Origin of the sequence: Mesorhizobium sp. B2-3-6, assembly GCF_006442305.1 — a bacterium.
In the GTDB taxonomy this organism is placed as follows: domain Bacteria; phylum Pseudomonadota; class Alphaproteobacteria; order Rhizobiales; family Rhizobiaceae; genus Mesorhizobium.
Genome location: NZ_VFVW01000011.1, coordinates 1 through 57,037, shown reverse-complemented (window position 1 = coordinate 57,037; position 57,037 = coordinate 1). Strand labels below are relative to the sequence as shown.

Annotated in this window: 53 protein-coding genes, 2 tRNA genes and 3 pseudogenes (1 of these 58 cut by a window edge); 34 read left to right on the top strand and 24 right to left on the bottom strand. The window is 61.6% G+C overall.

Going from position 1 to position 57,037, the window contains the following annotated elements; all coding sequences use genetic code 11:
- From FJ953_RS27025 to FJ953_RS26990, 8 genes are all read right to left on the bottom strand, one after another.
- On the bottom strand, positions 1-135 hold the beginning of the coding sequence (locus FJ953_RS27025; RefSeq protein WP_140625448.1) for a hypothetical protein. The gene continues 624 nt to the left of window position 1, outside the view; the window shows 135 of its 759 coding nt (coding positions 1-135); the start codon lies at positions 133-135; the stop codon falls past the left edge of the window.
- A gap of 8 nt (positions 136-143) precedes the next feature.
- Positions 144-1,901, bottom strand: a complete 1,758-nt coding sequence (locus tag FJ953_RS27020) for a hypothetical protein (protein WP_140558050.1) — start codon at positions 1,899-1,901, stop codon at positions 144-146.
- A 13-nt stretch (positions 1,902-1,914) separates the two neighbouring features.
- The gene (locus FJ953_RS27015; RefSeq protein ID WP_224619722.1) at positions 1,915-2,655 is read right to left on the bottom strand and encodes an ABC transporter permease; all 741 of its coding nucleotides are present in this window, start codon (positions 2,653-2,655) and stop codon (positions 1,915-1,917) included.
- Positions 2,656-2,727: 72 nt separating this feature from the next.
- Positions 2,728-3,669, bottom strand: a complete 942-nt coding sequence (locus FJ953_RS27010; protein WP_140498498.1) for an ABC transporter permease — start codon at positions 3,667-3,669, stop codon at positions 2,728-2,730.
- A 190-nt stretch (positions 3,670-3,859) separates the two neighbouring features.
- Complete coding sequence (locus FJ953_RS27005; RefSeq protein ID WP_181167345.1) at positions 3,860-5,371, bottom strand: ABC transporter substrate-binding protein; 1,512 nt, start codon at positions 5,369-5,371, stop codon at positions 3,860-3,862.
- A gap of 101 nt (positions 5,372-5,472) precedes the next feature.
- Positions 5,473-6,096 (bottom strand): amino acid synthesis family protein, encoded by a 624-nt coding sequence (locus FJ953_RS27000; RefSeq protein ID WP_140625446.1) that lies wholly within the window; start codon positions 6,094-6,096, stop codon positions 5,473-5,475.
- Positions 6,093-6,485, bottom strand: a complete 393-nt coding sequence (locus tag FJ953_RS26995) for a carboxymuconolactone decarboxylase family protein (protein WP_140498501.1) — start codon at positions 6,483-6,485, stop codon at positions 6,093-6,095. The genes FJ953_RS27000 and FJ953_RS26995 overlap by 4 nt, the downstream gene beginning before the upstream one ends.
- 17 nt (positions 6,486-6,502) lie before the next feature.
- Positions 6,503-7,282 carry an alpha/beta hydrolase gene (locus FJ953_RS26990; protein ID WP_181168613.1) on the bottom strand — a complete coding sequence of 260 codons (780 nt, stop codon included), beginning with the start codon at positions 7,280-7,282 and terminating at the stop codon, positions 6,503-6,505.
- A 149-nt stretch (positions 7,283-7,431) separates the two neighbouring features.
- On the opposite strand from FJ953_RS26990, the gene FJ953_RS26985 reads away from it, so the two are divergent.
- From FJ953_RS26985 to FJ953_RS26970, 4 genes are all read left to right on the top strand, one after another.
- Entirely contained in the window at positions 7,432-8,154 is a 723-nt protein-coding gene (locus FJ953_RS26985) for a GntR family transcriptional regulator (protein ID WP_181165366.1), read from the top strand.
- Positions 8,151-9,131 (top strand): aldo/keto reductase, encoded by a 981-nt coding sequence (locus FJ953_RS26980; protein ID WP_140625444.1) that lies wholly within the window; start codon positions 8,151-8,153, stop codon positions 9,129-9,131. Before FJ953_RS26985 ends, FJ953_RS26980 begins: the two co-directional genes overlap by 4 nt.
- 81 nt (positions 9,132-9,212) lie before the next feature.
- Positions 9,213-9,893, top strand: a complete 681-nt coding sequence (locus FJ953_RS26975) for a GntR family transcriptional regulator (RefSeq protein WP_140625443.1) — start codon at positions 9,213-9,215, stop codon at positions 9,891-9,893.
- Positions 9,894-9,966: 73 nt separating this feature from the next.
- Positions 9,967-10,797 carry an alpha/beta hydrolase gene (locus FJ953_RS26970; protein WP_181174440.1) on the top strand — a complete coding sequence of 277 codons (831 nt, stop codon included), beginning with the start codon at positions 9,967-9,969 and terminating at the stop codon, positions 10,795-10,797.
- Positions 10,798-10,889: 92 nt separating this feature from the next.
- Here the strand turns inward: FJ953_RS26970 and FJ953_RS26965 are convergent.
- Positions 10,890-11,437, bottom strand: a pseudogene (locus FJ953_RS26965) (glycerol-3-phosphate dehydrogenase); the annotation flags it as partial.
- 343 nt (positions 11,438-11,780) lie between these two features.
- On the opposite strand from FJ953_RS26965, the gene FJ953_RS26955 reads away from it, so the two are divergent.
- From FJ953_RS26955 to FJ953_RS26920, 8 genes are all read left to right on the top strand, one after another.
- Positions 11,781-12,599 carry a metallophosphoesterase gene (locus FJ953_RS26955; protein ID WP_181167730.1) on the top strand — a complete coding sequence of 273 codons (819 nt, stop codon included), beginning with the start codon at positions 11,781-11,783 and terminating at the stop codon, positions 12,597-12,599.
- A 38-nt stretch (positions 12,600-12,637) separates the two neighbouring features.
- The gene (locus tag FJ953_RS26950) at positions 12,638-13,843 is read left to right on the top strand and encodes an ABC transporter ATP-binding protein (protein ID WP_140558056.1); all 1,206 of its coding nucleotides are present in this window, start codon (positions 12,638-12,640) and stop codon (positions 13,841-13,843) included.
- Positions 13,840-14,760 carry a sugar ABC transporter permease gene (locus FJ953_RS26945; RefSeq protein WP_140498510.1) on the top strand — a complete coding sequence of 307 codons (921 nt, stop codon included), beginning with the start codon at positions 13,840-13,842 and terminating at the stop codon, positions 14,758-14,760. Before FJ953_RS26950 ends, FJ953_RS26945 begins: the two co-directional genes overlap by 4 nt.
- A gap of 29 nt (positions 14,761-14,789) precedes the next feature.
- Positions 14,790-15,650: a carbohydrate ABC transporter permease gene (locus FJ953_RS26940; RefSeq protein ID WP_140625479.1), complete on the top strand. Its 861-nt coding sequence runs from the start codon at positions 14,790-14,792 to the stop codon at positions 15,648-15,650.
- Positions 15,651-15,769: 119 nt separating this feature from the next.
- Positions 15,770-17,044 carry an ABC transporter substrate-binding protein gene (locus FJ953_RS26935; protein WP_140625440.1) on the top strand — a complete coding sequence of 425 codons (1,275 nt, stop codon included), beginning with the start codon at positions 15,770-15,772 and terminating at the stop codon, positions 17,042-17,044.
- A gap of 111 nt (positions 17,045-17,155) precedes the next feature.
- Positions 17,156-17,989, top strand: a complete 834-nt coding sequence (locus tag FJ953_RS26930) for a phosphodiesterase (protein ID WP_140498512.1) — start codon at positions 17,156-17,158, stop codon at positions 17,987-17,989.
- Positions 17,986-18,771, top strand: coding sequence for an inositol monophosphatase (locus FJ953_RS26925; protein WP_140561359.1), 786 nt, complete (start codon positions 17,986-17,988; stop codon positions 18,769-18,771). Before FJ953_RS26930 ends, FJ953_RS26925 begins: the two co-directional genes overlap by 4 nt.
- A 26-nt stretch (positions 18,772-18,797) precedes the next feature.
- Positions 18,798-19,478: an HAD family phosphatase gene (locus FJ953_RS26920; RefSeq protein WP_140625439.1), complete on the top strand. Its 681-nt coding sequence runs from the start codon at positions 18,798-18,800 to the stop codon at positions 19,476-19,478.
- Between the two features lie 301 nt (positions 19,479-19,779).
- Here the strand turns inward: FJ953_RS26920 and FJ953_RS26915 are convergent.
- Positions 19,780-21,726: pseudogene (locus FJ953_RS26915) on the bottom strand (AI-2E family transporter); the annotation flags it as partial.
- A 747-nt stretch (positions 21,727-22,473) separates the two neighbouring features.
- Here FJ953_RS26915 and FJ953_RS26905 point away from each other — a divergent pair.
- The gene (locus FJ953_RS26905; RefSeq protein WP_140498517.1) at positions 22,474-23,118 is read left to right on the top strand and encodes a redoxin domain-containing protein; all 645 of its coding nucleotides are present in this window, start codon (positions 22,474-22,476) and stop codon (positions 23,116-23,118) included.
- A gap of 63 nt (positions 23,119-23,181) precedes the next feature.
- Positions 23,182-23,352: pseudogene (locus FJ953_RS31215) on the top strand (MBL fold metallo-hydrolase); the annotation flags it as partial.
- Positions 23,353-23,442: 90 nt separating this feature from the next.
- On the opposite strand, the gene FJ953_RS26895 reads toward FJ953_RS31215, so the two are convergent.
- Both FJ953_RS26895 and FJ953_RS26890 read right to left on the bottom strand, forming a co-directional pair.
- Positions 23,443-23,515: transfer RNA gene (locus tag FJ953_RS26895), tRNA-Ser, on the bottom strand.
- A 32-nt stretch (positions 23,516-23,547) separates the two neighbouring features.
- Entirely contained in the window at positions 23,548-24,741 is a 1,194-nt protein-coding gene (locus FJ953_RS26890; protein ID WP_140625437.1) for a site-specific integrase, read from the bottom strand.
- Positions 24,742-24,916: 175 nt separating this feature from the next.
- Here FJ953_RS26890 and FJ953_RS26885 point away from each other — a divergent pair, with 175 nt between their 5' ends.
- From FJ953_RS26885 to FJ953_RS26875, 3 genes are read left to right on the top strand one after another with little or no spacing between them, the layout of a single operon-like run.
- Positions 24,917-25,405 (top strand): MerR family transcriptional regulator, encoded by a 489-nt coding sequence (locus FJ953_RS26885; protein ID WP_140625436.1) that lies wholly within the window; start codon positions 24,917-24,919, stop codon positions 25,403-25,405.
- Between the two features lie 42 nt (positions 25,406-25,447).
- A complete protein-coding gene (locus FJ953_RS26880) occupies positions 25,448-25,636 on the top strand; it encodes a DNA-binding protein (protein WP_140625435.1) in 189 nt (62 codons plus the stop codon).
- A complete protein-coding gene (locus FJ953_RS26875; protein ID WP_140625434.1) occupies positions 25,633-25,830 on the top strand; it encodes a hypothetical protein in 198 nt (65 codons plus the stop codon). The genes FJ953_RS26880 and FJ953_RS26875 overlap by 4 nt, the downstream gene beginning before the upstream one ends.
- Before the next feature lie 70 nt (positions 25,831-25,900).
- Here the strand turns inward: FJ953_RS26875 and FJ953_RS26870 are convergent, their stop codons facing one another.
- Complete coding sequence (locus tag FJ953_RS26870) at positions 25,901-26,233, bottom strand: hypothetical protein (RefSeq protein ID WP_140625433.1); 333 nt, start codon at positions 26,231-26,233, stop codon at positions 25,901-25,903.
- Between the two features lie 758 nt (positions 26,234-26,991).
- Here FJ953_RS26870 and FJ953_RS26865 point away from each other — a divergent pair.
- The 9 genes from FJ953_RS26865 to FJ953_RS26825 all read left to right on the top strand — a co-directional run bounded on the left by FJ953_RS26865 (position 26,992) and on the right by FJ953_RS26825 (position 34,467).
- A complete protein-coding gene (locus FJ953_RS26865) occupies positions 26,992-27,390 on the top strand; it encodes a hypothetical protein (protein ID WP_140625432.1) in 399 nt (132 codons plus the stop codon).
- Positions 27,391-27,392: 2 nt separating this feature from the next.
- A complete protein-coding gene (locus FJ953_RS26860) occupies positions 27,393-28,895 on the top strand; it encodes a terminase large subunit (RefSeq protein ID WP_246674912.1) in 1,503 nt (500 codons plus the stop codon).
- A 67-nt stretch (positions 28,896-28,962) separates the two neighbouring features.
- Positions 28,963-29,469 carry a hypothetical protein gene (locus FJ953_RS26855; RefSeq protein WP_140625431.1) on the top strand — a complete coding sequence of 169 codons (507 nt, stop codon included), beginning with the start codon at positions 28,963-28,965 and terminating at the stop codon, positions 29,467-29,469.
- Positions 29,466-29,954 (top strand): hypothetical protein, encoded by a 489-nt coding sequence (locus FJ953_RS26850; RefSeq protein WP_140625430.1) that lies wholly within the window; start codon positions 29,466-29,468, stop codon positions 29,952-29,954. The genes FJ953_RS26855 and FJ953_RS26850 overlap by 4 nt, the downstream gene beginning before the upstream one ends.
- Positions 29,951-30,688 (top strand): hypothetical protein, encoded by a 738-nt coding sequence (locus FJ953_RS26845; RefSeq protein ID WP_140625429.1) that lies wholly within the window; start codon positions 29,951-29,953, stop codon positions 30,686-30,688. Before FJ953_RS26850 ends, FJ953_RS26845 begins: the two co-directional genes overlap by 4 nt.
- A gap of 2 nt (positions 30,689-30,690) precedes the next feature.
- Entirely contained in the window at positions 30,691-31,338 is a 648-nt protein-coding gene (locus FJ953_RS26840; RefSeq protein ID WP_140625428.1) for a hypothetical protein, read from the top strand.
- Positions 31,335-31,790 carry a hypothetical protein gene (locus FJ953_RS26835; RefSeq protein ID WP_246674911.1) on the top strand — a complete coding sequence of 152 codons (456 nt, stop codon included), beginning with the start codon at positions 31,335-31,337 and terminating at the stop codon, positions 31,788-31,790. Before FJ953_RS26840 ends, FJ953_RS26835 begins: the two co-directional genes overlap by 4 nt.
- Complete coding sequence (locus FJ953_RS26830; protein ID WP_140625426.1) at positions 31,783-32,115, top strand: hypothetical protein; 333 nt, start codon at positions 31,783-31,785, stop codon at positions 32,113-32,115. The genes FJ953_RS26835 and FJ953_RS26830 overlap by 8 nt, the downstream gene beginning before the upstream one ends.
- A 78-nt stretch (positions 32,116-32,193) precedes the next feature.
- Positions 32,194-34,467, top strand: coding sequence for a hypothetical protein (locus FJ953_RS26825; RefSeq protein ID WP_140625425.1), 2,274 nt, complete (start codon positions 32,194-32,196; stop codon positions 34,465-34,467).
- Between the two features lie 70 nt (positions 34,468-34,537).
- On the opposite strand, the gene FJ953_RS30630 is transcribed toward FJ953_RS26825, so the two are convergent.
- Positions 34,538-34,708, bottom strand: coding sequence for a hypothetical protein (locus tag FJ953_RS30630; RefSeq protein WP_181175046.1), 171 nt, complete (start codon positions 34,706-34,708; stop codon positions 34,538-34,540).
- Positions 34,709-35,059: 351 nt separating this feature from the next.
- Between FJ953_RS30630 and FJ953_RS26820 the strand changes: the two genes are divergently transcribed.
- A complete protein-coding gene (locus tag FJ953_RS26820; RefSeq protein ID WP_140625424.1) occupies positions 35,060-35,386 on the top strand; it encodes a hypothetical protein in 327 nt (108 codons plus the stop codon).
- Entirely contained in the window at positions 35,383-35,595 is a 213-nt protein-coding gene (locus FJ953_RS26815; RefSeq protein ID WP_140625423.1) for a hypothetical protein, read from the top strand. The genes FJ953_RS26820 and FJ953_RS26815 overlap by 4 nt, the downstream gene beginning before the upstream one ends.
- A gap of 205 nt (positions 35,596-35,800) precedes the next feature.
- Here the strand turns inward: FJ953_RS26815 and FJ953_RS26810 are convergent.
- A tRNA-His gene (locus FJ953_RS26810) sits at positions 35,801-35,877 on the bottom strand.
- A gap of 338 nt (positions 35,878-36,215) precedes the next feature.
- Positions 36,216-36,674, bottom strand: a complete 459-nt coding sequence (locus FJ953_RS26805) for a phasin (protein ID WP_140498518.1) — start codon at positions 36,672-36,674, stop codon at positions 36,216-36,218.
- A 250-nt stretch (positions 36,675-36,924) separates the two neighbouring features.
- Here FJ953_RS26805 and FJ953_RS26800 point away from each other — a divergent pair, with 250 nt between their 5' ends.
- Entirely contained in the window at positions 36,925-40,713 is a 3,789-nt protein-coding gene (locus FJ953_RS26800; protein WP_140625422.1) for a PAS domain S-box protein, read from the top strand.
- A 271-nt stretch (positions 40,714-40,984) separates the two neighbouring features.
- Here the strand turns inward: FJ953_RS26800 and FJ953_RS26795 are convergent, their stop codons facing one another.
- Positions 40,985-42,955 (bottom strand): acetoacetate--CoA ligase, encoded by a 1,971-nt coding sequence (locus tag FJ953_RS26795; RefSeq protein WP_140625421.1) that lies wholly within the window; start codon positions 42,953-42,955, stop codon positions 40,985-40,987.
- Positions 42,956-43,213: 258 nt separating this feature from the next.
- Here FJ953_RS26795 and FJ953_RS26790 point away from each other — a divergent pair, with 258 nt between their 5' ends.
- On the top strand, positions 43,214-45,067 hold the full coding sequence (locus FJ953_RS26790; RefSeq protein WP_140498521.1) for an AsmA family protein: 1,854 nt from the start codon (positions 43,214-43,216) through the stop codon (positions 45,065-45,067).
- Between the two features lie 149 nt (positions 45,068-45,216).
- Here FJ953_RS26790 and FJ953_RS26785 read toward each other — a convergent pair whose 3' ends face one another.
- From FJ953_RS26785 to FJ953_RS26760, 6 genes are all read right to left on the bottom strand, one after another.
- Complete coding sequence (locus tag FJ953_RS26785) at positions 45,217-46,035, bottom strand: ABC transporter permease subunit (RefSeq protein ID WP_140513402.1); 819 nt, start codon at positions 46,033-46,035, stop codon at positions 45,217-45,219.
- Entirely contained in the window at positions 46,032-46,997 is a 966-nt protein-coding gene (locus FJ953_RS26780; protein WP_140498523.1) for an ABC transporter permease subunit, read from the bottom strand. The genes FJ953_RS26785 and FJ953_RS26780 overlap by 4 nt, the downstream gene beginning before the upstream one ends.
- A 9-nt stretch (positions 46,998-47,006) precedes the next feature.
- Positions 47,007-48,149, bottom strand: a complete 1,143-nt coding sequence (locus tag FJ953_RS26775; protein ID WP_140513400.1) for an ABC transporter ATP-binding protein — start codon at positions 48,147-48,149, stop codon at positions 47,007-47,009.
- Between the two features lie 78 nt (positions 48,150-48,227).
- The gene (locus tag FJ953_RS26770) at positions 48,228-49,325 is read right to left on the bottom strand and encodes a polyamine ABC transporter substrate-binding protein (RefSeq protein WP_140625420.1); all 1,098 of its coding nucleotides are present in this window, start codon (positions 49,323-49,325) and stop codon (positions 48,228-48,230) included.
- 339 nt (positions 49,326-49,664) lie between these two features.
- Positions 49,665-50,618 (bottom strand): DMT family transporter, encoded by a 954-nt coding sequence (locus tag FJ953_RS26765; protein ID WP_140625419.1) that lies wholly within the window; start codon positions 50,616-50,618, stop codon positions 49,665-49,667.
- A gap of 139 nt (positions 50,619-50,757) precedes the next feature.
- Entirely contained in the window at positions 50,758-52,203 is a 1,446-nt protein-coding gene (locus FJ953_RS26760) for an XRE family transcriptional regulator (RefSeq protein WP_140625418.1), read from the bottom strand.
- 235 nt (positions 52,204-52,438) lie between these two features.
- Here FJ953_RS26760 and aceA point away from each other — a divergent pair, with 235 nt between their 5' ends.
- From aceA to FJ953_RS26745, 3 genes are all read left to right on the top strand, one after another.
- Complete coding sequence (gene aceA / locus FJ953_RS26755) at positions 52,439-53,728, top strand: isocitrate lyase (RefSeq protein ID WP_140498528.1); 1,290 nt, start codon at positions 52,439-52,441, stop codon at positions 53,726-53,728.
- Positions 53,729-53,780: 52 nt separating this feature from the next.
- Entirely contained in the window at positions 53,781-54,023 is a 243-nt protein-coding gene (locus tag FJ953_RS26750) for a hypothetical protein (protein WP_140498529.1), read from the top strand.
- A 240-nt stretch (positions 54,024-54,263) separates the two neighbouring features.
- On the top strand, positions 54,264-54,707 hold the full coding sequence (locus FJ953_RS26745) for a response regulator (RefSeq protein WP_140525262.1): 444 nt from the start codon (positions 54,264-54,266) through the stop codon (positions 54,705-54,707).
- A gap of 16 nt (positions 54,708-54,723) precedes the next feature.
- Here FJ953_RS26745 and FJ953_RS26740 read toward each other — a convergent pair whose 3' ends face one another.
- Positions 54,724-55,434, bottom strand: a complete 711-nt coding sequence (locus FJ953_RS26740; protein ID WP_140498531.1) for an HAD family hydrolase — start codon at positions 55,432-55,434, stop codon at positions 54,724-54,726.
- Between the two features lie 141 nt (positions 55,435-55,575).
- On the opposite strand from FJ953_RS26740, the gene FJ953_RS26735 reads away from it, so the two are divergent.
- Entirely contained in the window at positions 55,576-57,012 is a 1,437-nt protein-coding gene (locus tag FJ953_RS26735; protein WP_181168425.1) for a glutamine synthetase family protein, read from the top strand.
- The last annotated feature ends 25 nt before the right edge of the window (positions 57,013-57,037 follow it).

The following is a 57,037-nucleotide window of genomic DNA, read 5'->3' as shown; positions in this document are numbered from 1 at the left end:
ATCCAGAATAGCCGGATCGAGCGCCGCACCTGTTGCAACGAGATGAGCGCCCCGGTCAGCGGTTCCGAACGCGTAGCCCAGCGCCCTGAGCGACCACGGCAGGACGCGAGTCAGTTCGGAATAGGCAACAAACATGCTCGTGCTCACAGGGCGACCTCATTCTCATGCTTGCGAACCCGGGAACCCGGCCTGTCAGGCTCGAGGAATTCCGAAGGCAGCGGCTGGTCTTGGAAGAAAGTCCCCCGCACATAGCGGATGCTGAGCGGCGTCGAGCCGCGAATGCCCAGCGACGCAAGGAAAAACCGTATGAGATCGGCGGGGACGAAATCGCGATGCGCGAGCGGATCGCGTATTTCCGCATAGAGCAGGCCATCCAGATATTGCACCCGCGAAATGGCGTAATGCAAGTCCGGATGGTCGAGGACGACGTCGCCGGCGCGCTCCTTGTCACCACGGCTGACCAGCACCGCCGCCAGCCTCTGGATCAGTCCGATATGATCGATGAAGGATTCGAAACGCTCGTGCGGGTCGATGACCCGCTCGCCGCGCCTTTGTTCGCCATTGTCGATCGAATGGTACCAGAAGTGCTGATGGGTTTCGGCAAGCGTGCGGTCGGCGGTGAGAGCCCAGACGTAGTTCCTGCGCAGGATCTCGCGCAATTCAGCGACCGTCATTGCTGGCTGCAATTGCCGCTTGCGGGCTGCGCCGATCTGGAAATAGGGCGCGATGGCGTCACAAAAGTCCGGTACCACGTCGAGAAGTACGCTGTGGAACTGCTCACTGGTCTCGCCATCCATGACTTCTGCGACGTGCGCAGCAACGTCGCCCCAGCACCGAAACTGTCCTTCGCGCAGGCTTGCCGATATGCGTGTCAGGTTCTCGATGATGGTTTCGTTGGCCACCACGTAGTCCTGCGTCTGTGGGTCGGTCTGCGCATAGATGCGGATGGTGCTCTCTATCGAGCCGCGGACAACTGAAATGCTTCCCGCATCGACCGGCAGGCTTTTTGCGTAGCCAAGAGCCGCCTCGCGTACGGTCACCCATGTGGCGACCCAATGCGGCCAGCGCTGGAGGGCAACGCACATGCCCTGGCCTGAGGAGTTGCCTATTCCAAGCCCGCGCGCGATCGAAATGTCGAGCTGCGCTGCGTCCGGATTGCGCCGCCGCGCCACGGCATTGACGAGATCGATGGAGACGAGCCGCACCAGGTAGATGGCGAAGATATCCGCAAAGAACGGGTGCGCCAGCGGATGCCCCTCGGGAATGCCCGGATAGGAAACCGTGCCATTCCGGCCGCTGCTTTGAAAGCCACCGTTCCGCATGAGATAGGCGATGCCGAGCTCGGGGGCGGGCTGTTCGCCGCGGGACAGTGCTTCGACTACGGCGTCGAAATGCCGGCTGCTGCGATTGGCCGGGGTCCAGCCGACCACATCCGAATCCGTACGCATCTGGCCTTCAGCCTTGATGTCGAACGTTTCAAATTCCCGCTCGATACGCTGTTGGCTGGCAAGATTGACGAAGAGCGCGCCGAACATGTCACGGTCCGCGCCATCGGAGCGGCGTCCGACTTTTTCGATTCCGTCCCATGGATATGCTCGGGCAATATAGGAGAAGGAATGGCCTTCCGCGTCGATCCGGTAGACGAATCTCGCCGCGCCGTCATCGCCGCATTCCGCCGAGATCATCCTTATCTGCCAGCGTTCGCGAACGATCCTGCGCAACAACATGTCGGCAAAACTGACGCGCGAAGCCTTGAAGCAGCGAAGGTTCTCCACACGCATCAGAACATCCGCCGGCCGCATCCATCGCCGCGCTTTCAGGGCACCTTCCCGGCCGGCAAACTCCTGCAGGCGTTGTTCTATGAATGCCGGCAGCGGCGGCTCGATCTGGTTAGACGTCATTTCCCTGTTCCAATCAGCGATCATTGCGGGACGCGGCCTCGTTCATGCTCGACCCGACAAGATAAAATGTGAAAACTGTAAGGGCGACGGCAGCGCCCGGCCCGAGGCTGAGCAGCGGCAGGATCGGCAGGAACATCGAACCGTCGCGTACCATGCCGCCCCAGTCCGGAGCCGGCGGAGGAACGCCCAGCCCCAGGAAGCTGAGGCTTGCGGAGGTGAAGATCGCGAAGGCCACATTGATTGCGAACTGCGCCCACACCACGCGCATCGTGTTTGGCATGATATGATGGCGGATGATCCAGAAAGAGCTTGCGCCCGTGGCGCGCGCAGCTTCCACGAAGACCATTTCCCGGACGACGAAGACCTGACCACGAACCAGCCGGGCGACCGTCGGCGCGGTGACGACACCCAGCGTGACCGCCAGGTTGACCACCGATGGCCCGAGCATCGCGGTGATGATCAATGCGAGAACGAGCCCCGGCAAGGCGATGAAAATGTCGATGATCTGGACGAGGACAAAATCGATCCAGCCACGGAAAAATCCGGCGATCAGGCCAATGGGGGCGCCGATCAGCACAGCCACTATGGCCGCCGAAGCGCCCACCTGCAGTGAAACCCTTGTTCCGTAGATGACGCGCGACAGCACGTCCCGGCCAAGTTGATCCGTGCCAAGGATGTTTTCAGCCGAAGGCGGGCCGAGGACGTTTACCGTCGTGGCGGTCGGGTGCAGGGGCGCGATCAAGGGCGCGAACACCGCGATCAAAGTGATGATCACCAGAAGCGTCAGGCCAAGGACCAATCGGAATGGAAGTTTTCTCATTGGATGCTAAGCCGATGTTCGCACGAGCGGATTGACGAGGCTGTAGGTCACGTCCGCCACAAGGTTGAGGATCATCACGCCGACGATGATCACCATTCCAACCGACAGCATGACAGGAAAATCCCGGGACGAGATCGCTTCCACCAGAAGCCGGCCCATGCCCGGCATCGAAAAGACGGTTTCGGTGACGACCGCGCCGCCAACCAGTTGTCCAAGCGAAAGACCGGCATAGGTGATCAAGGGCAATATGCTGTTGGGCAGAATGTGCCGGTAGGAAATGCGCGCCTCGGACAGCCCCTTCGAACGCGCGGCCTGGATGTAGAGGCTGCCTTTCACCGACTGGTATTCGGCTTTATAGACGAGCGTGAAGGAGCTGAAATAAAAGGTCGTAAGCGTGATGACGGGCAGGATCATGTGGATGAGATGCTGCCCGGCGCCCCGTGACCACGGCGACCATCCGGTCGTCGGCAGCCAGCGGAGCTGAACCGAAAAAAGGTAGATCAGCAGCAGTCCGAGAAAGAAATTGGGCACGGTGATGCCGACGATGCTGACGGCGGCGGTGAGCCGCTCCACCAGCTTTTTCATGAACGTCGCCGAATTGATCAGCGTGGCCCCCAGGAATGCGATGAGGATCGCCCAGGATGCCAGCTCAAGCGTTAGAGGAAGGGCATCCGCGATCATTTGCGCGACAGGCTGTTGGGTGGAATAAGACCGGCCCAGGTCGCCCGACAATGCGGCGCTGATCCAGTTCCAGTAACGCGACAGGATGGGCTGGTCGAAGCCTAGCTTCGCGTTGAGTTCGGCGATCGATTGAGGGGATGCGTTCTCCCCCAGCATGATCGCCGCCGGCGTCCCCAGAAAGGACGTCACCGACGTGAACAGCAGAAACGTCAGAACGATAACGTTCGGAACCATGATCGCTATGCGGGAAAGTACAAGCGCAAGCATGCCGGCCTCAGTTCATCGCGAAGGATTGAAGAAACGTCTCCGGGGAGCCCGTCTCGCAAAGCGGGCGGTTGGGGCACATCCGATGGGCGGCGGTCATAATGGCGATCAAGTTCCTCTACCGGTTGCAGGCGGGACCGGGTCTACCCGCGCCAGACGCCGCGGCGCGGCGCGCCGCGGCAAAGCATGAAGATCAGGCCTGCGTTTTCCAGACGTAACGGAACCGCGGGATCTCGTCCGGCATCGGAGCGAACCCTTTGACGGTGTTGCGCATGGCGTTGAATTCGATGCTGAACCCGACGGGCATGTAAGGCAGATCGGCAGAAATCTGACGCTGGATCTTTTCGTACAATTCCTTGCGGCGCGCCTGATCGGAAATTACCCGCGCTTCATCGATCCATTTGTCCACTTGGTCATTCTTGTAGCCCGTGGAGTTCGCGGTGCCTTTGCTGGAGAAGAGATAGTGGATCAGGCCGTCGGGATCCGCCCGTTGCGTCCAGCGCATCGGCGTGAAGCGTATCTCGCCGGAGACCGCCTTGGCGTAGTAGTCGCTTTGCGGGACCGGCTCGAGCTCAATGTTGAGGCCGATCGCGTCGAGGTCTTCCTTGGCAAGTTCGGCAAAGCGTCGCAGCGTATCGCCGCTTGGCGCCGCAAGCTTGATGGTGGTGCCCTTCAGGCCGGAATCAGCCACGATCTTGCGCGCCTTTTCCGGATCGTATTCGTAGTGCACCAGATCGGTCGGGGTCCACCAGAGGCCGTCAGGCGTGAAGCTGTCGGAAATCTTGCCTTGTCCGGCCCATATGATCTGGTTGATACGGTCGCGGTTGAGGCCATGCGCGATGGCCTGGCGCAGTTCCGGCTTGTTATATGGCTCGGCGTCCCACCGCCACTGGTAGGAATACCAGACGCCACCCTTCGACGGCACAAGCTCGATGTCCGGGCTGGCCTTGGAAAGGCGCGTATCCAACGGATCAAGCTGGCTTATGAAATCCAGTTCACCGATGGCCATGCGCTGAATGCCGACGACGTTCGTCGGAATGTCATGAAACGTGATGCCGTCGAGATATGGCATTCCCTTCTGCCAATAGCTGTCGTTCTTGGTGAGCGCGATGCGTGACCCGCGCACCCATTCGCCGAAAACGAACGGACCGGTCCCGACAGGATTGGAACCGACGTCGCTGCCGTATTTCTTGGCCGCAGCTGGCGAAGCCATCAGCCCTGCGCGGTCGGCAAACAGCGCCAGCAGGGGCGGATAAGGTTCCTTCATGTCGATGGCGACGGTGAATTCGTCCAGCACTTCGACATTCTTGACGCCTTCCAGCAACTTGAGCTGCGATGAGTTGCCTTTCGGATCGAGACGTGCATCAAGGTTCCATTTCACGGCCTCGGCGTTGAACGGTGTGCCGTCATGGAACTTCACGCCTTCCTGCAGCTTCAGGACCACGCGCTTGCCGTCGTCCGAAAACTCCCAGCTTTTCGCCAGGGCAGGCTTCAGGGAGAAGTCCGCCTCGGTCTCGAGAAGCGTATCGAATATCAGGAAAAGGATCTGCCGCTCGGTCCATTGCGACGACTGAAGCGGGTCGAGCGTGCGGACGTCGCTGATGAAGCCGACGTTGAGCGTGCCGCCGGTGACCGGCTGGGTATCTTGAGCCAGCGCTACCGCCGGCAAAGAGGCCACGATTGCGAAGCCGCTGACGGCGGCCATAAATTGCCTTCTATCCATGACAAATCCTCCGTTGGTTCAGTTCCCGATATTATCGGCATTGCCGTTATTGGCCTCCGGGCAAGGACCCGGAGGCTTGCGCGTTATTTGCTCTCGGCTGGCAGCGGCCGGCCGGCCTGATCGACTCCCATAATCCGCATGTCGTTGAACCGATCGCCGATGCGATGGTGCGGACGCCCGCCGCTCGCGGCGCCCAAGGCGATGACGATCTCGTCATGCGCAGGCGCGTCGGGAATGGTGAATTCCACGGTCAGAAAATGAGCGCGGCTTCCCTTCTTCTCAGCGTCCTTGTGGGTCAAGGGAACGGTGAGCGCGGTGCCGGCGCCGGCACGCTTGTTCGTGAACGGGAGAAAGGAATCGCCACCAGCGGCGATGCGGAAGACATTGCCGAAATGCAGCGTGTGGATCAGGCCGGCCGCGTGTTCGACTTCGCCGTCCGTCCCGGTCACCGCGCACTTTCCAAACGCTTCTATCCTGTCCGGACCGCCCATGATCGCCACCAGGCGAGGCACGAGGGCATCCGTGAGAGCCTTGGCGTGCTCCATGATGTGCGGCTGCAGGTCCTCGACGAATGCCGATCCTGCCCAGGGATTACGGATTACCGCCGCGCAGGCGGCCATGCGAAGCGGAACCGGCGCGACGCGCCCCCCTTCGATAAGCGTGTCCTCGACGAAATCGACGATCTTGCGGATCAGGACCTCAGTCATTTTTCCACTCCGCCGGCTGCGAGTTCGGCAAGCACGCGGTTGGCGATGCGATGGCATTCGACGCCGACAGGAACGCCGCAATAAATCGTGAGATGGGTTATCAACGCGTCCAGCTCGTCACGGGTGACCCCGTTGCGAAGGGCGCCGCGAAAATGCAGTTCCCACTCATGCATGCGGTTGAGCGCGGCAATCATGACGATGTTCAGCATGCTGCGGGTCCTGGCATCCAGCCTGTCGTCACCCCAGGCCGTTCCCCAGCAATATTCTGTGATAAATGACTGAAAACCCTTGGAAAACTCGGTTGCCTTGCTCAGCGAATTTTCAACATATTCGCTGCCGAGCGTCGCCTTGCGCCGCTCCAGCCCACGCTCAAATAGCGTCTCGTTCATTCGTCTTCCCTTCATTTTCAGCGTGGACGCAAAAGGAACTCGCGGACATGGTCGGACACCAGCTTGGATGCCTCGACCAGGACGCTGTGCTTCAGGCCGGCCAGAATGCGTAATTCCGAATCGGGGATCAGCCGGTGCATCGTCTCGGCCATCCGGACATTCGACCCCTGATCGAATTCGCCCGTCATCACCAGCGTTGGCTGTCTGATCTCGGGAAGCCGATCCACCAGTTCGGTAAGGCCGAACACCCGATACGCCTCCAGGTAAGACGGCACGTGGACAGCCTTGAGCTCGGCAATTCGCCGCTCGATCACATCGGGATGGCGCTCGGCGAATTCCTTGGTGAACCAGCGGTCGTGCGCAGCACCAACGACTGCGTCCATACCGCCGTCGCGGATCATCTGCAGGCGCGCCACAACCTTCTCACGTTCGGCGGGGGTGCGCCCCGCAACTGCGGAAAGAAGCACGACGCGCTCAAACCGGTCCGAATAGGAACAGGCCAGTTCTTGCGCGATCAAGCCCCCCAATGAAAAGCCGACCAGATGGGCTTTGGGCACGCCGGCGTCGTCCATCACCCGAACGATATCGGCGGCAAACTTCTCGACGGAATATTCCGAATCGATGTGCGCGGACTGACCATGACCGCGCAGGTCGGAGCGAATAATGTCGAAGCTGCCCTCCAATTGGAGGCTGACGTCCTCCCAGCTTTGCAGGTTGGCGCCGACACCGTGCACCAGCACGAGAGGATGGCCCTTACCGCTTCTCTCATAGGCGATGAGATCGTCTTTGGTGCGCATCGGCGCCATCCCAGGTCCCTCGTTCGAACTCGATTTTTTTGGTATACCGACAGACAGGCATATGGTCAACCGTATTTGAATCGGCTACTTGTGATGAAAGAGTCGAACGCGTAGCTGTCATGGAAGGAACGACGGGAGAGGACGCCGCGATGCATGAATGGACGGACTGGTCGATTGCGGATTCGCCGACATTGCGCGAGCAGACCGTTGTCACGCTGCGCGAGGCGTTGTTCAACGAAGTGTTCAAGCCGGGTGACAAGCTGGTGGAACGGAAGCTTGCCGAGCAGACCGGCGTAAGCCGCACAAGCATTCGGGAAGCGCTGAGCCAGCTTGAGTCCGAAGGGCTTGTGACTCGGGTAGCCGGCAAGGGCATGTTCGTGACCCGCTTGTCGGAACGGGAAGTCCGGCAGATCTACGAGGCCCGCGCAATCCTGGAATCGGCCATGGCGCGCCTGTTTGTCGAACGGGCCAGCCAGGAACAAATGGACGAATTGGCGCGGCGTATTTCGGAAGCAGGCGAAACCGACACCTCCGAGCTTGCCAGGCAGCATGCCGAGAAGCTCGACGCGGTGTGGGACATCATCATGCAAGGCGCAGGCAACGACATCACCAGGCAAATGACCTTTCTCCTGCATGGCCGCGTCACCTATCTGCGCACCGTCACCACCCGCGTCGCCTCGGCTGAACGGCGCAGGAATACGATGGCCTTGCTCCACGGCATTTTCGACGCGCTGCGCGCGCGCGATGCCGACCTCGCCGAAAAGCTCACGCGCGGGTATGTCGAAAGATCCGCGGCTTTCGCGCTGTCGCTGCTGCGGGACTCTGGGCAGAACGCCAAATCCTCATCACGCAAGCAACGGATCGACACATGAACTATGTCAGGCTCGGCAAGAGCAATCTGAAGGTATCCCGGCTATGCCTCGGCGCGATGGGATTCGGATCCGCGGGATGGCGGGCCTGGGTGCTCGATGAGAAGGCGTCGGCGCCGATCGTTGCGCGCGCCCTCGACCACGGCATCAACTTCTTCGACACCTGCGACTTCTATTCGGCTGGCGAGAGTGAACGCATTCTCGGCCAGATACTCGTTCTCAAGCAGCCGCGCGACAGCTTCGTCATCGCCACCAAGGCGGGAAACCCGATGGCCGCGCATTGCAACGGCCGCGGCTACTCCAGAAAGCACCTGTTCAAGGCAATCGACGATTCGTTGGTCCGCCTTGGAACCGATCACGTGGACCTCTTCCAGACGCATATCTGGGACAAGGACACCGACCTCGACGAACTGGTCGATGCCATGGCGGATATCGTGCGCGCCGGAAAGGCGCTCTATGTAGGCGTCACGACGATGCCCGGCTGGACACTCGCAAAATGCCGTGCGGCTGCCAGCGCACGCGACCTTCCGGCATTCATCTCGATGCAATGCGAATACAATCCCGCTCACCGGGAGTGCGAGCGGGAACTGCTTGCCTACTGCCGCCACGATGATGTTGCCCTGATACCGTTCAGCCCGATCGCGCGCGGCTTCCTTGCCGCGGACCGCCGCAATCCCGGCCAGCAGACGGCGCGCACGAAAAGCGACGACTATACGCAGAGATATTACCACCGCGACGGCGACCACGCCGTGCGCGAAGCCGTCGCTGCCGTTGCCGCCGACATCGGAAAGACACCGGCGCAGGTGGCTCTCGCCTGGACATTGGCGCGCCCCTGCATTACCGCGCCCATCTTCGGAGCGACCTCGACAGACCATGTCGACGAGGCAGTCGCGGCATTGGACATAGTGCTTACGCCCGAACATATCGACCGCATCGACGGGGCTTACGAGCCACGGCCGCTGAACGCCTCAGGCCACTGAATGAAGCACAATGCTTGCGGTAAGCTGATATGCTTGTGAAATTGCACTCGTTCGCGCACGTTTCAAGGGAGCAAATCCGCCGTGTATGATCTGCGAGTCCATGCTCCGCCGCGCCTGTACACGCAGGTGGCCGATACCATCCGCAACGCCATCGTCGTCGGAGAACTGGCGCCGGGAGAGCGGCTGGTGGAGCGCACGCTTTGCGAGCGCATGGGCGTTTCGCGGACGTCGCTCAGGGAAGCGATGCGCGAGCTCGAGAACGAGGGCCTGGTCACGAACCTGCCCAACCGGGGGCTTATCGTCTCTGTCGTCGATCCCAAGATCGCGAAGGACATTTTTGACCTTCGCGAGGCGCTGGAGGCGCTTGTATGCAGGTTGTTTTGCGAGAATGCGACTGACGATCATATCACGCGTTGTCGGGGCGTGTATGACGAGTTGATGGAAACCTATCGCGTCGGTGTGGCGCACGAAATGATAGCTGCAAAGACTAGATTCTACGACGTCTTGATAGCGGGCGCGAACAATTCCGAGGCGGAACGGATGCTTCGCAGCATCCATATGCGGGCCTCACAGTTGCGCATGATTTCTCTTTCCGATGCAGAGCGGCGAAAGGCATCTCAGGAAGAGCTGGCAGCCCTGCTCGACGCCCTGGTGAACCGCAGGGCATCGGATGCCGAGCGGCTTGCAAAAAAGCATGTACGCAAAGCCGCCCAGTTCGCGCTCGGGATGATCGAACAGCTTGAAAACCAATCCGTCAGGTGATCGGCGGCGCTTGAAAGCGCGAGACGCCGCCCGTCCGCCGCTACCCGCGGCGACGGTGAAGGAGAATTATGTCGTGGCGGGCGGCATCCGTACGCGCTATTTCGAAGCTGGCAGCGGACCGGCCGTGATCCTGCTGCACGGCTCGTCACTGGCGATCGATGCCTGGTCCACCTGGCACAACACCATCCCGGCACTCGCGCATGACTTCCGGGTGCTGGCGCCCGATCTGGTCGGCTTCGGTCTCTCGGATGCGCCGGTGGACGGGAAACACGTTCCCCGCCTCGAAAGGCGGCATCACGTTTCAGCCTTCATCGAAGCGCTCGGCGTCACCCGATGCGCGCTCGTCGGCCATTCCGAAGGCGGTTTCATCGCGGCAATGCTCGCCGTTGAAAAGCCGGGTCTGGTCGATAAGGTGGTTGTCGTGAGCAGCGGTGCGACCTCCCCGCGCCTCGGCGGAAATGAGGACCACGCTTGGCAGGCAGCAGCGGCAGCAGCGTATAATGTGCTCGAGGGATGCGACACCGAGGAAGACTTTCTGCGAACCAATGCGAGGCTAAGCACGAAGAATCCGCCGGAGTTCGTGGAGCTGCTAAAAAAGAACTACCGCCTGGCCTGCGAGTCCGGTCAGTTGGAGCGCTTCAAGCAGGCTGCCCGGAAAAAGGACGACACCGAATATACCCAGATCCAGGAGGACCATCTCCTTCCGCATTTGCCCACCATGCAGGCCAAGCTGTTCATAGCCTGGTCAGGCTGCGACGAAACCGTGCCGGTGGCGCGCGGCATCAAGCTGCTGGAACGCGCGCCGCAAGCCGACATGCACATTTTCGCCAATGCCGCTCACATGGTCATGATCGATCGCCCACGCGAATTCAATGGAGTTGTCCGGGACTGGCTTGGCAGCTAGCGCCGGTCAAACCATCCAGCTTATGACCCACAGCAAGTCGTCCCAAGAGGGCCGCCATGCCGCGGGAGGATGTCCTCGGGCGTGCGCCCTCACTCCCTCGCCACCAGGTAACGCGCTTCCGAGTCGTAGAGCAGCCCGCCATAGTGCTGCCCGAGGTCGGACATGCCAGCCGTGGCGCCCACCACCTCCTGGCCGCGTGCCGTAGAGCCGCCGGTAATGATGAACGAAGGCGCGCGGCTCCACGGCCATGTTTCGCACAATCCGTTGACGAAAGGCTCAAAGTCCGCGTTCGGCATGTTGCCGCCCGGCAGCGGGATACTCGCGGTCCAGTCGCCCCCCATCTGCGGAAAGATACGTTCGAGGCGATGGAGGCCGCGCTCGGCCAGTTTCCGGAAGGTCGTGATCTTGCCGCCGAAGTCATTGAGCAGTGGCGCGACCCCGGTCTCGTCAAGGTCGAAGGGGTCATCGCGTAACCGCCGAAGGGTTCCCATTTGCCGTCATCGAACAACGGCCGCACGCCCGAGAGCGCATGCAGCAAGTCCTGGCGGCGCAGCTTCTCTTTGAAGCAGCGGTTCACGGCCGCAATCAAATATTCGATCTCGGTCTCGTCGATCTGCACCGGTTCGGCAGCACCCTCATAGGGGCCGCAATTCGAGGTGCGGCTACGATCGCGATTTTTATCTTGATATTTTTATCAAGCTGTGAAATTTTTTTCAATTAAATGCTGGAGGAAGTTTTCCGCACCTCAGAATGCCCTGACAATGGGCATCGGACGGAGAACACGATGGGAGGTTCAATATGCCGGTCCAAGCCGTTTCAACCGAGTGAGCCTTTCCTGCGGGAGACGCCGCGTCCTGGACCTAAAATCCGGCGTCGTCGTCACACCTTCACATGCAGGGGAAAGAGTGCATCCGGCTTCAGGCGCTTTTTTCAAAACGACGAGATCAACGCCGCGAGACGCGGCAAAGGTTCCAGAACGTCCGATGACGCGAATAGTGCAGATTTCCGATACCCATCTCAGCCCTGGCAAGCGACATTTCCATGCCAACAGCCAGCCGCTCCTCGACTGGCTGAAGGAAAGCGATGCCGACCTCGTTATCCATACAGGCGACGTCACCGTGGATGGCGCCGATGTCGAGGAGGACATGCGCTATTGCGCCGAGATGATGGACTCCATCGGACTGCCCTATCTCGCCGTGCCGGGCAATCACGACGTGGGCGAGCCCAAGCATCTCTATCAGCCAGTCAACGCAGAACGCCTGGCCCGCTGGCGACGTCATTTCGGGCCGGACTGGTGGCATCGCGACATCGAGGGCTGGCGCCTGATCGGACTCGATTCGATGCTGTTCGGCAGCGACGAGCCGGCCGAAACGGAGCAGATCGCGTGGCTGGAAAACGCCATGCGCGAAGCGTCCGGGCGCCGGATGGGCTGGTTCACCCATCGCCCGCTCTTCATCGGCGAGCCGACCGAAGGCGACGTTGGATACTGGGCGCCCACTCCCGAGCCTCGCGCGCAACTGCTCGACATGGTGCGCCGCTACGACGTGGCCTTCGTGGCCAGCGGCCACCTGCACAAACTCTACGATCGTCAACTCGGCGGCGTCCGGTACCTGTGGGGGCCGTCGTCCGGCTTCCTCGTCGAGGCGCACTTGCAGCCGGAAGGGATGGCCGGAGAAGCCACCTTGGGCGTGCTCGTCTACGACTTTTCCGGGTCCGATTTCACCGTGCGGCCTCATGAAATTCCGGGCCTCACACCCTTTTTCATCGGTGATGTCGTGCATGAGGTCTATCCACCGAGATAGCGCCTCTACCCAATTGTTCGCGAAACGGAGCAACCCCAGTGGCTGCAGTGGAAATAAAGAACCTTTCGAAGTCCTTCGGGCCCCATCGGGTTCTCAAAGACATCAACCTGTCCATCAACGATGGCGAGTTCCTGACGCTTGTCGGCCCCTCCGGCTGCGGAAAATCGACGCTCATCCGCATCATCGCCGGCCTCGAGCCGCAAACCTCGGGCTCGATCCTCGTCGATGGCGCGCCGATCGATCATCTGAGGCCGCATGAGCGGCGCATCGCCATGGTGTTCCAGAGCTACGCGCTCTACCCGCACATGTCCGTCTTCAACAACATGGCCCTGCCCCTGACGATGACCGGGCTTAGCCTCTACGAGCGCCTGCCGCTCGTCCGCCTATTCTCGTCCCGGCGCCGCAAGGTGATGCAGGAGATCGGCAAGCAGGTCAGGGGCATCGCGGCGCAACTTCAGATTGAACCTCTTTTAGAGCGCAAGCCCGCCCAGCTCTCCGGCGGCCAGCGTCAGCGCGTCGCGCTCGGTCGCGCCATGGTGCGCCAGCCCGCCGCTTTCCTGATGGACGAGCCACTTTCTAACCTCGACGCCAAGCTGCGCGTCCACATGCGTAGCGAGCTGGCCGAGCTTCACCAGAGACTCGGCGCGACATTCGTCTACGTCACGCACGACCAGGTCGAAGCGATGACCATGTCAAGCCGGGTCGCCATGATGGAAGGCGGAGACATCCTTCAACTCGGCACGCCCGACGAACTCTACGACAGGCCGGCCAACGTCCAGGTCGCCCAGTTCATCGGCAGCCCGACGATCAACCTGATTCCCGTGACGGTGGGGGTCGGTGGGCGGCTGGAATTGCTCGGAAAGCCTCTGCCGATCGGCACCGCCCTCCCCGCTGGAGAGAAAGCGACGATCGGCGTCCGCCCGGAAATGATCCTGCCCGGCGCGGTCTCGGGCCAGTCGGCGGACCAAGTCCCGCTTCCGGCGAAGCTGCGGCGCAGCGAGCATCTCGGCTCCGAGAAGATCCTGCATTTCGATGTTCCCTCGCTCCCTGGGATCTTGGTGACCTCGCGCATAGGCGCGGGCGTGCCGGACGGTGAGGTCGAGAACACCGAACTCTTGTTCCATCCCTCGGCCTGCCATGTCTTCGATGCCGCCGGAAACCGCGTGGAACCCCAAGTTTCCCAAGACGCGGCCACCGCCGCCAAGGGAAAGCTGCGCCTCGCAGAGGGAGCGCGCGCATCATGAGCCTGACCGCGGTACCCGCTCCGCCCGCCCGGCCCGGTGCCCGGCAGGCCTTCATCGAGAGGCTGGTCGCCGGCGGCTTCGCGCTGCCTGCCCTGCTTTTGCTGGTGCTGACGATTCTCGTGCCGCTCGGCGTGCTCGGTTATCTCAGTTTCACCGACTACGAGCTCGGCGAGGTCGATGTCCATTATGTCGGCCTGCAAAACATCACCGACGCGCTGACCGATCCGGAATTCCGCCGCGCACTCAAGAACACGCTCGTCTACGTCGCGATCGTCCTGCCCGGCTCGGTGATCCTGTCGCTGCTCGTCGCCGTCCTCGTTCACCGCCGCAAGCGCACCCGCTCACTCTACGAAATCATCTACTTCCTGCCTGTGACCTCGACCTTCATCGCCATGGCGACCGTGTGGCAGTTCCTGCTGCACCCCAGCCTCGGCCCGGTGAGCGCGGTGCTGCGCTGGCTCGGCATCGGCGAGGTCGCCTTCCTGAGCAATCCCTCGCTGGCGCTGCCGACGCTTGCCGTGATCGGCATCTGGCAACTGGTCGGCTTCAATATGATCCTGTTCCTGGCCGGCCTCTCGACCATTCCAAAGGACCTCTACGAAGCCGCCGAGATCGACGGCTGCGGCGGCGAAATCGACCGCTTCCTGACGATCACGTGGCCGCTGCTGGGACCGACGACCATGTTCGTCATCGTCACCAGTTCGATCACCGCCTTCAAGGTGTTCGACACGGTGGCGGTGCTGACCCATGGCGGTCCGGTGGGATCGACCGAGGTCCTGCTCTACAAAGTCTACCTCGAAGGCTTCCAGTACTTCCGCATGGCGTATGCGTCGGTCCTCACCTTCATCTTCCTCATTTTCATTCTGGTCTTCTCGATCCTCCAGACCGTCGTCATGGACCGCAGGGTGCATTACTGATGACCGACACAACCATCACTGCTCCCGCGATGGGGGGCACAACAACCACACCAGTTGGCTCCGCCGGCCGACGCTTCGCCTCTCTGTTCATCACTCACGGCATCCTGATCACCGGCGCGGCGTTCATTCTCCTGCCTTTCCTGTGGATGCTGGTGACCTCGATCAAGCCGCCGGAAGAGGTGTTCAACGCCCAGCTCAGGATCTGGCCGAGGCATTTCTACGGCTTCGAGAATTATGCGATGGCGCTGACCAGCGCGCCGCTGCTGCGCTTCGCTCTCAACGGCGTCATAGTGTGCGGCGGCATCCTCATCATCCAGCTTCTGGTCGCCATCCCATGCGCCTACGCGTTGGCCAAGCTGAAGTTCCCGGGCCGCAACCTGCTTTTCGTCCTCGTCCTGCTCGGCCTATGCGTGCCCGAACAGGTGCCGGCGCTGCCGATCTACATCGCGCTGGCGAAGATGGACCTGCTGAATACCTATTTCGCCATGATGGTGCCCTTCTTCCTCTCAGTCTTCGCGATCTTCCTGTTCAGGCAGTTTTTCCGTTCCTTCCCCGACGACATCATTCATGCCGCGCGGCTCGACGGGATGAGCGAGTTCGAGATCGTGTGGCGCATCGTCACGCCCAGCGCCATGCCGGCGATCGCCGCCTTCGCGGTGTTTTCCTTCGTCGCGCACTGGAACGACCTCTACTGGCCGCTAATCGTCATATCCGACGTCAACCTGGCGCCGCCGCCGCTCGGCATGATGTTCTTCTCGGACGCCGAAGCCGGCACCAATTACGGCGCACTGACGGCCGCCGCGACCATCCTGACCGCGCCTCTGCTGCTCGCGTTCCTGTTCGCACGCCGCCGCTTCATCGAGGGCGTCACGATGACCGGCGTGAAATAAAACTGACAACTGGCGCGGCTAGAAGCCCGGTCGCGCCGTTCCCCCACACCTTTTGCGGGGCAAGGCGGCATCATCGCCTCAAGAGCATCGGGCAAATCGCATAACCGGAGGAAGCCTTAATGAAATTCCTGTCAAAGATCATCGCGGCCTCGGCCGTATTGCTGGGAGCGGCGTCGACAGCGCTGGCCCAGTCTCCCGTGACGCTCGACGTCTACTACGCATTCCCGGCCTTCGCGAAGTTCCATGAGCCGCTGGCCGCGGAATTCATGAAGGAACATCCCGACATCAAGATCCAGTTCCGCGCGCCGGCGGCCAGCTACGACGAAGGCCACCAGGCCATGCTGCGGGCCTCCATCACCAACAACCTGCCCGACGTCTATTATTCGGGCTATCACGTCCTGCATGAATTGGTCGGCAAGCTGAAGGCGCGCAACCAGATCTTGGACCTCGGCACGATGATGGACGCCGAGTCGAAGGAATGGCGCGACGCCAACTACGCCGACAACATTCTCGACCTCGGCCGGGTGGACGGCAAGCTCTACGGACTGGCCTTCAACGCTTCCATGCCGATCATGTTCTACAATGCCGACCTGGTTAAAAAGGCCGGCGGCGATCCCGACAACATGCCCACCGACTGGCCGGGCATCATGGAACTCGCCAAGAAGATCAAGGCCACCGATTCCGGCATCGCCGGCCTCGCCTACAATATTCATGACTGGCCCGACGAATGGCTCTGGGACGCCATGTTGATGCAGGGTGGGGGCGAGCTGACCAAGGACGGCAAAGTGGCTTTCGGCGACGAGCACGGCCTGAAGGCGCTGGAATATTTCCGCAGCTTCGTCACCGATGCCGGCATGCCGTTGATCGACTGGGATCAGTCGCGCCAGGCCTTTATCGCCGGCCAGATTGGCATCTTCTTCGATACGCCTGCCCGTCTCAGCCAGGATACCGAACTGATCGGCGACCGATTCAAGCTGCGTACCGCGGTCTTCCCGGTCGACGACAAGGAAAAGGGTGGCCTGCCCACAGGCGGCAACGCGGCGGTGATCACTGCCTCCGACCCGGCAAAGCAGAAGGCGGCCTGGGAATTCCTTAAATTCGTCACCGGCCCCAAAGCGCAGGAGCAGGTCGTGAAGATGAGCGGCTACCTCCCGACCAACAAGGCCGCCACCGGGACCGACTATCTCGGCCCGTTCTACGAAGCGAACCCGAATTACGCCACCGTTGCCAAGCAGATGGCGCTGTCGCGCCCGTGGCCCGGCTATTCGGCGGGCAACACGGTCCGCATCTGGCGCACCCAGCGCGAGATCATCAGCAAGGTCATGAGCGGCGACGTATCCATCAAGGACGGGCTCGACAGCCTCGTCTCCGAAACACAGGCACTCATGAAATAAGTCGCCATGCCACGCGCGCCGGCCGGCTTCGGCTGGCGCGCCCTTTTTAAGGTGGCGCCGATGTGGCGCCCTTCTTGTGTCAGCCCTCCCTTCACACTGCCGGACCTCCCGATGCTCATTGCACAGATCAGCGATTTTCATATCCGACCCGACGGCCAGATGGCCTATGAGGGTCTCCAGACCAACACCATGACTCGTCGCGCCATCGCGACCGTCGCCGCGCTCGATCCGGCGCCCGATTGCGTCCTCGTCACCGGCGATCTCGCCGATTGCGGTCGCCCGGAAGAGTATGCGCTGGTCGCCGACATGCTGTCGGCCCTGCCCATGCCCGTCTTCGTCATTCCTGGCAACCACGACCGGCGTGAGACAATGCGCGAGGTGATGGCGCCGAAATTCCCCTATCTGAGCCAGTCGCCGGATTTCCTGCATTATACGATCGAGGACCTTCCGGTCCGCCTTATCGGGCTGGACACGGTGCAGCCGGGCGAGGACGGTGGTGCGATCTGCGAGCGGCGCGAAGCCTGGCTCGGTGAGCGTCTCGCCGAGGGCGACGGCCGCCCGACCTTCGTCTTCATGCACCATCCGCCCTTTCCCGTCGGCGTGCACGGCATGGACATCATGATGTGCGTCGTCGGCGACGGCTTCCGCGACATGATCAGGTCCCACGCCGAAATCGAGCGGGTGGCCTGCGGGCACTATCACCGGCCCATCACCACGCGCTTTGCCGGCACGGTCGGCTTCGTCGCGCCGGGCGTCGCGCACCAGGTCGCGCTCGATCTTCGTCCGGGCGAGCCCAATCGCTTCATCTTCGAACCGCCGGCTTTCGCCCTGCACGCCTGGTCGCCGCAGACCGGTATCGTTTCGCACGTCGTCCCGATCGGCGATTTTGGCCCCGCCCACGATTTCATCACCGATGTCGACTACCCCGGGAAAAACGAAACATGAGCGACTACCGTCAAATCCTGAAAGACGCCGATGCCGTCGCACGCAAGGCAGCCGCGACGTTGATGTCGATGCGCGAGGAGCGCCTCGACGTCACGCGCAAGGAAGGGCTGGACATTGTCACCGCCGCCGATCTCGCTTCGGAGCGCATTGTCATCGACGGGCTGCGCGCGCTTACGCCGCAAGCTTCCATCCTGTCGGAAGAAGCCGGCACGACGGGAATCTTGGGCGAAAGCCGCTGGATCGTCGACCCGCTCGACGGCACGATAAACTACGCGTCCGGCCTGCCGTGGTTCTCCGTCACCATGGCCTATCAGGAGCAGGGTGCGACGAAGGTCGGCCTGACCGTCGCGCCCGCCGCCGGCTTCGAGGCGCACTACACCTGCGAGGGGATCGCGACCGTCAACGGCAAGACGGCCAATGTGTCGACAACTGCAAGACTGGCCGATGCGGTCATTGCCGTCGTGCTGACGTCGCACTTTTCGGCCGAGGAGGTGGCGCGCACCGCAGAGATCGTGCGGCGGCTCGGCGTCGGCGCGCGCGGCGTGCGCGTTATCGTCTCAGGGGCCTTTGAATATTCGATGGTCGCCGCCGGCCAGCTCGATGCGGCGGTTTCGATCAAGGCCGACGTCGTGTCCTACGCGGCTGCCATGCCGCTGCTACGCGCAGCAGGAGGCAAGGTCACCACGCTTTCAGGTGTCGACTCCACAGACGAGGACACGCAGAAGGTCGGCTCGAACGGGCTCATTCACGACGAACTTCTTGAAGCGCTACGCGGCCTGTGACACCTGGCGCGCAAACCGGAGCGAGCATGCAAGACACATTGATCATATTCGACTGCGACGGCGTGCTGGTCGACAGCGAACCGCTGGCGGCGCTTGCCTACGGGCGGGTCTATTCGAAACACGGCATGGAACTCGACCCGCAGGCGGTCCTGCAATGCGTCGGCATGAAGCAGACCGACATCCTGGAGCGCATCAGGCTCACGACCGGCCATCGTCTTGAGGAGCATCAGACCACGGATTTATGGGACGAGGTGAAAGCGCTCTTCACCGAAAGTCTGCAGCCGATGGCGGGCCTGAAGCCCTTCCTTGAACGGCTGTCCAATCCCCGCTGCGTCGCCTCATCCTCCTCGCTGGAACGGATACATCACAGCCTTTCGGTCACAGGGCTCGCGAGATTCTTCGGCGAGAACATATTCTCATCGTCAATGGTCGCGCGCGGGAAGCCCGCCCCCGACATCTTCCTGTTCGCCGCGGATCAGATGAGCATCGAACCGAAGCACTGCGCGGTTGTCGAGGACTCGCCTTTCGGCGTGCAGGGCGCAGTCGCCGCCGGCATGACGGCGATCGGCTTCATCGGCGGCGGCCACACCTATCCGGGGCATGCCGAGAAACTACGCGTGGCCGGCGCCCGAACCATCTGCGCCGACTGGGACGAAGTCGCGCGCGAACTCGTTTCTCTGGAGTTGATCGCACCCGTCTCCGTGTAGATTTCAGGCCCAGCGAAAGCCGGGCAGCAGATAATCCGGCACCGCCCTTTCCTGCTCAAACACCGTCGAAAGCGCCGCGTCGCCGAATGTAACAGATAGGTAGGATTCCGTAATTGGGGCCGGAACAAGAGCTGTTTCAGAATCTGCTTAAGGTCGAACGGAGAGCGAACACCCGGATGTTCGCTGTGGATGCGCGATTGCCAGCGAACTTTCGAAACTACCTGCCGGTGCCAGAGGTACCGCTCACATGATCATTATCAGGTAGCCGAAGTTGGTCCAAAAAGGGCCGTGCCGTTGACGATCACCGCACCGGCTGAGCCAACGAATCGTCCAATTGCACCGTCGCCGCCACGCCCTGACGAGCGCGAGGCCGCCTTAGATTTCTTTGCTTTCTCTTTTTCACTTGACGCGGTTCTTCGTTTGAAAGCGCACCCGTCACGCAGTCGACCACGTTGAACGCAACAAAGTCCGCTTCCAATTGCTCGGCGAGGCCCGCCGCATCCTCCCTGGGCTTGTCATGGGTGTCGTGCCAGAGCGCGATTCCGATGCGTGCACGCGGTGCGAGTCGCCTCAAGCGCCTCACGACGAACACCGCGTGTTTGAACGATTCGCGGTTGAGGAAGCCCACGACGACTGCGTCGCGAGCTTCAAGCGGAAGTTTCCGGATCCGCGCGGGGAGGAGGTCACGGTGGCTCGCGGCCACGCAATCCGCACCCTCGATCGAAATGACCTGCGCGAGCATCGCAGCGGCCACATCGTCGAGGTCTCCGCGCCCGCCGATACACAGCACTGACTTCCCAGCACCATCCGGGAGATCAGGCGCAAACTCGGCTTGATCCTCATCCTCTTCGCCCGGATCCGCGCTCGCGCCTTCTTTTTCCGCGTGCTCGTCTTCTTCCTCTTCTTCTTCCTCCGCGGCGATCTCGTTGAGGTTGGCCACCAGGGTGCGGGCGTTTTCGGCAAGGTTCGCCAACTGACTTGCCGTCAGTGCGCCCCGAGCCCGGTCCTGTTCACCAAGCAGCAACGCCGGAATCGCAACCGTGCTGTGGAACTCGATCAGGTATTTCTCCTCGAGCATTTCTTCCGCGTTGTCGGTGGCTTCGTCGATATCGTCGGCAAGAAGCCGCTGGTACAGACGCTCCTTCGGGTCAAGCACCGGCTCATCGCCAAACAGGATCTGCAGGAATTCGAACTGGGGCACGTGCCGTCCAAGCACGACAAGGCAGACGGTCAACGGCGTCGACAGCACCAAGCCGACCGGGCCCCATAGCCAAGCCCAGAAAACGGCGGCTACGATGATCGCCAGCGGCGAGAGGCCCGTGTGCGAGCCGTAAAGCCAGGGCTCGACGATGTTGCTGATTACGAGCTCTGCCAAGATGAAGAGAGCGCCAGTCCATACCAGTAAGCTCCAGCCGGGAGCCACTGCGAAGGCAAGAAACAAAGGTATCACCGCCGCGATAACCGGACCGATAAAGGGCACGAAACGCAAGACAACGGCCAACATGCCCCATAGCAGGGCATTGGGAATGCCAAGAAACCAAAGACCTATCGCAAGGGGCACGCCGTAGACGATGTTCACGACCAATTGCATGAGCAGATATTGTCCGACGCGACTGCCTGCATCCTGCAATGCCTGGGTCGTGCGATGGAGATCGCTGTAGCCCACAAGGCGGATGAATCGATCCCGCAATTCTTCACGCTCGAGCAGCATGAAAATCACCACGATGATGACAAGGCCGGTCGTGGCGAGTGGTCCGATCAGCGGCTCGATGATGTTCCTCAGCGTCTCTATCGGACGCTGGGGCGAGAATATCTGAACCAGAAGCGGATCCTGCTGCTTCGTGGTTTGCTCCACATCTGCCTGCCCGCTGGATTGGGATTTGTTTATCTCAGTGTTGACGCGCTCGAACACCTTGCCGAGCCGGCTGATAAGGCCGTCTTCGGATCCTGTTTCTTTCAAAGTCCGAATCTTCTCGAGGATGTTGGATTGGTATGTCGGAATGTCCTGCGCGACCTGGCTCACCTGCGTGGCAACGATCAGGCTGAACAGCGACACGAGGACGAAGGCCGATGCAACCGCGCCAAGCACAGCGATCATTCGCGGCAGCTTCAACTTTCGGAGCAAAGAAACAATCGGCGCCAACGCAAATGTGAGAAGGACCGCTATTGCCAATGGCAGCAGGACCTCCTTGGCGACGTAAAGAATGGCGACGGTAGCAATCATCGCCACGACGGTTGCCAACTTCGATGTCATAAAAGCAGGGGGCATGATGGGACCTATCTGCAATCTCGCGATTTAGAGGACGGCCATGGCCTAACCGCGCAAAGCGTGCGCTGGTCCATATACTGGCACCTCCTCAGCTTCTGGCCAATGACCTGGTTCGTTACACCGCATGTGTGATGATCTCGAACTTTTGCAGGGCATGTAGCCCAAAGGTGTGGATCATCGGAACATCCGCAGCGTCCCTCGCAGGCCCAAAAGATTTCTTTGGCGGCGTGCTTCCTACCCGGCTGGCAATGACCAAGGTCATCACGCATGGCGTGACCGGCGCGTCCGTATTTCGGCCAGGTGACTGGCCAGCGGAATTCGCTGAACGGATCAGCGCTGCGGTTTTGCCGGGCTACAACACGTTCTCCCGAGCCGACACTTTGAAAGCGGCGGATTCTCGGCCGCAGCCGACGCTACCGTGCATTTTCAGGATCCCGACGAGGGTGCCATCACGCACTACACGGCGGTTACGCGGAAATCCGTTTAGCGATGATCAAGGGAGTGATTGACGAACTCAAAAGCAGGCACCGAAAACCGGTCGAAGCTCGAGTTTGGAAAAGGGCGGCAAGCCGATCGTCGATGGCGAACTCGACTTGGATGCGCTCTCGATGGGGTCGCCGGTTCGACGGCAGACGGCCGTCATATCGGCTTGCCTGGAATAAAGGAACATGGGGGGGAGTCTTTTGTTCGGGAGTTACAGAACCGGATCGATGGGAGCGACTGAAAATGAGACAAGACATTGTGGCTGGCGCGAAGTTCCCCGACTACGTTCTTCCCGACCACACCAAGACACCACGGCGGCTGTCGGACCTGCAGGGCGACCAGCTGATGATCGTGATGCTGACGCGTGGGTTCTTCTGTCCGAAAGACCGGCAGCAAATGCTCGAACTGGTGCGGTTTCACTCGCAATTGGTCGTCGGCTACACACAGCTCGTCACGATCACCACGGATGATTGGCATACGACCAACAATTACCGCCAGCAGACCTCCGCGCCCTGGCCCTTTCTTTATGACGAGGAACGGCTCGTGCAGAAGGACCTGGACATCAAGGAATACACCGACACCACGCACGACGTGATGATCCCGCACACGATCGTGCTCGGGCGGGACCTCGAAGTCTTCAAGGTCTACAACGGTTACTATTACTGGGGCCGCCCCTCCACCGCCGAATTGCACGCAGAACTGCGCGAACTGGCGCAAAGGACCTATCGCGACTGGGACATCACCGAACCCGAGCTGCGGGAGAAATGGAAGAAAGGCGATAAATCCGACTTCTACCCCTATGGCGGGAATTCCATCTCCATGGACACACTCATGCTCCAGATGGCCGGCGCGGTCGACCAATATGCCGGTCGGGCAAAGAGAAGCTGAACGGAGGAAGCCAGCATCGCTCGCGGCGGTCTTCTCCCAGTCACGCTTTTTGTCCAGCCGCGCTTGGTAAACGAACCTTTTTCCGATCCGGGCCTGCTACTGGATTTCCGCTTCCGCAACAGGGCCATCCTTTTCTATCTCGGAGAGCTTTCGACGCTTTCGCTGCGCGAAATCCTGCGAATCTCGCACGTCTTCGTGACGCATATGCACATGGATCACTTCGGCGGTTTCGACAGCCTGAGCAGGCTGTCGCTTTACAGAGCAAGCCCGGAAGTCCACGGTCAAAATTTTATTGAGCAAACCAGTTGTTTAGAGGAAAGCCGATGGTACCGTTGGCTGGGATCGAACCAGCGACCTCCGGATCCACAATCCGAGTGCAACAATTGATACTATTGGTCTTTTCGCTTCCATGTTGCGTTTATGTCGCGATCAGCCGAGCAGCGCCTTTTCCGCCGCCGCCATCTGCTCGCCATCGTCACCTCTCGGAAACAGATGGCTGTAAACGTCCAGGGTCATGACGATCGATGAATGCCCTAGGCGTTCCTGCACAACCTTGGCAGACAGCCCAAGCCCACCCTGATCGGCGCTGTTAATGCACCACGAAGCATAAAAGTGCCGCAGCGCATGAAAGCCGCTGTACTTGGGCGCAAGGACCGGGGCGCCGTTCTCGTCCTTCTCTTTCGTCTCAACAGTGACGCCAGCGGAGATCTGGACAGGGTGCCAGCCACGGCGAACGATGTTCGGCAACTGCTCGACGTTGCCGCTGCCGTTGGGGAACACCAATCCCTCTTTGCCCTTCGGACACTTCAACTTCCATTCCTTCAAGGTGTTGATGACCAAGGGAGGCGCCGGCACGGTGCGTTCGCCAGAGATAGACTTGGGCTTACCTATCTCATTGTGCCTGTCTGCCCGCTGGTGGACCCTGATTTCCCGCTTGGTGAAATCGACATCACTCCAGCGCAGCCCGCGAAGCTCCGAGGCTCGCAAGCCGGTGAAAATGGCTGTCAGGATGACCGGCCTCCAGCGCCCTTCCAAAGCCCCTACAATGGCCTTGATCTCGTCGCGCGTCGGAATGTCCACGCCGACCTTAACCCGCCCCTTCTGGCGCTTCTCCTGCCGTCCCTTACCCTTACGCTTGCCGCGCATGTCGCGGACCACGTTGCGGGCTACGAGGCCACGCTCTTGCGCGTCTGCCAGCAATGAGCCGAGGCTCACCAATACCTTGCGCACCATCGCAGGCGAACGGCCATCCGCGATCAGCTTGTCTTCGAAGGCGCGCACCGTGGCGATACTCAACTCGTTAAGCTTGGTGCCTCCGAGGTACGGCGCAATATGGAGTTTAAGGTGCTGCCGGTACTGGTCGGTTGTGGTGCGCTCCAGGCCCGCGTTATCGGCTGCTGCTGTCCACAGATCGCCCGCCTTCTGTACCGTGGTGCTGGCGCCGTCCGCGACGTGGGTGCCCTCCATGATCTGCACCGTTGACGTGGCCTCAAACGCGTCGGCCTCTTTCTTGCGCTCGAACGTCTTCAGCCGGCGGGCGCCCTGCCCGTCCACATAGTCAACAACCCATGCCTCACGCTCGACACCCTTTGCCGTAGTCCACTTGCGCTTGCGTACCGACATCTTGAAACCCCACTTTGTAGCCGGTTGGATTAACCGGGACCATGTTGCAGTATGTCGCAAATAATCCGGACGTCAAGCGTTCGTTATCCACTGGCACCGAATGGGGAGGCTTGACAGTAGCAGGCACTCATGCGAAACAAAGAACGGAAAGCGTTCTTGGTTAGGATGACGACAGATGGAATATACCCTTTCGGATCTCACCGAGATCACTGGCGCCAAGCGTCGGACCCTCCAGCTTTGGGCAGAGGCAGGTGTCATCCTGACAGACGACGTGCACGGCGGCACCGGCACCTATCGCCGCTACTCCCGCCAGGAGGCCCTGATCGCCTGCCTGATGGTGCCCTTTCACCGCCTTCAGATGTCGATCGGTCAGCTTGCCCTAATCTCTAATGGCATCCGTGGCCAATTGAATGGTGAAGGTGACGGCAAGGTCTACTGGACGGACATCGAGGCCAGCATTGCTGGGGCCGCCAAGTGCTATCTCATCGTCAGCGCGTTTGACGGTGCCGATGCCGTACCGGTTTCCTTCTATGTGCCTCGCCCGAGCGCGAAGCCTGGAGCTCAGTATGCAGGCATCGGCGCAATGATGGCTATGCATGAATCTGAGCCGAGTTCGATCAGCTTGACGCTACTGGTCAACACCCACGTCAAAGCCTTGCGTTGAGTACGCGTTTTTTTGAGTCAACAAGAACGGAGAACGTCTTTGATGAATGATGACAAACCTAAGATCGACCTTGTTTGGGGCTGCGCTGAAATCGCCAAGGTGATCCAGCGCACGCCCCGTCAGACCTTTTACATGCTCGAAAGCGGATCTTTGCCCGCCCGCAAGGTTGGCAATCGCTGGGTGGCAGATCGGAGCAAGCTCCACGCCCTCTTTCTGGAGGACGTAGCATGAGTAATAGCGGCATCGATCATGAATTGTCCGCCGCCGCCGATGAAGCGGCTGTCTGGTTGAGCGTCAACTGGTGGAAGGCTGAACGTCCACTGACTCCATTCCTGCGCAAACGGTTCGGGCTCTCGGCTGTGGAAGCCGTCCACGCAATGCGGGAATCGGCACGGATTAGGGGACTAACCAATGAGAAACCCTGAAATGGAAACCGCTCCCGGACTGGCATCCGAGAGCGGTAATAGATACGAAAGCAGCAATTCTGCAAACCTATCAGAAGCCCGCCACGGTCGCAACTCGCCAACGCCGCAGGAAAGGTGGAATGCCGCCCATCCTCTTGAGATGTGGGCTCATGCTTCCCTGCGCTCTGCAATCAAGCGCGGCCTTATCGAGCGGAAGCCTTGTCAGGCTTGCGGCGCCCCGGAAACGCACGGCCACCACAGCGACTATCTCAGGCCGCTGGACGTGACCTGGCTTTGCCCACTGCACCACAAGCGGGAACATCGCCGCATGCGGTGCGAGGCTGTCGATGGCTGACAAAGGAAAGGCGCGCAAAAAGGGAAGCACAACGATCGGGGGCCAGTTTTCATGGCGGCTGATCGCCATGCAAAGCTCTCCTGCCTATCGCGTGCTTTCACAATCCGGACACAGGGTTCTAGATCGACTTGAGATTGAGCTGGCTTCGCATGGTGGCGACGACAACGGCAAGCTGCCAACCACCTTCGATCAATTTCAGGAATACGGCATCCACAGGCAGGCCATCGCCCCGGCAATTCGGGAAGTGGTCGCACTAGGCTTTGTGGAGATCACAGAACGCGGCCGGGCTGGCAATGCAGAGTGGAGACGCCCCAGTCTCTACCGGCTCACCTACAGGCCCTCCAGGCTGACAGAGCCGACCGACGACTGGCGCAGGATTGAAACACTTGAACAGGCCGAACTGCTGGCAAGAACAGCTAGGCTTGCAACAGATCACCAGTATCGGAAAGCGTACCAAGCCTTAGTACGGAAACCGGACCTCTCAGGCCCATTCCATAGTACGGATTCCACCACTACTAGCCATAGTACGGATTCCACCACTACCTCTATATCTCGGGGACAGAAGCCCTAGCTCTGCTCCGCATACCTCAGGCCCCGTCATAAGCAATTTAGCAACAAGCAGACGCCTGCCTGACCACTCCCAAAGCCTCAAAGCTCTTTTGTTCGGCGCGCTTATTGCCTCCGTAGCCATTGGGAGCCTTTGAGACATGCGGATTATTCATCCGACAGTCGTTTTGCAAATGCCTGATATTCAACGATAATTTGTGACATGTTGCGAGCATGTTGCGTCGATGATAGTCTGGCGCTACTGATTTGGAGACGCAAAATTGAGCGCAGATGCAGCAGAGATGGAAGGCGAGTCCAGCCCGAAGCCGGCCGGAAAGGTTCGGCTTAAGACACTGGACGATCTCGACCGTCGCACGACTGCTGCCCGCGTGGTGTTCGAACTGCGGGACAGCCTCGCTGCTGACCTTGGCGGCAAGCCCAACCTGAGCGTGATGAAGCTGGAGCTTATCGACAACGTGGCCTGCCTTGGCGCGATGCTGAAGGATGCCGCAGCCAACTACCTTGAAGGCGAGCCGATCGACATCAACGAGTTCATGGCTCTGACCAATGCGCAGCGCCGCCTCCTGGCTGATCTCGGGCTTGAGCGGCGGGCACTGAAGGACATTACGCCAAGCCTCAAGGACTATGCCGCCACCAAGTACGCTGGTGCCGCCTCGTGAGCTTGGCAAACATCACCATCGACACGGCATTGCGTGATCCGAACCTGCTCGGTGCTGCTCTCGGGCAATCGACCACATGGGACACATGGATTGCGATCCTGCGCGCTGCCTATGGCCTGGAGCTATCAACCGAGGAGCTTATCGCCTTCAATGCCGTTGCTGGTGGCAGGGAGCCGCCTTCCAAGCGCGTTCGTGAGCTTTGGTGCATCATCGGCCGCCGCTCGGGCAAGTCGCGCATTGCAGCCGCCCTGGCTGACTTCATTGCCGCTTTCCATGACCATTCGAACAAGCTTGCGCCGGGTGAAGTCGGAACCATCCTCGTGCTGGCCGCCTCACGTGTTCAGGCACAGGCCGTGTTCAACTACATCCGGGCTTTCTTCGAAGCCTCGCCCATCCTCTCGCAGCTTGTCGAGAGCGTGACCAACGATGAGATCAAGGTTGCCGGCAACATCGCCATCGCCGTCCACACCAACAATTACCGCACGGTTCGCGGTCGCACCCTGATTGCCTGCATCTTTGACGAAGTTGGCTTCTGGCGCGACGAATCCACCTCATTGCCCGATGTCGAGACCTACCGCGCCGTACTGCCTGCATTGGCAACGACTGGCGGGATGCTGATCGGCATATCGAGCCCATACGCGCAACGTGGCCTGCTCTATACCAAGCACAGGGATTGCTTCGGCAAGAACGATGCTCAGGTGCTTGTGGTGCAGGCGGGAACCAAGGTCTTCAACCCGACCATCGACACGGAAGTTATCGACCAGGCACACCGCGACGACCCGGAATCAGCCGCCGCCGAATGGGATGCAAAGTTCCGTGGCGACCTGTCCACCTTCGTTGATCGGGCCGTGGTGGAACGCTGCGTCGATATCGGGGTGAAGGAACGCCCGTATCTTCGGCAATACCGCTACGTGGCCTTCTGCGATCCGAGCGGCGGTGCGCACGACAGCATGACGCTCGGCATTGCCCACAGGGAAGGCGACAGGAGCGTTTTGGACTGCCTGCGGGAACAGAAGCCGCCCTTTGATCCGCACGACGTTGTGGGCGAGTTCTGCCGTGTCCTGAACACCTACAAAATCACCAGCGCCACCGGCGACAGATATGCCGGCGCCTGGGTGTCGGAAGCCTTCAAAAAGGAAGGCGTTCGCTACGTTGCAGCGGAGCGCACCCGCTCGGAAATCTATCTGGACGCCCTGCCGCAGCTCATGGGCGGGATCACCTCGCTTCTCGATAACACCCGCCTTGTCGGGCAGATTTCGCAGCTTGAGCGGCGCACGACGCGCACCGGGCGAGACAACATCGACCATATGTCAGGGGCCTCCGACGATCTCGCGAATGCGGCGCTCGGAGCCGTCATGCATGTGCCCTCCCTGAACCGTGCCGACGCCAACCACTACGGCGGCGGGAGCCGCGCGCCAGTCGTCAATCTGTCCCACGCCGGCATGAAGGCAAAAACAGGACGATACGGCCCTGTGCCCATGAAAGGACCATCGCGCAATGGCTGATATCGCAGCACGCAGGCAAGAGGCTGAAAGCCGCCTTACCGAACTGAAGCACATGCATGGAATCGCCTTGCTGGACGACAAGCCATTCGATCTGGAGGAGATCCTTGGCGTCGAACGTGAGCTTTCCGGGCTCACTGCCGCCGAGGGCGAGCAGATGCGCCGGCAGCGCATGGAAGCGGCGGCGGCAGGACAGGCCCGCATTGACGCCCTGAAGGAGAAGCTTGAGCGCCGCAACACGGAACGCCTTGAGGCTGTGGAGCGCGCTGAGAAGGCTGCCATAGACCTGCGCGAGGCCAGCAAGCAGTGGATTGCTGCCAATGGTGATTGCGCCGGCCTGGTCCGCGCCCTGAACCAGACAGGCGGTGCCGGCATCCTCGACCCTCATGAGACTGAGGTACGGCTCTCCCACATGCTGACATGCGCTCTGAAGCCTCTGTTCGGGCTGCGCCGCAAGCTCGGGATGATCGTTTTTCCGGATGCCTGGAGCCGTTTCGCCGGCAGTTGGAAGGAAGCCGAACAGTCCATCACCGAACACGAGATCCTGGCCGCCCTGAAAGGAGCCGACAGAAAATGAGCAAGACAGAACTTTCGACGGAAATTCCGGCCGCCCCGCGATCGGCGCCCGACATCGATCCTGCCCGTGTAACGCTCCAGTCCACCGGCTTTGTCTGGCGGGAATATCTGGTGCGTGTCCCCGCTGATTTCGTGGCCGACGACCTGAAGGAACCAACAGTTTGGCGGAAGCTCCAGAACGGCAGCAAGAATGCCCTTCGCAAGTTGGATCGCGTCACCATCGTCGCCTATGACGAAAGCTGGCTGGCGGAGGCGATTGTCGCGAGTGCTGACGGTAAGGGCGCCGTGCTCTGCAAGCCACGTCTTACGAGCTTGCCGGCCCGCTTCGACAAGCTTTTCGAGGACGACAAGTACCGCGTCGCCTGGAACGGCTTCGGCTACATCGTAGAGCGCAAGGCTGATGGCCACGCGATGACGCAGCCTACGGCGAACGCCGATCTGGCAACCCGCCTCCTGGCCCAGCTCTATCCGGCGAGGGTCGCATGAGCAACGAACTTACCACATCCGAGAATCCTGGCGCGGCTGGAGCAGGCTCTGCGACGGGTGAAGGCCTTACGACCGGTGCCGAACAGGCGGGCTTTGCCTCCTTGCCTGCCGGCGCCGGTCGTAAGGCTGAGATTCAGCACGTCATGCGCACTGACATCGATCGGTATTACGCCGATGGCATGGACCGTGAGTATGCGCAAATCCTACAATCGGAGCAGGCAACCATAAACCCGGATTCGGTTAATCCGACCCAGCCCATGGACGCAGAGCAGAGCCGGATTTCGCTGTGCAGTTCGGATGCCGGCCGCCGGCTGGTTTCGGATTGGGACGAGATGGGCGGTTTCCGTGCCCACCTCGTCAATGTGCAGCGCACCGCGTCCGACATCGTGCGCACGATCGGCGGGAATCGTGAGCAGCGCGTGTTCATGGAGCATTTCGACCGTGATGTACCCGAGACTGCCCGGATAGCCACCTACGCTGAAATAGCCGCGGGGCCTGCCTATGTCATGCCCGCCACCCCAAACGAGGTGAAATCGTTCGAGGCCACACCAGCCGGCAGCGTGCTGGTTGCGGAATGGGGCTCTGATGCCGCGCAGAACGTGGCGCAGCTCCGCGCCCGCGCCAAGCGCCTGACTGACGCCCTAGATGACGACGCCGCGCACGAATTCTGGTTCTGGCTGGACGAGCAGACACCAGCGACAGCCGCCGCGATCTTCCGCAAGATGGTGAGGTGAGCATGATCGCCTTCCACGGCTCTCCCTGTCTGTTCCAGCACTTCAACGCCGGCAAGATTGGTTCGCAATGGCGCTACGGCGGCTCCGAAGGCTTCGGCATCTATTTGACTGATGATCGTGATGTCGCCGCCAGGTACGCGCTGCCGGGTGCTGAGATGCACGTGGCTGTCCCGCAACCTTGGTACGGATGGCATCAAAACCCAAGACCGAACGGCAAAGAGGCCATGGAGGGAGTGGGCTATGTCTACGAAGTCGAGATCCCCGAGGGGCGATACATCGATAACGCTACGCTCAGCGCCGAGCAGCCGGAGCCCGCTCGATCAATTTTCGAGAAAGGCTTTTCGCTCCTGAGAGGAGGAGGCCCGATGAGGGGCTATTGGCTGCATGTCCTTGAAGGTGCCGGGGATAATCAGGTTGGGAAGCTTCTTCACTATTGCCGGAAAGCTGGCGGCCCGCTGGAGCCCATGCTTGCCGCCGCTGGCTATGCCGGCTGCAAAAAGCGGGTGAAGGTTTGGGACTGCAACGAGTTCGTGATATTTGATCCGAAGGCGCTCCACATCGTATCGGTGTCGGCTTTTCGGGATGGTGAGCTTTTCCCGATGCGCGCCCATGCGCCATTCCAGCACGCATGGCTGGAGGCGGCTCAATGACCTATTCGTTCTATGCGAACGGAATCTGCCTGTCACACCTCGTCGCTGATGGGAGCCTACTGGAGGCAGACCCGACACAGGACATTCAGCCTGGCCGCCTCGTTGCTGTGGTCCTGAAGAGGGACGGCCCGCTGAAAGGCTTTTCGAGTTCGCTGGCGACCAACGGGCTGCTTGGCGTCACCAAGATCTTTCTCGGGCTGACGGAAACCTCCGGCGGCGAGCCGGTGTACCTTCTTGGCCAACTTAACCCGCCCACAGTGGTGACAGTGCCAGGGCAGTTTCTGGAGGCTCTGCATCTCATCGTCAGCGGTCAGGTGCCCCCATGGATTTCGGACGAGATCAGCGACGATGACGATGCCGAACTGACAAGCACGCTCGACCTCCTGTCGCCCTTCCTTCGCGCGGGAGCCGTCAATCCTATCGGTCCAGATTGGAGACCGCCCCATGAATAGATTTCACGCTGGTCTGCTCGAAACCGCTGCTGGCCCGTCCATTGGCGCCTTGGCCGATCTTGGGAACCTTATGCTTAAAGCCCGCGACTCTGGTCTGAGCGAAGACGAGAAATTCAGGTTCTCGGAGCTGTTCAATTTTGCCACCCAGAACACCCCATACGTGAACCTGTATTGGGTGCGGCCGACCCTGGACTACCTCTTTCTGCACTCCATGCGGGAAGTGGCCTCGCCAGGTGCCTATCAGCGCCAGCAAAGGCAGCGCCGCAAGCAATACGGGCAACAGAGCATCCTGCCAAAGCCGCTAGACCCATTCGGGGGCTTCTGACCCCAAGCCGAATCCGCTCCTTCGGCAAGAGCGCAATGGAACGTCGGATGACGTCCCGTCCCTTAGATGGAGCCCTTTATGACTTCGATTCAGATTGATCTGAAAGACGGCCTCAGTAGCTCGACGGCAATCAAAGGACCGGTGAAGGTCGCGACAACCGGCAACATCACCCTGAGCGGTCAGCAGACGATTGATGGAGTTGCCGTGGTCACTGGCGACAGGGTACTGGTGAAGGACCAGACCGCCGCCTCGGAGAACGGCATCTGGATTGCTGACACCGGTCCCTGGCGCCGGTCGAAGGATTTCAACAAGACCCGCGACGTGGTGACGGGTACGCAAATCCTGATCACGTCCGGCGACCTGTACGCTTCGAGCGGCTGGTATCTTTCGACGTCTGATCCGATCTCTATCGGCTCAACCAATCTGGTGTTCACGCAAAACATCCTTCTGGATGCCGCACAGTTGATTGCCCTGGAGGCGTCGGCTGCGGCTGCGGCTGCGGCTGCGTCGGGTTCCTCGTCGGCTGCGGCGACATCGGCCGCTTCGGCTGCCGCTTCGGCTGCGTCGATCAATCTGCCGGCTGTCGTTGCTGACACCATGCTTGTGGCGAAGCCTGACGCCTCGGGCTATCTGCTCAAAGCAAAGGCCGATGTCCGCGATTTCCTCGACACGCCGGTCTACGTCGCCGATCGCACGGCGGCCAAGGCGCTCGATCCCGCCAAAGACAAGGCGTTCATCATCCATGCGGAAGGCGGCCGAAACGGATCTTTCGTCTATACACTGACGTCATCGCTCTCGACGGCGGAAGCGGCAGCGGCGACTGCCGACACGTCGGAAGGCATCTACTTCACCAACGGCCTTTACACAGCAGTCCGCCAGGGTGATTGGCATCAGGGCGCCGACGCCCGCCTGTTCGGTGCGCTCGGCGGCGGTGTCACCAATAACGACACCGTTCCGCTGCTTGCGGCGCCTGCCTTTGTCGGGCGCGGTGGCCGCACAATCGTCTGGCCGAAAGACAGCCACTATCTGAATGACGTCCTCGTCGTCCCTGAAGGCGGGTCGCTGGTCGGGCAGACAGGGCCGTGGAAAGGGTACGCCGGCAACCGTTTCGACTTCTACAATCAGGGTTCGACGATTGTGATGGGGCCAAGCGGCAAGATCAAGCTGTCGGCTGGTTCCACCGTGAAGGACTTGGTGATCATCAAAGAGGGTATCGTCAATACGGTGACGCAGGCGCAGGCGGCGGCTTGGACGGGGACGGCGATCCAGGGCGACACGGACAACTGGTCAGTTCTCGGGTGCTCTATCTTCGGGTTTCAGTACGGCATCAACAGCGCGGGCGGCCAGCGGATGTTGATCGACGGCGTGCAGGGCGACTGCTCGAACGGCATATACATTTCGGGCAATTTTGACGTGGGTCAGATCAATGGCTGTCATTTCTGGCCGTTCCTTTCTGCCTATTCAGAGCCCGGCACTCCTGTAACAGCCAATCGTCTGCGGGCCGGCAACGGCCTGACGCTGAAGGACGTAAGCGACTGGACGAAGGTCACGAACAACTTCTTCTACGGCTATATGAATGGCTATCTCATAGACAATGTTCAATCGGTGTCGATGGTCAACAACTCGGCCGACAGTTCCTTCAACGACATTCGGGCGGGGTCTGCTGGCGTGAGCGTCATCAACGGCACCAGCAATCTTCGCATCATAGGACAGCAGGCCGCCGCTCATGCCACAGGCATAAACATAGCCACGGGCGGTGCGACGAATTTCGTCCTTGTGGATGGCCCGAGCGTTTGGGCAAACAACACAGCCGGCATCGTTTGCGGATTGGGCGACGTTGCGGTAACGGGGGCTCGCGTCCGAAACAACACCTTGCACACCACGGCGGCGGGCATCAGGCTAACCGACGGAGCGGGGCTTTGCCGTTTGAGCGACATCACGTTCAACGACTACAGCGGCGCGAACAACATCGCTATCGACATCGCATCCAGTATTCAGCGCGGAAGCCTGACAATTCAGGACGAGACGATCCGCTTCATAAACTGCGGAACCTCGCCTATTCGAGGCGCCGGCTCTTTTGGCACCGAACCTTTGGCGAGCGCCGCTAACATCAGCCTTCCTGGCTACGGTGATTATTTTGTCATCACCGGGGTGACCAGCATCGGCAATTTCGTCAACAACTCATGGGAGGGGCGGCGCCTTGAGCTGCTATTTTCTGCGGCTTTGACACTCGTCCACAGCGGGAGTCTCATTCTTCAAGGCTCCGTCAACGCTGTTGTTACGACCAACACCGTGATGCGGTTTGTTCGCCGTGGCTCGGCCTGGATCGAAACCGGGCGATCAATAAAGTGATGGGGCCAAAGCCATGAAGTGTTTGGTCAAGCGAAGCCTGGCGCCTTCCCGCGTCAGGTGCGACGACAGCTTAACCCACCCGCTCCATTACCAGCGCAAACAGTCCGAAATAGGCGAGGCCGGCTGCAACACTCAGCCCCTCGCCACCGACGTCAAAGATGGCATCGCCGAACAGGTGCGCCAGTACAGCACCGACGAGGACGTAGGCCATGAGCGCAGCGAACTTTTGGCGGTCTGTCATCACTTCGGCCCCCACAGCTTCGCCCCCGCAAGGGCGTGCTTGAATTGTTAACCGAATGAGAGCATCGTTGCCAGCGGAGCTTGAGAACTCCCGCCGATGGCCTTTGCCGGGCCTAGGCAACCAGAGCGTTGGGCGAGGCGATCCTTGCCGGGATCAATATCGACCAACGAAACGACCGTGCTGATTTGCCGTCAGCGCGACCGGCACCACTATGCCGGGAAGGCGACGGCAATACAATACCCGAAAGGGAAAGGCCGTCGCGCATGGTCTCTGGCCATGTTCTCAACTTCCCGGCGCCAGTGCTGACCGCTGGCACCAGGCCTTGAGAAGCCTGTAATCCAGAGAAACCCAATGAACGCACATGTTAGGATATTGAAGCCCTACGGGATGCCGCAGGGAGTAGACCCGCGCACATGGCGGCAGGAAGTCGAGAAGCGCCTGAATGACCTCTTGGACCGCGCCATGAGCCTGATTACCGCACTGGACCTCATGGAAGCCGATTGCGATCTGGAGGACACGGCCGACGACGAGCCGTCGCTAGGCTGCCTCGATGATCTGGAGCAAGACAACTGCGACAACGAGGAGAACGGCGACGCCGAGCCTTGCCCTGATATCGCTGGCGAGCGTGTCATGTGGCCAGACGACATGGATTCGCAGGAAGTGCTGGTGTCGCTATGACCGGCCCGAGCGACAACCTGAACGACCTTGAGGGCGACATCTGCAATCTCTCGACGCTCTTGGAGACCATTTTTGATGTCGCGGTCGAGAGCGAAGACGCTAAGGTCCAGCAGCTTTTATGGATCGCCCGTGATCAGGCAAAGCGATTGACCGAGACAGCGGCGGCCTGCCACCACAAGCTCATGAGCGAGCGCAAAGCAGCCGCCTAATCAATTGCTATTTCGGACACTTGAAGCCCGCTGCCTCACGGTGGCGGGCTTTTTTCATGTCGCGGACATGTCGCATGGATTTGCGGAGGGCTGTTGGAAACCCTTGGAAATCAACGGGAGCCAGTTGCAACATGACGCGACACGAAAGCGCTGGAGCGGCAAAGTTTGCCACTCCGTAAGAGACTGATTTCATTGATGGAAATGATGGTACCGTTGGCTGGGATCGAACCAGCGACCTCCGGATCCACAATCCGGCGCTCTAACCAGCTGAGCTACAACGGCACGTCTGCCTGAGCGGGATCGGCGGAACATAGTCCCCTCGAGCGCTCTGTCGTTCGGCGATGCGTCCTTACGGGCTTATGGATTTTAATTCAAGGCTTTTGCAAAGCAAAGGTCACTTGCCCACATGGAAGCGGACCTGCGGACAAGAAAAAGGCCGGCGGGAGGAGGTGCCGGCCTTTTCCTGTTACGAGCCAGCGGGAGGAGGTGCTGGCTGGTCACCCCGGAGGCGGAGGGAGGAGGTTCCGCCGACCGGGTATTCGTTGATGGCTGCCATCATACACACGATCATTTCGAAGAAAATGCGACCTTTTGTTACATCTTCTGATCATGCGCAAATATTAGGCGGCCTTGATGTCCTTCATCGCCTTCTCGAAAACGGTCTTGATCGGCTTGGAGACATCCTCGGCCGCCTTGGAGGCGACGGTCTGGAACTCCTTGGCCTGCTCGACGGTCATTTCGACGCGCTTGCGCAGGAACGCGGTCTGCAGCTCCACGACTTCCGACAGCGATTTGGCGCCGATCAGCGCCTCGAGATGCGAAAAGCCCGCTTCGGCATTGGCGCGCAGTGCGGCAACGGTCTTGAGCGACAGGTCGCTGGAAACGGTCTTGGCGGACTCGTATGTGGATTCCAGGGCCTTCTGGGTCTCCTCGGCGCCAGTCTTGAGCTTGGCGTAAGCCTCCTTCGACTGCTCGACGCCCTTCTCGGCGAAAGCGCGGATCTGGTCGGTGGCCTTGGAAGCGTCAAAGCTCGGGAATTCAACGTTTTCGATGGTCTCGGCAGTCTTGGTCCTGGACATTTTCCATCCTTTTCAGCGGTAGCGGCTTTGACGGAAAGCCGTCTCGTTCATGTATGATGGCAATATAAAGGCAATTTTTGTGCATTGCAATATCTTTGTTGCACTGCACCATAGATTCCGTTTCGGCCGTTAACCAAGAGCCGAAATTCAGGCCTATGCACGTTCTGGCTTGTGGACCTTCGCGCCGCCGGCTTTTATTAACAAAGCGTTAACTGCAAAAATGCCCGCTGCATGAGGATTTCGCCAGCGCATGCCGTCCGAATATTCCTTTCTCGACGTCGCCGTGCTCGACGCGGTCCGCCAGCGCTTCGCCGCCGGCGACGCGATCGCGATCCTGTCGGCGAATCTGGAGCAGGTGATCTGGGCCAATGGACCGGGTGCCGCGGTGTTCGGCTATCCCGACATCGAAAGCATCATCGGCGCCGAGGCACGGCTGCCGCTGATCGCCCGCCGCCAGATCATGGCAACTAGTGGATTTCCCGACATCGGCAGCGACCGAAGCATCACGGTCAGGCTGGCGACCGGCATGACCAGCCGCGCCATCGGCTTCCTTGCAAGCGCTGTGACGCTGCCCGACGGCGAGAACGCCATCATGCTGGCGGTGCCGGCGGCCCAGACCGGCTCGCGCAGTGCGGCCGAAATCGCCGGCAGGGCCATCAGCGGCTTCACGGAAGATGGCCATTTCATCGCCTTCATCGACGCCAGCGGCAATGTCGAAGCGGCATCGGAGAGCTTTTCGCAGCTCGGCATCGAGCCCGCGACGCTGGCCGCGCTGGTGGCCGACGTCGCGAATGAGAGCGACCGCATCGTCAAGCGCCTGGTTCCGGGCGGCGGCACATCCTATCCGGCGGGCCTCGCCCGACTGACGCCTGAGCGACATTTGCTGGTGGTGATCGACGAAAACAGGCTCGACGACCGTGCGCTGGCGGAGGGGACTCCAGCGGCCGAGCGTTCGGAAGGACGTAACCGCTCACAGGCCGTCGCCAAGGATATCTCGGAACCGAAGGCACAAGCCGCTGCCGAAGCGGCCGTGCAGGAACCGGCGGCGGCAGAACCCGGACAACCGGCGGCAAACGGTACGCGGGCACAGCACGACCATTGGTATTTCAATGCCGGCGAGGACGGGAGGCATGCGCGCGGCCCAGCCGCGCCGGACGCCGAAGCTGCACTTTCGCCGGCTGCCGCCGAAGGTCCAGCCGAGGACGCGAAGCACGATGCCCAGGCTCCAGTTGTTCCGGCAGCCCCGGCCGCCAGGACCGTGGACCGCACGGCGGCGCCGCTGCGTTTCGTCTGGCGAACCGACGCCGAGGGCAGGTTCAGCGCGCTGTCGCCGGAATTCGCCGACGTCGTCGGCAAACCGGCCGCGGACGTCATCGGCAGGCGCTTCAGGGACGTCGCGGCGGCCTTCGGGCTGGATGCGTCCGGCGAGATCGCCGGTCTCCTGGAGCGGCGCGACACCTGGTCCGGCCGTTCCGTGTTGTGGCCGGTCGTCGGCACGGACCTGAAGATCCCCGTCGACCTAGCGGCCCTGCCCGTCTATGGCCGCAGCCGTGCCTTCGAGGGTTTCCGCGGTTTCGGCGTCGCCCGCGCCGGCGACGCCGTTGTCGATCCTGAAGCGATCGGCATGGCGCTGGTGCCCAACAGCGAGGCACCCCCGGCACCGGAACCGGTCGAACCCGCACCCGAGGAACCGAAGACCGAGGAGTTGAAGCCATCGGACCCGTTCCGGGGCGAGGTGCCGGCGCTGACCATCGTGCCGAAGCCTGAACGCCGCTTTGCCGACAAGGTGATCCGTCTGGCCGAACATCGCCAGCCGGCTAACGACAAGGGTCTGTCGACCCTGGAACGCAGCGCCTTCCGCGAGATCGGCGAGCGGCTGAAGAAGGAAAGCAGCCCGGCCGAGCCGGAGGCCGAAAGACCGGGTCCGGACGATGCCGGGCAACCGGAGGCGGCAACGCCGGCGGGGCCGTCCGAGAAACCAGCGGACGCCCGCAAAAACCTTGCGCCAAAGGGCGAAGCCGCACCGGCTGAGCCGTCCGAAACCGATGTCGATGCCGAGGATGCAGAGGATCTCGCCCGGCTTGATGGCGAACGGCCGGACAAAACGGCTGACGAGGAGCCCGCCGACACGGTGGCCGGAGTGACGGGTTCGCTGCTCGACTATGCCGAGCGGAGCGAGGAACCAGCGCCGATCGCCGACAACAATGACGAGACCCCGGCTTCCGAACCGGCGGCGGCGCGGACGGAACGGGAGAGCGAAGAGCCCGTCGCGGCGGCAGGCGAACCGGCCGTCGCCGGCACCAACGATGACATTGCCGACGACGAGAGCATGACATCGGCCGATTTTCGCGATGCCGAGGACAGTGAGGACTGGGTCGGGGACGAGGAAGCGTCCGCGTCCGATGAGCAGGCCGCGACCGCCGAGGGGGCCGCCGGCACCAGCGACGCGGTGGAGGCTCCGGTCGAGCGGCCACGCCTCAAAGTGCCTCCGCTCAAGCTCGAAGGGTTCGTGCCGTCGGCCTTTGCGGTCGGAGACGAGAGCAAGGCTCCCGACACCTCGCTCCTGAGCAAGCTGCCCGTGCCGCTGCTCATCCATTCCGGGGATGAACTTCATTACGCCAACGAGGAGTTTCTCGTCCTGACAGGCTATGAGACGCTCGATGAACTGGCGGACGCCGGCGGACTGGGCGCGCTGTTTGCCGATCCCTATGGCCATGACGGCGCCGCCGAGGGCGCGGACCGGGCGTTGCGGCTGAAGACGCATGGCGGGCAGGAATTTCCAATCGAGGCTATCCTGCGTTCGGTTCCGTGGCGCGACGGCAAGGCGCTGATGCTGGTGGTGCGCCGTTCGGGCGAGGATGAGGCACCGGCGGCACTGCATGCGGCCGGCGACGAGCAGACGCAGCCCGATATTTCCGAGCTCAAGGCGCGCATCGCCGAGATGCGCACCATCATCGATACCGCCACCGACGGCGTCGTGCTGATCGGCCGTGACGGCGCGATTCGTTCCATAAGCCGTCCAGCCGAGGCGCTGTTCGGCTTCGACAGCGACGACGTGACCGGCAAGCCGTTCGCCTCGCTGTTCGCCATCGAAAGCCAGCGCGCGGCGCGCGATTATCTCGACGGCCTGTCCGAGCCCGGCGTGGCGAGCGTCCTGAACGACGGCCGCGAAGTCATCGGCCGCGAGGCGCAGGGCCGCTTCATTCCGCTGTTCATGACCATCGGCCGGCTGCCCAACGACAGCGGGTTTTGCGCGGTGGTGCGCGACATCACGCAGTGGAAGAGGGCCGAGGAGGACCTGACCCAGGCGCGTGCGGTGGCCGAGCGCGCCTCCTCGCAGAAGACGGATTTCCTCGCCCGCATCAGCCACGAGATCCGCACGCCGCTCAATGCCATCATCGGCTTTTCCGAACTGATGGTGGACGAGAAATTCGGGCCGGTGGCCAATGACCGCTACCGCGATTACCTGCGCGATATCAACCGATCGGGCAATCATGTGCTCGATCTCGTCAACGACCTTCTCGATATCTCCAAGATCGAGGCCGGCCAGCAGGAAATGGCCTATGAAGCGGTGTCGCTCAACGACACACTGGCCGAGACGGTGGCGATGATGCAGCCGCAGGCCAACCGCGAGCGCGTCATCATTCGCTCCAGCTTCGCGTCGCGACTGCCGGAAGTGGTGGCGGACCTGCGCAGCGTGCGCCAGATTGCCCTCAACATCCTGTCGAACGCCATCCGTTATACCCAGGCCGGCGGCCAGGTGATCGTCTCGACCGCCTATGAGACCTCGGGCGATGTCGTCATGCGCGTGCGCGACACCGGCATCGGTATGAGCCAAGCCGAGATCGAGCAGGCGTTGAAGCCGTTCAAACAGATCAATGCATTGAAACGGGGGCGCGGCGACGGCACCGGTCTCGGCCTGCCGTTGACCAAGGCGATGGTTGAAGCGAACCGCGCCCGTTTTATCATCACCTCGACGCCCGGCGAAGGAACCCTGGTCGAGATCGCGTTCCCGTCGACGCGCGTGCTTGCGGAATAGGCAAGCTCCCGTCCATCCAGCCGCCTGGAAAAGAAAAGGCGCCCAACAGGACGCCTTGAAAGATGGGATTTGCTGTCACAACGGGGGCTTGAGCGAATTCAGATCCTCCGGGGGCTGAGGAACGGGATTTCTCCCTCAAGTTACGTGCGACTATCGACGCCGGGCCTTAACAAGTCCTTACCAGGTCCCGAAAAAATTTACGAATGTGTACCACTCGTGAAATCTAGGTAAATTCGCGCGGCAGATTTGATTAACCATGCCGGGCGGGCGGTCACTCGGCCAATTGCGGCAGGTTTCTGAACAGCTCGAGCGCCTCGGGATTGGCGAGCGCCTCCTTGTTCTTGATGGCGCGGCCATGCACGACGTCGCGCACCGCAAGCTCGGTGATCTTGCCCGATTTGGTGCGAGGAATGTCTGACACGGCGATGATCCTGGCCGGCACGTGGCGCGGGCTGGCGCCGGCGCGGATTTTCGCCCGGATGCGCTTCTCCAGATCCTCGTCGAGCTGAACGCCGGCGGCCAGCCGCACGAACAGCACCACGCGCACGTCATTGTCGAAATCCTGACCGATACAGAGCGCCTCCAGGATTTCCGGCATCTGCTCGACCTGATTGTAGATCTCCGCCGTGCCGATGCGCACACCACCCGGATTGAGCGTCGCGTCGGAGCGGCCATGGATGATCATGCCGCCATGAGCGGTCCACTCGGCGAAGTCGCCATGGCACCAGACATTGTCGAAGCGCTCGAAATAGGCAGCCCGGTATTTCTTGCCCTCGGGGTCGTTCCAGAAGCCGATCGGCATTGCCGGGAACGCCTTGGTGCAGACTAGTTCGCCTTTCTCCTGCCTGACCGGCTTGCCGTCGTCGTCCCAGACGTCGACAGCAAGGCCGAGGCCTGGTCCCTGGATCTCGCCGGTCCATACCGGTTCAGTCGGGACGCCGAGGACGAAGCAGGAAACGATGTCGGTGCCGCCGGAGACCGATGCCAGATGCACATTCTTCTTGATCCCGTCGTAGACGAAGCGGAAATCCTCGGGCGACAGCGGCGAGCCCGTCGAGGAGATGGCGCGCACGGTTGACAGATCATGGCTTTGGATCGGCTTGAGGCCGGCCTTGCGTACCGAATCGATGAATTTCGCCGAGGTGCCGAAGAAGGTCATCTTCTCGGCGTCGGCGAAGTCGAACAGCGCATTGCCGTTGGGGTAGAAGGGCGAGCCGTCATAGAGCAGCAGCGTCGCGCCCGAAGCGAGGCCCGACACCAGCCAGTTCCACATCATCCAGCCGCAGGTGGTGAAATAGAAGAAGCGGTCGCCGTCGAGCAGGCCTGCGTGCAGGCGATGTTCCTTGAGGTGCTGGATCAGCGTTCCGCCGGCCGAATGGACAATGCATTTGGGAATACCGGTCGTTCCGGACGAGAACAGGATGTAGAGCGGATGCGCGAACGGCAGCCGCTCGAAGGTGACCTGCCTGACCGCGAAGGGCGACAGCGCCTCTTCCATCGCCACGGCCTTTTCGATCGTATCAGCGACATCGGCCGAGGTGCCGAGATAGTCAACGACCACCACCTTGCGGACAGTGCCCAGCTTTGCGGCCACCGCGGCGATCTTGTCGGCGACCTCGATCGCCTTGCCGTTGTACCAGTAACCATCGGGGACGATGAAGACGACGGGTTCGATCTGCCCGAACCGGTCGAGAACGCCCTGCTCGCCGAAATCCGGTGAGCAGGACGACCACACCGCGCCGATAGAGGCGGTCGCGAGCATGGCGGCGACTGTTTCCGGCATGTTGGGCATCATCGCAGCGATACGGTCGCCTTTCTTGACCTTGAGCGACAAGAAGAGTTGCTGGAAGCGCGAGGTGAGCGCATGCAGTTCGTTCCAGGACAGCCGGCGCTCGACCTTGTCCTCGCCGCGAAACACGATCGCCTCTCCTGCTCCGGTCTTCTTCAGGAGGTTCTCGGCGAAATTCACCATCGCGTCGGGAAAGAAGGCCGCTCCCGGCATCTTCTCGCCAGCGACGAGCACACGCTCGCTTTCGGCGCTGCCCTTGTCGCCGACGATGCCGCAAAAATCCCAGACCAGGCTCCAGAACGCTTCGCGGTCCGCCACCGACCAACGGTGAAGGTCGGCATAGGAAGTCACGGATATGCCGCTTTTTGCAGCGGCGGCCTTCATGAAGGCGGTCAGCGGCGCAGCGTCAATCTGGTCCTGCGTCGGGGTCCAGAGTGGTACTTCGGCAGCCATGATGGGTCCTCCCAGGATCGCCACCGCTTATGCATATTGCGCCGCAGCAGAGCAAGATTTTGTTCGGCCGAGGCGTCCAGATGTGCGCAAATGCCATCGCCGGGACATAAAGACTTGAAATGCCTCGACCCTAAGTCGTAGTGACGACTAGAAGTCGCAGTGACGACTGCAAGTCGTGGTGACGGCTGGAAGCCGTGGTGACGACCGGGTTTACACCCGCCGGACGATTTTTGTCGGAACGAAAGCATACGGGGCGATATGCCATCATCTTTGATCCGACGCGGAACATGGGCGATCGGCGCTGCCGTGATCGTCATCGCGCTGGTGGTCGCCGCCCTGCCGCTGATCGCTTCGACGCGTATCGTGCGCGATCGTATCGCCTGGGAATTGAGTGCCTGGAGCGGTTTCCGGGTTGCCATCGAAGGCTCGCCGCGCATCGAGGTCTGGCCGAACTTCCGGGCGATCCTGACGGATGTGACGCTTTCGAAGTGGACCGACGTCGACGCACCGCCGGTCGTCGAGGCCGAACGGGTCGAGGTCGACCTCTCGGCCATGGCGGCGCTGCGCGGCGACGTGGTGTTTTCCACGGCGCGGCTGGTGCGGCCGACGATCAGGGTCCAGCGCACGGCGAGCGGCCTGTTCCTGCCCACCGCTCCGACCGGCGGCCGCATCGCACGCGCCATCGACGTGGCGCGCGGCGTGGTCGGTGCGGACCCCGCCAAACCCGATCTTGACAAGCTACCGGCCGACACTTTCGGCACGGTGGAGTTCAGGGACGGCCGCATGGTGGCGTCCGTCAACGGCAAGGACGAAGAGGTGCTGAGTAGCCTGAGCGGCCAGGCGACATGGGCGGCGATGAACAGCAATGCGACGCTCTCGGCGACCGGCATCTGGCGCGGCGAAAGCGTCGCCGTGGATGCCGCATCGCCGAAGCCGCTGGTGTTGTTTGCCGGCGGCATGGCGCCGCTCACCCTGTCGTTCAAGGCGGCGCCCGCCACCTTCTCCTTCGACGGCACGGCCAGCATGTCCGAAAACGCCTATTTCGACGGCCAGGCCAAGTTTTCAGCGCCCTCGTTGCGGCGTGTGCTCGAATGGTCGCAGGCCGATATCGCGCCGGGCGCCGCGATCGGCTCCGTCAGCATCTCGAGCAAGGTGACCGCGACGGCGGGGCGCGTCAAATTCGAGAACACCGCACTCTCCCTCGACAATAACCCAGGCATGGGTGCGCTGGACCTGTCGCTTGGCGACGCACAGCCGGTGATCTCCGGCACGCTCGCCTTCGACACGCTCGATCTGAGGTCGTTCCTGTCCGCCTTCACGCCGCTCGGGCCGGCAAGCGGGGCAGGTCCAAGCGAAGTCGACACGAATTTCGCCGACCGGGTCAATCTCGACCTCAGGCTGTCGGCGGCGCACGCCACGGCAGGCTCCATCCAGCTTGCCGACGTCGCCGCCACGGCGCAGGTCAAGGATGGCCTGTCCGTTTTCGACATTTCCGATGCCTCGGCCTTTGGCGGCAACATCCAGAGCAGCCTTCGCTTCGACCGCAAGCCCGAGGGCAGCCAGGTCGAGATCCGGCTGCTGGCTTCCGATATCGATGGCGGCGCTTTCGGCACGGCGGCCGGGATGACGCGGCTGGTGCCGGTCGGCACGGGGACCGTGTCCGTCATCCTCAAAGGGCCCGGCAGGACCTGGGACTCGATCTTCGAAACCGCCGACGGCTCGGTTTCGGCGACCTTCGGGCCAGGCGCGCTCAGCAAATTCAACCTGCCGGCCTTTCTCAAGCATACCGAACAGGGCGGCTTCTTCGCACTTGACGACGTCTCGGACGGGACACTGCCGATCGATGGCGCCGAACTGAAGGCCACCATCTCGAAAGGCGTGGCGAGGCTGGACAAGGCCGAAGCCAATTCGGCGAAGTACAAGATCTGGCTTTCCGGCATCGCCTCCTATGCCGGACGGGGGCTGGCGCTGTCAGGCGGTGTCATCCAGCCGGACCAGGTCGCCACGCAGGCAAACGGCCAACAAGGCCCCAAGCAATCGTCCTTCTTCGTTGGGGGGACATGGAGCACGCCGTTCATTTCGCCGATCAACCGCGGCGTGTCGGGCGAATAAGCAGCCTTTCGGCCTCGTTGTTCAAGCATGATCTCTGGACAAACGGAACCGTTTGTCCGCGAAAACCGGTTCCCACTTTTCGGGATCATGCTCAGCCTATTCGGGCATGATCTCGCCCGAAAACCGGTGCCCACTTTTCGGGATCATGCTCAGCCGCGTTGGGCGGCCTGCTCGTCGCGCTGGCGCTGGACCTCGCGACGCTTATTGGCAAGCGAAGCGACGATGACGCCGACCGCGACGACCGCGATCAGAATGGTGCAGGCGGCGTTGATCTCCGGCGTCACGCCGAGACGAACCTGGCTGTAGATCTTCATCGGCAGCGTGGTCGCACCCGGCCCCGAGGTGAAGCTGGCGATGACCAGGTCATCGAGCGAGAGCGTGAAGGCAAGCATCCACCCCGACACGATCGCGGGCAGGATGACGGGCAGCGTGATCTGGAAGAATGTCTTGACCGGCGGCGCGCCGAGATCCATCGCCGCCTCCTCGAGCGAGCGGTCGAAAGATACGAGGCGCGACTGCACGACGACGGCGACGAAGCACATCGTCAAGGTGGTGTGTGCGAGTGTGACGGTGAGGAAGCCCCGGTCGAGGCCGACAGCGACGAAGAGCAGCAACAGCGACAGGCCGGTGATGACTTCGGGCATGACCAAAGGCGCGAACACCATGCCGGAGAACAGTACCCTGCCCCGGAAACGCGTGTAGCGTGTCAGCGTCAGCGCCGCCAACGTGCCGAGCACGGTCGCCGCCGTGGCCGAAATGACGCCGACGCGCGCCGTCACCCAGGTGGCGTCCATGAGGCCCTGATTGTGGAACAGCGACACGTACCATTTGGTCGAAAAGCCGCCCCAGACGGTGACCAGCTTGGATTCGTTGAAGGAGAACACGATGAGCAGCACGATCGGCAGATAGAGGAAGGCGAAACCGAGCACGATCGAGGTGATGTTGAAGCGGCTCCAGCTGCTGTTCATTTGTCCTGCTCCTGCGCCTTCGCCTGGGCTTGCTGGAAGATCATGATCGGGACCGTCAGCAACAGCAGCAGGATGACCGCAACGGCTGAAGAGACCGGCCAGTCGCGATTGGCGAAGAACTCGTTCCACAACGTCTTGCCGATCATCAGCGTCTGCGAACCGCCAAGCAGATCGGGAATAACGAATTCGCCGACCGCCGGAATGAACACCAGCAGGCAGCCGGCGATGACGCCGGGCAATGACAGCGGGAACGTGATCTTCCAGAATGCACTGGTCGGCGGACAACCAAGGTCCTTGGCCGCCTCGATCAGCGAATAATCCATTTTTTCCAGCGACGAATAGAGCGGCAGCACCATGAACGGCAGGTAGGAGTAGACGATGCCGATGAAAATCGCCGTATAGGTGTTGAGGATGACCAGCGGCTGGTTGATCAGATGCAGCGACAGAAGCAACTGATTGAGCAGCCCCTCGGGCTTCAGGATGCCGATCCAGGCATAGACCCGGATCAGGAACGAGGTCCAGAACGGCAGGATGACCAGCATCAGCAAGGTCGGGCGGATCGTCGCCGGCGCGCGGGCCATGCCGTAGGCTATGGGATAGCCGACGATCAGCGTCAGCACGGTCGAGATCGCCGCGATGATCAAGCTGGTGACATAGGCGTTGAAGTAGAGCGCGTCCTGCGTCAGCCAGGCATAGTTGTCGAAGTTGAGATCGCGAAAGCCCGCGAAGAAGCCGGAGACGCCATCGCTGAAATCAAGCACCGGCGTATAGGGCGGCATGGCGATCGCCGTCTGCGACAACGAGATCTTGAAGACGATGATGAAGGGGACGAGGAAGAAGAACAGCAGCCAGAGATAGGGAATGAAGATGACGAGACGGTTGACGAAGCCGGCGCCCAGCCGCGCCAGCAACGGTTTTGCCGCGGCCGGTAGGGCGGCGTCGGTGGCGGCGATGTCGGACATGTCAGCCCCCTACCGCGTCAGTACGACGCCGGCATCCGGCCGAAAAGAGACCCAGGCGCGGTCGTTCCAGGTCAGCGGGTCCTCGGTGATGCGCGCCGCGTTCAAGGCGCTTGCCCGCACGAGTTGCCCGTCGTCCAGCCGGACGTGATAGACGGTCATGTCGCCGAGATAGGCGATGTCGTAAACCTCGCCCTCCAGCGCATTGACGCCATCGGCCGGCTTCTTGGACGACACCTTGATCTTCTCCGGCCTGATCGCGAAGACGATATCGGCGCCCGCGGCGGCGGCATTGCCGGCATTCTCGACGAGGATCTGGGCGCCGGTCGCTCCGGTGATGCGCGCCGTCTTGTCCGTCCGTTCGGCAACCTTGCCCTCGAACATGTTCACGTTGCCGACGAAATGCGCGACGAAGCGCGACGCCGGGGCCTCGTAGACTTCCGCCGGCGTCGCGACCTGCATGACCTCGCCCTTGTCCATGATGGCGATACGGTCGGCCATGGTCATGGCCTCTTCCTGGTCGTGGGTGACAACGACGAAGGTGAGGCCGAGTTCCTGCTGAAGGTCCATCAGTTCGAACTGCGTCTCCTCGCGCAGCTTCTTGTCGAGCGCGCCGAGCGGCTCGTCGAGCAGCAGCACCTTCGGCCGCTTGGCGACCGAACGGGCGAGCGCGACACGTTGGCGCTGGCCGCCGGAGAGCTGGTGCGGCTTGCGCTTGGCGAACTGCTCGAGCTTGACCAGCTTGAGCATCTCGGCGACGCGCTTTTCGACGTCTGGCTTGGCCATCCCTTCCTGCTTGAGGCCGAAGGCGATGTTGTTCTCCACAGTCATATGCGGAAACAGGGCATAGGACTGGAACATCATGTTGACCGGCCGGCGATAAGGCGGGATGCCGCGCAGATCCTGGCCGTCGAGCAGGATGCGGCCGGCCGTCGGCTCCTCGAAGCCGGCGAGCATCCTGAGCAGCGTCGATTTTCCGCAACCGGAGGCGCCGAGCAGGGCGAAGAACTCGCGCTCGAATATGGTCAGCGAGAGATTGTTCACGGCGGTGAAGTCGCCGAACTTCTTGGAGACATTGTCGAACTGAATGTATGGCTTGGCGTTCGGATCGTTCCAAGGCGCGAAATCCCTGCGGATGCTGCCAAGCGATTTCATGTGCCCACTCCGCTGCTGTTTTGCCCCATCGAAAAGAAGGAGACCCGGCAGGGTGACTGCCGGGCCTCCTCGGACTGACTACTGACCGGTGACGATTTTGGTCCAGGTGCGCGTGATGACGCGCTGGGTCTTGGGATCGTAGGGCGAGATCGTAAAGAGCTTCTGCAAGGTCGCGGCGTCCGGGTAGACAGCGGGATCCTCCAGAAGCGCCTTGTCGACGAATTGCTGGGAAGCCTTGTTGCCGTTGGCATAGAGCACGGCGTTCGACGATTTGGCGATCACCTCCGGCTTCATCATATAGTTCAGGAACTCATGCGCCTCGGCGACATGCGGCGCATCGGCAGGGATTGCCATCTGGTCGAACCACATTTCGGCGCCTTCCTTCGGCACGGCGTAGCCGATCTCGACGCCCTGCTTGGCCTCCTCGGCACGGTTGCGCGCCTGGAACACGTCGCCCGACCAGCCAACCGCCAGGCAGATATCGCCATTGGCCAGAGCGTTGATGTATTCGGAGGAATGGAACTTCCTGATGTAGGGCCTGATCTTCATCATCAATTCCTCGGCCTTGGCAAAATCGTCCGGCGACGTGGTCTCAGGATTGATGCCGAGATATTTGAAGGCGGTCGGGAAGATGTCGGTCGGCGAATCCAGGACATAGACGCCGCAATCCTTCAGCTTAGCCAGCTTTTCCGGATTGAAGAACACGTCCCAGCTGTCGATCTTGTCGGTGCCGAGCGCTGCCTGCACCTTCTTGACGTTGTAGCCGAGGCCGACCGTGCCCCACATGTAATTGATCGAATATTCGTTGCCCGGATCGTATTTGGCGGTCCGTTCCGAAACCGTGTCCCACATGTTGGAGAGGTTCGGCAGTTTCGACTTGTCGAGCTTCTGGAACACGCCGGCCTGGATCTGGCGGGCAAGGAAATTGCCGCTCGGCACGACGACGTCATAGCCGCTGCCGCCGGCAAGCAATTTGGTTTCCAGGATCTCATTGGAATCGAACGTGTCGTAGACCACCTTGATGCCGGTCTGCTTGGTGAAATCGTCGATGACCGTGGGGTCTATATAGTCCGACCAGTTGAAGACATTGACGACGCGGTCCTCGGCGTGGCCGCCGAGCGTAAAGAGCGCCAGAAATGCCGAAGTCGCCGAAAGCCAGAGCGCTTTGCGGATCATGCTATTCTCCTTTGGTGAGTGTTCCATCGCCGGCGCGTCGCGGTATCCGCGCGGCCGGGCATTTGCTTCAGACTATTGAGCTTTCCAGGAGGCGACAAGCGCCAATTGCCGCGCCGCCGGCTGTCGCAAGCGATGCTCGCGCGCCACTGTCCTGGGCTGGAAGGAGTCGCCGCATCGTCAGAAGCTTTCGCCGCCGCGCAGGCAGAAATACTGGGATGTGATCCGGTCTCGATCGGGTCGCCGGGGAGACTTGGCAAGATAAGCCTGTCTTGTTGTTGCCGTGGTCCCAGCCTGCCCGCGCGGCAGCGAACTTGTCAATGGCAAAGCTAGGGCGCCGCATCAATTCGGCGACGGCACGCCGGTGACCCCTGCCCTGACTGGCCGCGTCTGTCGCTTGAACTCCAGTCCGATATGGACGAGCAGCGCCGTGACCACCACCGCGCCGCCGAGGATGGTGCGGCCCGACGGCACCTCGGAGTGGATCAGCCACACCCATATCGGCCCGAGGATCGGCTCGAACGTACCCAACAGCGCGGCGACGGCGGCCGGGATCAGCCTCGCGCCGGTGGCGAAGAAAGCGAGGCCAAGGCCCAGATTAACCACCCCGAACACGAAGAGAAAACCCATGTCGATGCCCGATACGGCGAAGGTCGAAGCCTGCGAGGCGGCAAAACCCGCCGCCAGGATCGTGCCGAGGCAGGTCGCCGGCGTCATGCGCACGCTGGAAAAGCGCCGGGTGATGACCGTGGCGATCGAGAACATGACGGCGATCAGCAGCGCCAGCCCGTCGCCCATGGGCGAAACGGCGCCATCCAGCGATTCCGACACCATGATGGCGACACCGGCGATGACGGCGGCAATCGCCAGCCAGGTCGCGACCGCCACTCTTTCGCGAAAGAGCGCCCAGGCAAACAGCGCCGCAAGCAGCGGCACGCCGGCCTGCATCAACAGGATGTTGGCGACGGTGGTGTAGGCAAGCGCCACGACGAAAGAAGTCGACGCGGTGGCGAAGCAGAAGCCCACGGCAAGGCCGGGCAGGCCCATGCCGCGAAACGACCTCAGCATGCCGCGCCAGCCGTCACGCCAGACCATGAAGCAGAGCAGGAAGGCGGCCGCCCACACGGAACGCCAGAACACCACCGTCCAGCTGTCGCCGGCGGTGATGAAGCGGGCGATCGTGCCGCCGAAACTCCACATCAATGCCGACAGGAACACGAGCAGGAAGCCGATGCGCTCCTCCCGCTGCGGGACGGTCGATGAACGAGCGATCGGCGATGATGCTGTGTCGGTCATGGGTACGACTGTCGATGTTTGAGAACGGCACAATGCGCAAGGGACGACAAAAACGTACCTCATTCGCGTAACGCAAAGGCGCGGGCCCGGCGTGATCCAGAGACCGCCGGCGATTGTGGCAAGTCCGCCTTGCGAAGCGTCACTGGAAATCGAAGGCGCTCAGGCCTGTCACCATCTCGTCGAGGCCAAGCGGGCGCGTCACCGGCGGCTCGGCGCGCGTCAGGCAGCCGACGCGCTCGCAAAGCCGGCAGGCGGGCCCGACCGGCGTCGCCGCTACCGCGCCAGCTCCGCCTTTTCCGGCCGTCGGGCCGGGAAGTGCCGCACCGTAGACGATGTCGTCGCGAAAGCCGATGTCGCACCCCAGCAGCAGCGCAGTACGGCGCGGCCGCTCGGAGAACGCGCCTTGCGGCCCTTCCAGCGTGCGGGCGATGCAGAGGAACTCGGCGCCGTCGGGCATTTCCACCGCTTCCACGAAAATCTGGCCGGGCTGGCTGAAGGCGACGTGCACGGGAAGCTTGGGACAAGCGCCACCGAAGCGGCTTTGCGGAAAGCCCAGGCTGCCGGCTTTGCGGAAGCGATTGCCGGCATTGTCGATCTCCAGCATGAAGAACGGCACGGCCGAGGCGCCTTGCCGCTGCAGCGTGGTCAGCCGGTTGGCCGCCTGCTCGAAGGAAACGCCGAAGCGCGAGCGCAGCACGTCGATATCGTAGCGGGCACGAACGGCCGCCGCGTGGAAAGCCTGGTAAGGCATCATCAGCGCATGCGCCGCGTAGCGCCCGAGTTCGAACCGGGCGAGGCGGCGGGCCTCATCTGTGGACAGTTTCAACGCCTGGATCTCGCCGGCTATCGCGACGGTCATGCGGATCAGGCATGCCTCCATCGCCATTTCGCGTAACTGGTCGAACGGCGACAGGCGCTCGGACAGGAACAGGCGCTGCGAATGGCGATCGTAGCGGCGGCGCCAGTTCGGCATGGTGGCGACCGGCAGCACCTTGACGACGATGCCGTATTCGCGCTTCAGCCAGCCCTTCAGCGCAGCAGACAAATCATCGCCGGGATCGAGCACCGAAGTGAATGCTTCCGCCTCTTCCTCGATATGCGCAAAATGGTTCGGCCGACGCTCGAAAATCTCATGCACCTCGTCGATCGGCAGGCGGGCGCTGGAAAGCGCCGTCACCCGCCCCTCGCGCGCAAGAAGCTCGTTGAGATCGGACAGGCGCTCGGCCTGTTCGCGATAGGCACGGAACAGTTTTATCACGGCCGCGGAGGCATTGGGCGCGGCTTCGGCAAGCTCGATCAGTTCCTGGTCTCCCGGCAATTCGCCAGCCAGCAGCGGATCGGCAAACACTTCCCTCAAGGCCGCGACAGAGCCGCCCGCTTCGCCCTGCAGCTCATGCGGATCGACCTTGTAGACGGACGCCAGCTTCAGGATCAACTGCACCGTCAGCGGCCGCTGGTTGCGCTCGATCAGGTTGAGATAGGATGGCGAGATGCCCAGGCCTCCGGCCATTGCCGTCTGGGTCAGGCCCTTGGCGTTGCGGATGCGGCGGATACGCGGCCCGGCAAATATCTTCTGGTCGGCCATACGGCTCCTTGACAGGAATTTACATTGCAGTCGCTGCTACGCTTCCATGCGACTTTTTACAATAATTACAAATTTACCTCGCCCGTCTGTCAAACACAATACAGATTTTCCCTTATTCAAGGCCTGATTCTTCGATTTGCATGGTTCTTTTCGCCTCGCACTGTAAATTCGGTCACATTCGAACGCGGCGAGGAATGCCGCCGAGCCGCAAAGAAACAATCCTCCGGAGTAGAGCATGACTGATTTTTACAACCTCGTCCCCTCGGCCCCCGAGGGCCGCTTCGATGGCATCGAACGCCCCTATTCGCCGGAGGATGTGACGCGACTGCGCGGCTCGGTGCAGATCCGCCAGAGCCTGGCGGAAATGGGCGCCAACCGGCTGTGGAAGCTCATCCACGAGGAGGACTTCGTCAACGCGCTCGGCGCCATGTCCGGCAACCAGGCGATGCAGCAGGTGCGCGCCGGGCTGAAGGCGATCTACCTGTCTGGCTGGCAGGTCGCCGCCGACGCCAACACCGCCTCGGCCATGTATCCGGACCAGTCGCTCTACCCGGCCAACGCTGCCCCCGAACTCGTCAAGCGCATCAACCGCACCTTGCAGCGCGCCGACCAGATCGAGACCTCCGAAGGCAAGGGGCTTTCGGTCGATACCTGGTTCGCACCTGTTGTCGCCGATGCCGAAGCCGGCTTCGGTGGGCCGCTCAACGCTTTCGAGATCATGAAGGCGTTCATCGAGGCAGGTGCCGCCGGCGTCCATTACGAGGATCAATTGGCGTCGGAAAAGAAGTGCGGCCATCTCGGCGGCAAGGTGCTGATCCCTACCGCGGCCCACATCCGCAACCTCAATGCCGCACGCCTGGCAGCCGACGTGATGGGCACGCCCACCCTGGTCGTGGCGCGCACGGACGCGGAAGCGGCGAAGCTGCTCACCTCCGACATCGACGAGCGCGACCAGCCCTTCGTCGACTACGACGCCGGCCGCACGGTGGAAGGCTTCTACCAGGTGAGGAACGGTATCGAGCCCTGCATCGCGCGCGCCGTCGCCTACGCTCCCCACGCCGACCTTATCTGGTGCGAAACCTCGAAGCCCGACCTGGCGCAGGCGAGGAGATTTGCCGAGGGCGTGCACAGGCATCACCCCGGCAAGCTGCTGGCCTATAATTGCTCGCCTTCGTTCAACTGGAAGAAGAACCTCGACGACGCCACGATCGCCAGGTTCCAGAAAGAGCTCGGCGCCATGGGCTACAAGTTCCAGTTCATCACGCTGGCCGGTTTCCACCAGCTCAATTACGGCATGTTCGAACTCGCCCGCGGCTACAAGGAGCGGCAGATGGCAGCCTATTCGGAGTTGCAGGAAGCCGAGTTCGCGGCGGAGGCCAACGGCTACACCGCGACCAAGCACCAACGCGAGGTCGGCACCGGCTATTTCGATGCCGTGTCGATGGCGATCACCGGCGGACGGTCATCGACCACGGCCATGCATGAATCGACCGAGCACGCCCAGTTCAAACCGGCTGCGGAATAGCAAACCAGGGATCTCGGCAAACGCCCAAGGGCATACAGCAAGGAGAAGACCAATGGCATCGATAAGCCGCGTCAAGGAACGGGCCGAAGAGCAGTCGACCACGATGAGCATCGACCAGCAAGCGACGATCCGCATGCTGGCCAACGATCTGCACCGGCTCAACCAGTCGGTGATGAAGGCGGTGGAAGCCGGCGTCTCGGTCGAGCTGGTGCGCTCGGCACGACACCATGGCGGCGACGGCAATTGGGGGGACCTGTTGATCCCGGTCATCGTCACGCAGCAAAGCCATGGCTGATCGAAGATCGCGCAGGCCCGCCTCTCACCTGCGCCGTGTATGCGCAGGTGAATTTTATTTTCATGCAACCCAGGAATGGACAGAGCAGTACAGTACTGTTGCTTGAATTGACTGCTGCGGGAATGCTTTCCCCCAGCTTTTTATTTCGGCTTGACAGGGACCGCGATCTCACGCCAATTGTCGCCTGATTTCAACTCTGCATTGAAATGGGACGAGTTTCTTGGCTGACTTGGGTGCCCAGTGAAGCGTGACGACGAAAGCGCGAGACATCCGAATCTGGTGAGCCGGGATTCAGCCACGGAGACGATCCGTCAGACCTCGCAGGTGCTCGTTGTCGGCAAGTCGCCGATCAATCGGGTGGTGATTTCCAAGATCGTCGAGCGGTCCGGGCTCAAGCCGATCTCGGAATCACCCGACATGGCGGCGAAGACCTTGCGCTTGCTGGCCCTGGCCGTGATTGTCCTGGACGGCGGCGCCGATAACAGGGACTGCGACACTCTGATGCCCGGCATCGAGATGTTGCGGCGGGCTTCGGGTAAATCGCTCCCTCCGGTGGTACTGCTTTCAACCAAGAACGGCACGCCGGAGAGCCTTGGCCTTTCAAACGTCGTCGACGCGGTGGTGGCCAAACCGATTACGCCCGAGCGATTGCAGCCGGTGATTGATCGGCTGGTCAACCGCTGAGAGCGGCAAGCAAGCCCTATCCGGCGAGGCTTTCGATCAGTTCGGGTAGTTGTCCGAGATCGGAGATCTGCCGGAAGCGCGGTTCGGCAATCGGCGCTTCGACATGTTCAAGCACCCAGGTCAATTCGTGCGGCACATGAACGCCCCAGCCGCCGGCTTCGATGGCCGGCACCACATCGGACTTCAGCGAATTGCCGACCATCATGCTCCTGGCCGGGCCGTCGCCATGGCGACTGAAAACGCGCGCATAGGTAGCCGCGTTCTTGTCGCTGACGATCTCGATAGCGTCGAACAGATCGCCAAGGCCGGACCCGGCCAGCTTGCGTTCTTGGTCGAACAGATCACCCTTGGTGATCAGCACGAGGCGATAGGCGCCGGCGAGCCGTTCCACGGTCTCGCGCGCATGCGGCAAGACCTCGATCGGGTGGCTCAGCATCTCGCGGCCGGCGCCGAGGATCTCCGATATGACCGAAGCCGGCACGCGGGCTTGCGTGACCTCGATCGCCGTCTCGATCATCGACAGCGTGAACCCCTTGATGCCGAAACCGTAGACGGCAAGATTGCGTCTCTCCGCCTCCAGCAGCCGTGCCGAGATATGTTCCTCTTCGCCGTGATCGGCAAGCATGGCGGCAAAGCGCTTCTCGGTCATGCGGAAGAACTGTTCGTTCTGCCACAGCGTATCGTCGGCATCGAAGCCTATGGTGGTCAGTTCGCCGGTCTTCTGCATCGACGCCTTCTCGTATGTGAACGAGGCTGAACCTAATCTCGCAGCCGCGATTTTCAACCGCAACGGCCAATGCCGGCTGCTCCCCTTCCCTTCGGTCGCCGGGCACAGCTATACTCCTAAATCCGCAACCCAATCTGGTGAATGATGCCGCCTGCAAAAAAGGAAGTCCGTCCGTCGAGCCGCGGAGGGCGCGCCCGCACGCCTGCCTTCGTGAAAAACCTGCGTGGTGTGAAGAACTGGAAGGAAGTCAGCGAATGGCTGGAATGGCGCGGCATCGAAGACATCGAATGCATTACACCTGACCAGGCCGGCGTTGCCCGCGGCAAGATGATGCCGTCAAAGAAATTCACCTCCAACACCTCGCTGGCGCTGCCTTCAGCCGTATTCATGACCACCATCTCAGGCGGCTATCCCGAAGACGGCAACGGCTTCCATTATCCGGAGGACGACGGCGACCTCAAGCTCATGCCGGACCTGTCGACGCTGACGGTGGTGCCTTGGGAGGAAGACCCGACGGCGGCCGTCATCTGCGACCTCGTCCACCAGGACGGCCGTTCGGTGGAATTCACGCCGCGCAACGTCTTGAAGCGTGTTCTGGCCGCCTATGACAGGCGCGGGCTGAAACCGGTGGTGGCGCCCGAGATCGAGTTCTATCTGGTGCGCAAGAACCCGGATCCGGATTATCCGCTGACGCCGCCCGTCGGCCGTTCGGGGCGGGCGATCGGCGGCGGCGCCGGTTATTCGATCGCCGGCGTCAACGAGTTCGACGAGCTGATCGACGACATCTATCATTTTTCCGAAAGCCAGGGCCTGGAGATCGACACGCTCATCCATGAGGAGGGCGCCGGCCAGCTCGAGATCAATTTGCGCCACGGCGATCCCGTCGAACTCGCCGACCAGGTGTTCATGTTCAAGCGCACTATTCGCGAGGCGGCGCTGAAACACGAAATCTACGCCACCTTCATGGCCAAGCCGATCCAGGGTCAGCCGGGCTCCGCCATGCACATCCATCAGTCGATCATCGACAAGAAGACGGGCAAGAACATCTTCTCGGCCGAGGACGGCTCGGAAACCGAGGACTTCTTCCATTTCATCGGGGGCATGCAGAAGCATGTGCCGAACGCGCTGGTCATGTTTGCGCCCTACGTCAATTCCTACCGCCGGCTGACGCAGTCCGCCTCGGCTCCGGTCAACAACAAATGGGGCTACGATAATCGCACAACGGCATTCCGCGTGCCGCGCTCGGATCCGGCGGCGCGCCGCGTCGAAAACCGCATCCCCTCCTCCGACGCCAATCCCTATCTGGCAATGGCCGCTTCGCTCGCCTGCGGGCTGATCGGCATCACCAACAAGATCAAGGCCGAACCTCCGGTGCTGACCACCGCCAATGCCGACGAGATCGACCTGCCGCGCAGCCTGCTCGAAGCCGTCGACCTGTTCGAGGGCGACGAGGAACTCTGCGCGCTTTTGGGCAAGTCCTTCGCCGCGACCTATGCGGCGATCAAGCGGGCGGAATTCGAGACGTTCATGGAAGTGATCAGTCCTTGGGAGAGGGAGTATTTGTTGCTCAATGTGTAGGGGAGTAGGGGAGTAGGGGAGTAGG

Bases quoted from the DNA above. Each gene is read 5' to 3' on its own strand.
- FJ953_RS27020 (WP_140558050.1), bottom strand. From the start codon at position 1,901: ATGACGTCTAACCAGATCGAGCCGCCGCTGCCGGCATTCATAGAACAA.
- FJ953_RS27010 (WP_140498498.1), bottom strand. From the start codon at position 3,669: ATGCTTGCGCTTGTACTTTCCCGCATAGCGATCATGGTTCCGAACGTT.
- FJ953_RS27005 (WP_181167345.1), bottom strand. From the start codon at position 5,371: ATGGCCGCCGTCAGCGGCTTCGCAATCGTGGCCTCTTTGCCGGCGGTA.
- FJ953_RS27000 (WP_140625446.1), bottom strand. From the start codon at position 6,096: ATGACTGAGGTCCTGATCCGCAAGATCGTCGATTTCGTCGAGGACACG.
- FJ953_RS26995 (WP_140498501.1), bottom strand. From the start codon at position 6,485: ATGAACGAGACGCTATTTGAGCGTGGGCTGGAGCGGCGCAAGGCGACG.
- FJ953_RS26990 (WP_181168613.1), bottom strand. From the start codon at position 7,282: ATGCGCACCAAAGACGATCTCATCGCCTATGAGAGAAGCGGTAAGGGC.
- FJ953_RS26985 (WP_181165366.1), top strand. From the start codon at position 7,432: ATGCATGAATGGACGGACTGGTCGATTGCGGATTCGCCGACATTGCGC.
- FJ953_RS26980 (WP_140625444.1), top strand. From the start codon at position 8,151: ATGAACTATGTCAGGCTCGGCAAGAGCAATCTGAAGGTATCCCGGCTA.
- FJ953_RS26955 (WP_181167730.1), top strand. From the start codon at position 11,781: ATGACGCGAATAGTGCAGATTTCCGATACCCATCTCAGCCCTGGCAAG.
- FJ953_RS26945 (WP_140498510.1), top strand. From the start codon at position 13,840: ATGAGCCTGACCGCGGTACCCGCTCCGCCCGCCCGGCCCGGTGCCCGG.
- FJ953_RS26940 (WP_140625479.1), top strand. From the start codon at position 14,790: ATGGGGGGCACAACAACCACACCAGTTGGCTCCGCCGGCCGACGCTTC.
- FJ953_RS26935 (WP_140625440.1), top strand. From the start codon at position 15,770: ATGAAATTCCTGTCAAAGATCATCGCGGCCTCGGCCGTATTGCTGGGA.
- FJ953_RS26930 (WP_140498512.1), top strand. From the start codon at position 17,156: ATGCTCATTGCACAGATCAGCGATTTTCATATCCGACCCGACGGCCAG.
- FJ953_RS26925 (WP_140561359.1), top strand. From the start codon at position 17,986: ATGAGCGACTACCGTCAAATCCTGAAAGACGCCGATGCCGTCGCACGC.
- FJ953_RS26920 (WP_140625439.1), top strand. From the start codon at position 18,798: ATGCAAGACACATTGATCATATTCGACTGCGACGGCGTGCTGGTCGAC.
- FJ953_RS26905 (WP_140498517.1), top strand. From the start codon at position 22,474: ATGAGACAAGACATTGTGGCTGGCGCGAAGTTCCCCGACTACGTTCTT.
- FJ953_RS26890 (WP_140625437.1), bottom strand. From the start codon at position 24,741: ATGTCGGTACGCAAGCGCAAGTGGACTACGGCAAAGGGTGTCGAGCGT.
- FJ953_RS26885 (WP_140625436.1), top strand. From the start codon at position 24,917: ATGGAATATACCCTTTCGGATCTCACCGAGATCACTGGCGCCAAGCGT.
- FJ953_RS26880 (WP_140625435.1), top strand. From the start codon at position 25,448: ATGAATGATGACAAACCTAAGATCGACCTTGTTTGGGGCTGCGCTGAA.
- FJ953_RS26875 (WP_140625434.1), top strand. From the start codon at position 25,633: ATGAGTAATAGCGGCATCGATCATGAATTGTCCGCCGCCGCCGATGAA.
- FJ953_RS26870 (WP_140625433.1), bottom strand. From the start codon at position 26,233: ATGGCGATCAGCCGCCATGAAAACTGGCCCCCGATCGTTGTGCTTCCC.
- FJ953_RS26850 (WP_140625430.1), top strand. From the start codon at position 29,466: ATGAGCAAGACAGAACTTTCGACGGAAATTCCGGCCGCCCCGCGATCG.
- FJ953_RS26845 (WP_140625429.1), top strand. From the start codon at position 29,951: ATGAGCAACGAACTTACCACATCCGAGAATCCTGGCGCGGCTGGAGCA.
- FJ953_RS26840 (WP_140625428.1), top strand. From the start codon at position 30,691: ATGATCGCCTTCCACGGCTCTCCCTGTCTGTTCCAGCACTTCAACGCC.
- FJ953_RS26835 (WP_246674911.1), top strand. From the start codon at position 31,335: ATGACCTATTCGTTCTATGCGAACGGAATCTGCCTGTCACACCTCGTC.
- FJ953_RS26830 (WP_140625426.1), top strand. From the start codon at position 31,783: ATGAATAGATTTCACGCTGGTCTGCTCGAAACCGCTGCTGGCCCGTCC.
- FJ953_RS26825 (WP_140625425.1), top strand. From the start codon at position 32,194: ATGACTTCGATTCAGATTGATCTGAAAGACGGCCTCAGTAGCTCGACG.
- FJ953_RS30630 (WP_181175046.1), bottom strand. From the start codon at position 34,708: ATGACAGACCGCCAAAAGTTCGCTGCGCTCATGGCCTACGTCCTCGTC.
- FJ953_RS26820 (WP_140625424.1), top strand. From the start codon at position 35,060: ATGAACGCACATGTTAGGATATTGAAGCCCTACGGGATGCCGCAGGGA.
- FJ953_RS26815 (WP_140625423.1), top strand. From the start codon at position 35,383: ATGACCGGCCCGAGCGACAACCTGAACGACCTTGAGGGCGACATCTGC.
- FJ953_RS26805 (WP_140498518.1), bottom strand. From the start codon at position 36,674: ATGTCCAGGACCAAGACTGCCGAGACCATCGAAAACGTTGAATTCCCG.
- FJ953_RS26800 (WP_140625422.1), top strand. From the start codon at position 36,925: ATGCCGTCCGAATATTCCTTTCTCGACGTCGCCGTGCTCGACGCGGTC.
- FJ953_RS26795 (WP_140625421.1), bottom strand. From the start codon at position 42,955: ATGGCTGCCGAAGTACCACTCTGGACCCCGACGCAGGACCAGATTGAC.
- FJ953_RS26790 (WP_140498521.1), top strand. From the start codon at position 43,214: ATGCCATCATCTTTGATCCGACGCGGAACATGGGCGATCGGCGCTGCC.
- FJ953_RS26785 (WP_140513402.1), bottom strand. From the start codon at position 46,035: ATGAACAGCAGCTGGAGCCGCTTCAACATCACCTCGATCGTGCTCGGT.
- FJ953_RS26780 (WP_140498523.1), bottom strand. From the start codon at position 46,997: ATGTCCGACATCGCCGCCACCGACGCCGCCCTACCGGCCGCGGCAAAA.
- FJ953_RS26775 (WP_140513400.1), bottom strand. From the start codon at position 48,149: ATGAAATCGCTTGGCAGCATCCGCAGGGATTTCGCGCCTTGGAACGAT.
- FJ953_RS26770 (WP_140625420.1), bottom strand. From the start codon at position 49,325: ATGATCCGCAAAGCGCTCTGGCTTTCGGCGACTTCGGCATTTCTGGCG.
- FJ953_RS26765 (WP_140625419.1), bottom strand. From the start codon at position 50,618: ATGACCGACACAGCATCATCGCCGATCGCTCGTTCATCGACCGTCCCG.
- FJ953_RS26760 (WP_140625418.1), bottom strand. From the start codon at position 52,203: ATGGCCGACCAGAAGATATTTGCCGGGCCGCGTATCCGCCGCATCCGC.
- aceA (WP_140498528.1), top strand. From the start codon at position 52,439: ATGACTGATTTTTACAACCTCGTCCCCTCGGCCCCCGAGGGCCGCTTC.
- FJ953_RS26750 (WP_140498529.1), top strand. From the start codon at position 53,781: ATGGCATCGATAAGCCGCGTCAAGGAACGGGCCGAAGAGCAGTCGACC.
- FJ953_RS26740 (WP_140498531.1), bottom strand. From the start codon at position 55,434: ATGCAGAAGACCGGCGAACTGACCACCATAGGCTTCGATGCCGACGAT.
- FJ953_RS26735 (WP_181168425.1), top strand. From the start codon at position 55,576: ATGATGCCGCCTGCAAAAAAGGAAGTCCGTCCGTCGAGCCGCGGAGGG.